This is a genomic window from Flavobacterium sp. 40-81 (assembly GCF_001898245.1).
GTDB lineage: Bacteria > Bacteroidota > Bacteroidia > Flavobacteriales > Flavobacteriaceae > Flavobacterium > Flavobacterium inviolabile.
The window spans coordinates 1-55,431 of the sequence record NZ_MKTM01000036.1 but is presented as its reverse complement, the minus strand read 5'-3'; the positions used below and the strand labels follow the sequence as shown (position 1 = coordinate 55,431).

49 protein-coding genes and 1 pseudogene are annotated in these 55,431 nt (G+C 40.2%); 34 read left to right on the top strand and 16 right to left on the bottom strand.

What is annotated here, in order from left to right; all coding sequences use genetic code 11:
* The 9 genes and pseudogenes from BGO42_RS14885 to BGO42_RS14850 form a co-directional block, all read left to right on the top strand.
* The coding region (locus BGO42_RS14885) for a hypothetical protein (RefSeq protein ID WP_286749455.1) at nt 1–199 on the top strand (199 nt) is incomplete at its 5' end.
* Nucleotides 200–403: 204 nt separating this feature from the next.
* Nucleotides 404–1,024, top strand: coding sequence for a DUF6705 family protein (locus BGO42_RS14880; protein ID WP_286749453.1), 621 nt, complete (start codon nt 404–406; stop codon nt 1,022–1,024).
* Nucleotides 1,025–1,211: 187 nt separating this feature from the next.
* Nucleotides 1,212–1,832: a DUF6705 family protein gene (locus BGO42_RS14875; RefSeq protein WP_273243474.1), complete on the top strand. Its 621-nt coding sequence runs from the start codon at nt 1,212–1,214 to the stop codon at nt 1,830–1,832.
* A gap of 201 nt (nt 1,833–2,033) precedes the next feature.
* On the top strand, nt 2,034–2,651 hold the full coding sequence (locus BGO42_RS14870; RefSeq protein WP_273243476.1) for a DUF6705 family protein: 618 nt from the start codon (nt 2,034–2,036) through the stop codon (nt 2,649–2,651).
* 283 nt (nt 2,652–2,934) lie between these two features.
* Complete coding sequence (locus tag BGO42_RS14865) at nt 2,935–3,525, top strand: phage tail protein (protein ID WP_273243478.1); 591 nt, start codon at nt 2,935–2,937, stop codon at nt 3,523–3,525.
* A 66-nt stretch (nt 3,526–3,591) separates the two neighbouring features.
* Nucleotides 3,592–4,734 carry an ABC transporter substrate-binding protein gene (locus BGO42_RS14860; RefSeq protein ID WP_273243480.1) on the top strand — a complete coding sequence of 381 codons (1,143 nt, stop codon included), beginning with the start codon at nt 3,592–3,594 and terminating at the stop codon, nt 4,732–4,734.
* Nucleotides 4,735–4,759: 25 nt separating this feature from the next.
* Nucleotides 4,760–10,207: a beta strand repeat-containing protein gene (locus BGO42_RS14855; protein WP_286749452.1), complete on the top strand. Its 5,448-nt coding sequence runs from the start codon at nt 4,760–4,762 to the stop codon at nt 10,205–10,207.
* A gap of 143 nt (nt 10,208–10,350) precedes the next feature.
* Nucleotides 10,351–10,698: pseudogene (locus BGO42_RS17925) on the top strand (hypothetical protein); the annotation flags it as partial.
* Nucleotides 10,699–10,929: 231 nt separating this feature from the next.
* Complete coding sequence (locus BGO42_RS14850; protein WP_286749451.1) at nt 10,930–11,694, top strand: T9SS type A sorting domain-containing protein; 765 nt, start codon at nt 10,930–10,932, stop codon at nt 11,692–11,694.
* Between the two features lie 308 nt (nt 11,695–12,002).
* Here BGO42_RS14850 and yajC read toward each other — a convergent pair whose 3' ends face one another.
* From yajC to BGO42_RS14830, 4 genes are all read right to left on the bottom strand, one after another.
* Nucleotides 12,003–12,278, bottom strand: a complete 276-nt coding sequence (gene yajC / locus BGO42_RS14845) for a preprotein translocase subunit YajC (RefSeq protein ID WP_177734277.1) — start codon at nt 12,276–12,278, stop codon at nt 12,003–12,005.
* A 7-nt stretch (nt 12,279–12,285) separates the two neighbouring features.
* Nucleotides 12,286–12,744: a DUF1573 domain-containing protein gene (locus tag BGO42_RS14840; protein ID WP_177734276.1), complete on the bottom strand. Its 459-nt coding sequence runs from the start codon at nt 12,742–12,744 to the stop codon at nt 12,286–12,288.
* An 18-nt stretch (nt 12,745–12,762) separates the two neighbouring features.
* Complete coding sequence (nusB, locus tag BGO42_RS14835) at nt 12,763–13,707, bottom strand: transcription antitermination factor NusB (protein ID WP_273247082.1); 945 nt, start codon at nt 13,705–13,707, stop codon at nt 12,763–12,765.
* An 87-nt stretch (nt 13,708–13,794) separates the two neighbouring features.
* A complete protein-coding gene (locus BGO42_RS14830; protein WP_177734274.1) occupies nt 13,795–14,898 on the bottom strand; it encodes a Glu/Leu/Phe/Val dehydrogenase dimerization domain-containing protein in 1,104 nt (367 codons plus the stop codon).
* A 200-nt stretch (nt 14,899–15,098) separates the two neighbouring features.
* Between BGO42_RS14830 and BGO42_RS14825 the strand changes: the two genes are divergently transcribed.
* The 4 genes from BGO42_RS14825 (at nt 15,099) to BGO42_RS14810 (ending at nt 19,490) form a co-directional block, all read left to right on the top strand.
* Nucleotides 15,099–16,847, top strand: coding sequence for an ABC transporter ATP-binding protein (locus tag BGO42_RS14825; RefSeq protein ID WP_273247083.1), 1,749 nt, complete (start codon nt 15,099–15,101; stop codon nt 16,845–16,847).
* Nucleotides 16,848–16,919: 72 nt separating this feature from the next.
* On the top strand, nt 16,920–17,294 hold the full coding sequence (locus BGO42_RS14820) for a PUR family DNA/RNA-binding protein (protein WP_177734272.1): 375 nt from the start codon (nt 16,920–16,922) through the stop codon (nt 17,292–17,294).
* A 138-nt stretch (nt 17,295–17,432) separates the two neighbouring features.
* On the top strand, nt 17,433–18,122 hold the full coding sequence (locus tag BGO42_RS14815) for a response regulator transcription factor (RefSeq protein WP_177734271.1): 690 nt from the start codon (nt 17,433–17,435) through the stop codon (nt 18,120–18,122).
* Nucleotides 18,123–19,490 carry a sensor histidine kinase gene (locus BGO42_RS14810; RefSeq protein ID WP_177734270.1) on the top strand — a complete coding sequence of 456 codons (1,368 nt, stop codon included), beginning with the start codon at nt 18,123–18,125 and terminating at the stop codon, nt 19,488–19,490.
* 160 nt (nt 19,491–19,650) lie between these two features.
* Here the strand turns inward: BGO42_RS14810 and BGO42_RS14805 are convergent, their stop codons facing one another.
* The gene (locus tag BGO42_RS14805; protein ID WP_177734269.1) at nt 19,651–20,640 is read right to left on the bottom strand and encodes a helix-turn-helix transcriptional regulator; all 990 of its coding nucleotides are present in this window, start codon (nt 20,638–20,640) and stop codon (nt 19,651–19,653) included.
* A gap of 142 nt (nt 20,641–20,782) precedes the next feature.
* On the opposite strand from BGO42_RS14805, the gene BGO42_RS14800 reads away from it, so the two are divergent.
* Nucleotides 20,783–21,613, top strand: coding sequence for a siderophore-interacting protein (locus tag BGO42_RS14800; protein WP_273247084.1), 831 nt, complete (start codon nt 20,783–20,785; stop codon nt 21,611–21,613).
* 47 nt (nt 21,614–21,660) lie between these two features.
* A complete protein-coding gene (locus BGO42_RS14795) occupies nt 21,661–22,440 on the top strand; it encodes an ATP-binding cassette domain-containing protein (RefSeq protein WP_273247085.1) in 780 nt (259 codons plus the stop codon).
* Between the two features lie 128 nt (nt 22,441–22,568).
* On the opposite strand, the gene BGO42_RS14790 is transcribed toward BGO42_RS14795, so the two are convergent.
* Nucleotides 22,569–25,604: a PAS domain S-box protein gene (locus tag BGO42_RS14790; RefSeq protein WP_273247086.1), complete on the bottom strand. Its 3,036-nt coding sequence runs from the start codon at nt 25,602–25,604 to the stop codon at nt 22,569–22,571.
* A gap of 2 nt (nt 25,605–25,606) precedes the next feature.
* Complete coding sequence (locus BGO42_RS14785) at nt 25,607–26,749, bottom strand: FIST signal transduction protein (protein WP_177734265.1); 1,143 nt, start codon at nt 26,747–26,749, stop codon at nt 25,607–25,609.
* A gap of 460 nt (nt 26,750–27,209) precedes the next feature.
* Between BGO42_RS14785 and BGO42_RS14780 the strand changes: the two genes are divergently transcribed.
* The 6 genes from BGO42_RS14780 to mgtA all read left to right on the top strand — a co-directional run bounded on the left by BGO42_RS14780 (nt 27,210) and on the right by mgtA (nt 35,421).
* Nucleotides 27,210–27,914: a DUF4919 domain-containing protein gene (locus BGO42_RS14780; protein ID WP_273247087.1), complete on the top strand. Its 705-nt coding sequence runs from the start codon at nt 27,210–27,212 to the stop codon at nt 27,912–27,914.
* Entirely contained in the window at nt 27,915–29,066 is a 1,152-nt protein-coding gene (locus BGO42_RS14775) for a helix-turn-helix domain-containing protein (RefSeq protein ID WP_273247088.1), read from the top strand.
* Nucleotides 29,067–29,216: 150 nt separating this feature from the next.
* Nucleotides 29,217–31,601: a TonB-dependent receptor gene (locus BGO42_RS14770; RefSeq protein WP_273247089.1), complete on the top strand. Its 2,385-nt coding sequence runs from the start codon at nt 29,217–29,219 to the stop codon at nt 31,599–31,601.
* 191 nt (nt 31,602–31,792) lie between these two features.
* Nucleotides 31,793–32,014, top strand: coding sequence for a hypothetical protein (locus tag BGO42_RS14765; protein WP_273247090.1), 222 nt, complete (start codon nt 31,793–31,795; stop codon nt 32,012–32,014).
* On the top strand, nt 31,998–32,714 hold the full coding sequence (locus tag BGO42_RS14760) for an MgtC/SapB family protein (protein ID WP_273247091.1): 717 nt from the start codon (nt 31,998–32,000) through the stop codon (nt 32,712–32,714). The genes BGO42_RS14765 and BGO42_RS14760 overlap by 17 nt, the downstream gene beginning before the upstream one ends.
* Before the next feature lie 19 nt (nt 32,715–32,733).
* Nucleotides 32,734–35,421 carry a magnesium-translocating P-type ATPase gene (gene mgtA, locus BGO42_RS14755; protein WP_273247092.1) on the top strand — a complete coding sequence of 896 codons (2,688 nt, stop codon included), beginning with the start codon at nt 32,734–32,736 and terminating at the stop codon, nt 35,419–35,421.
* A 101-nt stretch (nt 35,422–35,522) separates the two neighbouring features.
* On the opposite strand, the gene BGO42_RS14750 is transcribed toward mgtA, so the two are convergent.
* The gene (locus tag BGO42_RS14750) at nt 35,523–36,455 is read right to left on the bottom strand and encodes a DUF4421 family protein (RefSeq protein ID WP_273247093.1); all 933 of its coding nucleotides are present in this window, start codon (nt 36,453–36,455) and stop codon (nt 35,523–35,525) included.
* A 53-nt stretch (nt 36,456–36,508) separates the two neighbouring features.
* Complete coding sequence (locus BGO42_RS14745; protein WP_273247094.1) at nt 36,509–36,850, bottom strand: winged helix-turn-helix transcriptional regulator; 342 nt, start codon at nt 36,848–36,850, stop codon at nt 36,509–36,511.
* A gap of 210 nt (nt 36,851–37,060) precedes the next feature.
* Here BGO42_RS14745 and BGO42_RS14740 point away from each other — a divergent pair, with 210 nt between their 5' ends.
* The 4 genes from BGO42_RS14740 to BGO42_RS14725 all read left to right on the top strand — a co-directional run bounded on the left by BGO42_RS14740 (nt 37,061) and on the right by BGO42_RS14725 (nt 40,452).
* Nucleotides 37,061–37,699 (top strand): peroxiredoxin-like family protein, encoded by a 639-nt coding sequence (locus tag BGO42_RS14740; RefSeq protein ID WP_273247095.1) that lies wholly within the window; start codon nt 37,061–37,063, stop codon nt 37,697–37,699.
* Complete coding sequence (locus tag BGO42_RS14735; RefSeq protein ID WP_273247096.1) at nt 37,696–38,490, top strand: DNA alkylation repair protein; 795 nt, start codon at nt 37,696–37,698, stop codon at nt 38,488–38,490. The genes BGO42_RS14740 and BGO42_RS14735 overlap by 4 nt, the downstream gene beginning before the upstream one ends.
* Before the next feature lie 45 nt (nt 38,491–38,535).
* Nucleotides 38,536–39,441: a LysR family transcriptional regulator gene (locus BGO42_RS14730; RefSeq protein WP_273247097.1), complete on the top strand. Its 906-nt coding sequence runs from the start codon at nt 38,536–38,538 to the stop codon at nt 39,439–39,441.
* Nucleotides 39,442–39,507: 66 nt separating this feature from the next.
* Nucleotides 39,508–40,452, top strand: coding sequence for a YeiH family protein (locus BGO42_RS14725; protein WP_273247098.1), 945 nt, complete (start codon nt 39,508–39,510; stop codon nt 40,450–40,452).
* A gap of 47 nt (nt 40,453–40,499) precedes the next feature.
* Here the strand turns inward: BGO42_RS14725 and BGO42_RS14720 are convergent, their stop codons facing one another.
* Nucleotides 40,500–40,844 (bottom strand): tRNA-binding protein, encoded by a 345-nt coding sequence (locus BGO42_RS14720; protein WP_273247099.1) that lies wholly within the window; start codon nt 40,842–40,844, stop codon nt 40,500–40,502.
* A gap of 93 nt (nt 40,845–40,937) precedes the next feature.
* Here BGO42_RS14720 and BGO42_RS14715 point away from each other — a divergent pair, with 93 nt between their 5' ends.
* From BGO42_RS14715 to BGO42_RS14705, 3 genes are all read left to right on the top strand, one after another.
* On the top strand, nt 40,938–41,495 hold the full coding sequence (locus BGO42_RS14715) for a thioredoxin family protein (RefSeq protein WP_273247100.1): 558 nt from the start codon (nt 40,938–40,940) through the stop codon (nt 41,493–41,495).
* Nucleotides 41,496–41,767: 272 nt separating this feature from the next.
* Nucleotides 41,768–43,336, top strand: coding sequence for an FMN-binding glutamate synthase family protein (locus tag BGO42_RS14710; RefSeq protein ID WP_414654274.1), 1,569 nt, complete (start codon nt 41,768–41,770; stop codon nt 43,334–43,336).
* A gap of 12 nt (nt 43,337–43,348) precedes the next feature.
* A complete protein-coding gene (locus BGO42_RS14705; RefSeq protein WP_177734249.1) occupies nt 43,349–43,735 on the top strand; it encodes a GreA/GreB family elongation factor in 387 nt (128 codons plus the stop codon).
* Nucleotides 43,736–43,782: 47 nt separating this feature from the next.
* Here BGO42_RS14705 and BGO42_RS14700 read toward each other — a convergent pair whose 3' ends face one another.
* The 6 genes from BGO42_RS14700 to BGO42_RS14675 all read right to left on the bottom strand — a co-directional run bounded on the left by BGO42_RS14700 (nt 43,783) and on the right by BGO42_RS14675 (nt 49,357).
* Nucleotides 43,783–44,331, bottom strand: coding sequence for a hypothetical protein (locus BGO42_RS14700; RefSeq protein WP_273247101.1), 549 nt, complete (start codon nt 44,329–44,331; stop codon nt 43,783–43,785).
* Between the two features lie 101 nt (nt 44,332–44,432).
* Nucleotides 44,433–45,452: an MvdC/MvdD family ATP grasp protein gene (locus BGO42_RS14695; RefSeq protein ID WP_177734247.1), complete on the bottom strand. Its 1,020-nt coding sequence runs from the start codon at nt 45,450–45,452 to the stop codon at nt 44,433–44,435.
* Between the two features lie 93 nt (nt 45,453–45,545).
* Nucleotides 45,546–46,517 carry an MvdC/MvdD family ATP grasp protein gene (locus BGO42_RS14690; protein ID WP_177734246.1) on the bottom strand — a complete coding sequence of 324 codons (972 nt, stop codon included), beginning with the start codon at nt 46,515–46,517 and terminating at the stop codon, nt 45,546–45,548.
* Nucleotides 46,518–46,573: 56 nt separating this feature from the next.
* The gene (locus BGO42_RS14685; RefSeq protein ID WP_177734245.1) at nt 46,574–46,852 is read right to left on the bottom strand and encodes a microviridin/marinostatin family tricyclic proteinase inhibitor; all 279 of its coding nucleotides are present in this window, start codon (nt 46,850–46,852) and stop codon (nt 46,574–46,576) included.
* 339 nt (nt 46,853–47,191) lie between these two features.
* The gene (locus tag BGO42_RS14680) at nt 47,192–48,124 is read right to left on the bottom strand and encodes a peptidylprolyl isomerase (RefSeq protein ID WP_177734244.1); all 933 of its coding nucleotides are present in this window, start codon (nt 48,122–48,124) and stop codon (nt 47,192–47,194) included.
* A 75-nt stretch (nt 48,125–48,199) separates the two neighbouring features.
* The gene (locus BGO42_RS14675; protein WP_177734243.1) at nt 48,200–49,357 is read right to left on the bottom strand and encodes an MFS transporter; all 1,158 of its coding nucleotides are present in this window, start codon (nt 49,355–49,357) and stop codon (nt 48,200–48,202) included.
* A gap of 184 nt (nt 49,358–49,541) precedes the next feature.
* Between BGO42_RS14675 and BGO42_RS14670 the strand changes: the two genes are divergently transcribed.
* The 6 genes from BGO42_RS14670 to BGO42_RS14645 all read left to right on the top strand — a co-directional run bounded on the left by BGO42_RS14670 (nt 49,542) and on the right by BGO42_RS14645 (nt 55,255).
* Entirely contained in the window at nt 49,542–50,342 is an 801-nt protein-coding gene (locus BGO42_RS14670) for a class I SAM-dependent methyltransferase (RefSeq protein ID WP_273247102.1), read from the top strand.
* 4 nt (nt 50,343–50,346) lie between these two features.
* Nucleotides 50,347–50,793: a DUF1569 domain-containing protein gene (locus BGO42_RS14665; protein WP_177734241.1), complete on the top strand. Its 447-nt coding sequence runs from the start codon at nt 50,347–50,349 to the stop codon at nt 50,791–50,793.
* A gap of 12 nt (nt 50,794–50,805) precedes the next feature.
* Nucleotides 50,806–51,537, top strand: a complete 732-nt coding sequence (locus tag BGO42_RS14660; RefSeq protein ID WP_273247103.1) for a hypothetical protein — start codon at nt 50,806–50,808, stop codon at nt 51,535–51,537.
* Between the two features lie 45 nt (nt 51,538–51,582).
* Entirely contained in the window at nt 51,583–52,260 is a 678-nt protein-coding gene (gene trmD / locus BGO42_RS14655; protein WP_177734239.1) for a tRNA (guanosine(37)-N1)-methyltransferase TrmD, read from the top strand.
* 169 nt (nt 52,261–52,429) lie between these two features.
* Nucleotides 52,430–52,780, top strand: a complete 351-nt coding sequence (gene rplS / locus BGO42_RS14650; protein ID WP_177734238.1) for a 50S ribosomal protein L19 — start codon at nt 52,430–52,432, stop codon at nt 52,778–52,780.
* 252 nt (nt 52,781–53,032) lie between these two features.
* Nucleotides 53,033–55,255, top strand: coding sequence for an NADP-dependent isocitrate dehydrogenase (locus tag BGO42_RS14645; protein ID WP_177734237.1), 2,223 nt, complete (start codon nt 53,033–53,035; stop codon nt 55,253–55,255).
* Nucleotides 55,256–55,431: the final 176 nt, after the last annotated feature.

Genomic DNA, 55,431 nt, shown 5'->3' with positions numbered 1-55,431 from the left:
TGGTTTCGTTTATGATATTACTGGAGTAGTGAATCCTGCTTATCCTTTAGGTGTAAAAGGGCAGTTGAGTATGGAAATAAACCCAGTTAACCTGAACACAGCACAATGGAAAGTAATATTACCTATGGGAATGCGTGGCTCAGACGAACCAAGCACTTTTACGATACCGACTAACGTAACACTAACAAAAGTTAATTAGTAACATAAAAAAGTTGGGAAGTTTTATCGGGTTTTATATACTTTTTGGTACTATTATTCAATGACGATATTGCTGCAATTTGTTTGTTACAACTGACCTAATTGCTATCAGGTTTTTGTGTTATATCATATAGACATATTTTTTAATTAGTGATTATATATCCGTTTAGTATGAGATAAGTTAATCCTGTTAAACTCATATATTATGAAAAAAATAGTATACCTGTTTTTATTAATGTTTATTACCACGTTTTCTTATTCGCAACAGGAAAAAATTGAGGAAATAAGACAATATTACAACCCCAATTTTAACACAAGTCCTTTTTATATTTATTACTATAAGGATATAAATAACTATTTTACCCCATTTATCGGAACCTGGATTTACCAAAACGGGAACCAAACTTTTATTATTAACTTCTGGAAGGAAACTAAAAGTGCCTATCTTGATAAAAAACCAAAGCATTATATTGATGAGTTGAAAGGACATTATAAATTAGTTCAAAATTACGGGCAGCCAAACGAGCAGGTGATTTATACCTCACAAAAAAATGTAGGTAATTCCATTACGCCGTGGCCTACTATCGTTATGGCAAATCAGCCAATGGAATCATATATAATGAGAGGTACTATTTTTGACGTTGCCGGTGTATTAAACCCTTCGTACCCAACAGGGGTAAGGGGGGATTTAGAAATGATAATTAATCCGGCTAATCCTAATACGGCGCAATGGAAAGTTAAATTACCGCCGGGTATACGTCTTTCTGACCAGCCAAGTACCTTTACGATACCCACTAATATAACACTAACAAAAGTTAATCAGTAACATAAAAAGCCGGGAAGTTTTATCGGGTTTTATATACTTTTTGGTACTACTATTCAATGAAGATATTGCTGCAATTTGTTTGTTATAGCTTAACGGTTTTTGTGTTATATCATATAGACATATTTTTAATTAGTGATTATATATCCGTTTAGTATGAGATAAGTTAATCCTGTTAAACTCATATATTATGAAAAAAATAGTATACCTGTTTTTATTAATGTTTATTGCCACGTTTTCTTATTCGCAACAGGAAAAAATTGAGGAAATAAAAAATTTTCGTAATCAATATTTTACGAAAAATACGCGCCTTACCTATTATTTCAAAGATGTTAATAATTATTTCGCGCCATTTATTGGAACCTGGATTTATCAAAACGGGAACCAAACTTTTGTTATTAACTTCTGGAAGGAAACTAAAAATGCTTATCTTAATGAAACCCCAAAATATTATATTGATGAATTACGGGGTCACTATAAATTAGTTCAAAATTACGGGCAGTCAAACGAACAGCTAATTTATACCTCACAGATAAACATTGGTAATTCCATTACGCCTTGGCCAACCATAGTTACTGCAAATCAACCAATTGAACTGTATAAAATGGGTGGTTTCGTTTATGATGTGACAGGAATAGTGAATCCAGCTTATCCTTTGGGGGTAAGAGGAGAATTGGAGATGATAATTAATCCAGCTAATCCTAATACGGCGCAATGGAAAGTTAAATTACCGCCGGGTATACGTCTTTCTGACCAGCCAAGTACTTTTACGATACCCACTAACATAACACTAACAAAAGTTAATCAGTAACATAAAAAAGCCGGGAAGTTTTATCGGGTTTTATATACTTTTTGATACTACTATTCAATGACGATATTGCTACAATTTGTTTGTTACAGCTGACCTAATTGCTATCAGGTTTTTGTGTTATATCATACAGACATATTTTTTAATTAGTGATTATATATCCGTTTAGTATGAGATAAATTAATCCCGTTAAACACATATATTATGAAAAAAATAGTATACCTGTTTTTATTAATGTTTACAGTCTTTTTTTCTTACGCACAGACAGAGAAAATAGAGGACATAAGACAATTTTACAACTCTAATTTTAAAAAGAGTTCTCTAATTATTTATTACTATAAGGATGTAAACAATTATTTTACTCCATTTATCGGAACCTGGATTTACCAAAACGGTAACCAAACTTTTGTTATGAAGTTTTGGAAAGAAACGAAAGTCAGCTACATCAATGAAAATCCGAAGTTTTATATAGACGAATTATGCGGACACTATAAATTAGTTCAGAATTACGGGCAGCCAAATGAACAAGTTATTTATACATCTGAAAAAAATATAGGTAATTCAGTCACCCCATGGCCCACTATTGTAATGTCCAACCAACCAACGGAACCATACAAAATGACTGGTACCATTTATGATGTAGCAGGTCCGCTAAACCCATCATATCCGACAGGGGTAACAGGACGATTAGAAATGATAATCAATCCGGTTAATCCTGATACAGCGCAATGGGAGGTAACTTTACCTATGGGAATGCGTGGCTTAGATCAACCGAGTACTTTTACAATACCCACTAACATAACACTAACAAAAGTGAATTAGAAATATAAAAGCAGCCTCTTTTATAAACCCTGTATTTTACGGGCTTTTGACGTTGGTTATCCATTACTTTCCTTATCGCCATGTCCGAATATGACTTTCGCACAGATAACGGCAAATCTTTAAAATAAAAACAACTTATCGTATATTTGATTAAAATATACTTATATTATTATTAATTTACTACAAATAATACAAGCTTCTTACAAAAACACGTAATTCTACCTGATATCCATCCTGCCAATCTGTCTATTTTTGTATAAACTTAACCACAAAATTTACATTTATGGAACAAATTATTGGACAAATCCAGGCGTTTGGATTTGGTTTCGCACCAGCACAATGGGCTTTTTGCGACGGACAAATTATGTCAATTGCCCAAAACACGGCTTTATTTTCTTTGTTAGGAACTACTTTCGGAGGAAACGGACAAACTACATTTGCTTTACCTGATTTAAGAGGACGTTCTATCGTTCACCCGGGATCAGGACCAGGATTAACACCAGTTCAGTGGGGAGAATCAGGAGGAGCACAAAGTATTACCTTATCACTTGCTAACGTACCGGCTCACGTTCACCCGTTAGTTCCGGGAACAGGAGCAGGACAGGTAAATGTTTCAACAGTTATCCATACCAATACCGGTAACCCGGTTAACGAATCCGATAACGGAAACAACAGTTTTGGTACTGGTGGAGCAGCTCCAAATACCTATAGCGAACCGCCTTTTTCAGGGACAGACAAAGTAGGTAACATTACTACGGCTATTAGCGGAAGTACAGGTATTGCAGGAAGTAACACTCCATTCTCTATCCGTAACCCTTATTTAGGGATCTACACAAGTATCGCATTATACGGTATCTTCCCTTCTCGTAATTAACGAAAGTAAACAAGTTAATCTTAGGAGAGGAAGAATACGTTCATCCTCTCCTATTATTTTTTTTACATGAGTATAGAAACTAAAATAGGACTATTGATCCCGCAATCCAAACAGTACAAAAAACTGGACAGGGATTTTATACGTGGTATCAAACTCAATAACCTGAATGCCAGATATTACGTTGAAAGTATTGGAATTGGTTCCGATGAACAGTTAATAATAGACAAAATCCAGAAATTTTATTTTCAGGAAGGTATTAATATTATTATCGGATTTTTCGGCCATCACAATATGTCCAGGGTATACGAATATGCTTCCGATAATGATATATTACTGATTGCTTCCGACATTGGGGCTACGGTTCCGTATGCCATGAAAAAGCAAAAAGGTGTCTATATCAATTCATACGGACTAACCGAATCATGTTTCCTGCTCGGTAATCATTTTTCAGCACAGCAATATGATAAAATTGCTTCAGCTACCTCCTACTACGATTCCGGCTACGGAATGTTGTCGGCTATAGAAACATCATTAAGTAAAAACGATATTCTATTTTCCGGACATTACATTACACCTTTCTACCCAAGAGAAAACGAAGCCGAATGCATGCAGTTAACATTAGACCATTATAAACCTGAAATCGTATTTGCATTCTATAGCGGTTTATATGCCGAAGAAAACGCTGCTTTTATCCGTGACAACAAAGTAACGGAGCAATACACGTTTTACACTACCCCTTTTGCTATAAACGATACGATTATAAGCGAATACCAATCCAATGCATTCCCGTTATATGTAGTAGCCTCCTGGTTTGAGAATTATGCTCAAACTTCTGACTGTACTTTCAATACAGAATTTAAGGCACAATATGACGAGCCGGCAACCGTATTTGCTTTATTAGGCTACGAAAATGGTGCACTACTGGCACAACTACTGGAAACAGCCGAAGCAACCGATACACGCACTTTATTACGACATATAAGCACAGTAAAAACCGAAGGGCCACGAGGATCAATACAATTTGATCCCGGAACGAACCGTACAAAATTTGATCATCACATTTATAAACTGGAACGCAATTCGGATGATCAAGTGTTTTTTAACCGGGTGACTACACTGGTAAACGAAGGACACTTTATCGATGAAGTAACGGAACAGGATATGCCCCCAAAAATCGGTGGATGGCAAAATGCCTATTTATGTCATTAAAAATTTAACCTCAATTATTATTCACATGAAGCAGAGATTACTCGCAACCCTCGTATTCCTCTGTACATTTTTTGTACAGCAGAATACAAAAGCGCAAACCCTCGGACCGGGAGACATCGCCTTTATCGGCTATGATTTCGGTACCACAGACGGGTTTTCATTTATCGCCCTCAAGCCCCTTCCGGCCGGTGAAACTATTTACTTTACGGAACAGGGATGGACAACAACAGGTTGGGCCAACAATACAGAGACCCACTTACAATGGGTTATTCCTTCAACGGTACCCTGTGGAACAATCATTTCGATTGTAGAAACTTCAGCTGATAATTTTACCGTAACCGGTACATCAGGAGTTAGTATTGCTTTAAATGCCAACTTTAACTTATCGGGAGGAGACCAGATTCTGGCGTACCAAAGTACATCCGGAGTTCGACCAGCCAGCCCGATCTTTATTTCCGGTGTTCATGGTGACTACAACAGTACCAACTATGATCCCGTTACTACCTGGAATGTAGATACTACAGCTGGTACAGCCGAAAGTATTGTTCCGGCAGGACTTACGAACGGAGTAAACTGTATTTCACTTTTCCCGGCACCGGGACCGGAACTTGCCTACAGCAAGTATAACGGAACTTTAACCGGAACTGCGGCTGCTTTACGAGCAGCTATTAACAATACAGCAAACTGGACTAAAATCGGTACAGCAACTTTAGGAATCTTACCGGCTAATTACCCGACACCAAATGTAAACTGTACCGTTGTTGTAAACCCAACAGTAACAACAACTGCAGCAACCAATATAGGTGCAGTAAGAGCTACTTTAGGTGGTAACGTAACTGCCGATGGTGGTGCTTCTGTTACCGAAAGAGGAGTTGTATGGGCTTTAGGAGCCAATCCAACCACATCAGACAACAAAGTAATTATCGGAAGCGGCACCGGCACCTTTAGTTCGGTTATTTCGTCATTACCATCTGCTACGACTATCCATTTCAGAGCGTATGCTATCAATTCATCAGGAACCGCTTATGGAAGTGATTTAACTTTTACAACGAACGCAGCTTTATCCGCGACAACTTCTTTTACTACAGTTTCCTGTAACGGAGGTTCAAACGGTACGGCTACCGTTACGGCATCAGGAGGTGTAACGCCTTATACGTATTCATGGGCTCCGTCTGGAGGTACAGCTGCATCAGCTACTGGTTTAGCTGTAGGTGTTTATACCTGTACGATTACGGATAACGAAGGAACCAGCATTACCAGATCTGCTACCATTACCCAACCATCTCTTTTAACAGCAACATCATCCAAAACAAATGTAAGCTGTAATGGTGGTTCTAATGGTGTCGCTACAGTAGTACCAACAGGAGGAGCTGCTCCATATACCTATTCATGGGCTCCGTCTGGAGGAACTGCAGCAACCGCTTCCGGTTTAGCAGTAGGAAATTATGTTTGTACTATTACCGATAACAACGGATGTACCATTACAAGAGGCTTTACAATTACTCAGCCAACCGCTATGTCTGTTACCACTTCCAGAACCGATTTATCGTGTAACGGAGGATCAAACGGTGTAGCAAGTGTTAATGTTACAGGTGGAGTGCCACCATATACTTATTCATGGGCGCCATCAGGAGGAACTGCAGCAACCGCTACCGGATTAGCAGCAGGAACTTACACATGTACGATTACGGATTCTAACAGCTGTACAGCTACCCGAACTTTTACGGTTTCTCAGCCAACAGCTATTACAATTACACCGTCACAGACCAATGTTGCCTGTAATGGCGGAAGCAATGGTACGGCTACAGCAACTGTATCCGGCGGTGTTCCGGGATATACCTATTCTTGGGCTCCAACAGGAGGTACAGCGGCAACAGCTACCGGTTTAGCGGCAGGTACCTATACTTGTACCGTAACCGATTTAAACAGCTGTACTAAGACTCAAACCTACACGATTACAGAACCGGCTACTTTCACAGCAACCACTTCTTTTACTACAGTTTCTTGTAATGGTGGTTCAAACGGTACAGCGACTGTAATTCCATCAGGAGGAACAGGACCTTATACGTATTCATGGGCTCCGTCTGGAGGTACTGCAGCAACTGCTTCTGGTTTAGCCGTAGGTGTTTACACTTGTACGATTACAGATGCTAACGCTTGTTCTATTACAAGATCAGTTACCATTACACAACCAACAGCTTTAACTTCTACTGCATCGATGACTACTGTTGCTTGTAACGGTGGTTCAAACGGTGTAGCATCAGTTAACGTTTCTGGTGGTACAGCTCCTTACACCTATTCATGGGCTCCGTCTGGAGGTACTGCAGCAACAGCTACTGGTTTAGCCGTTGGTGTTTATACTGTTACTGTTACCGATGCTAACGCCTGTACATTAACAAGATCATTTACAATTACACAACCGACAGCTTTAACAGCTTCTACTTCTTTTACTACTGTTTCTTGTAACGGTGGTTCAAACGGTACAGCTTCTGTTAACGTTTCCGGTGGTACTCCTGGATATACCTATTCATGGGCTCCAACAGGAGGTACAGCTGCAACTGCAACTGGTTTATCCGTAGGTGTTTATACTTGTACGATTACTGATGCAAATGCATGTACATTAACAAGAACATTTACAATTACACAACCAACAGCTTTAACAGCTACAACATCGATGACTACTGTTTCTTGTAACGGTGGTTCGAATGGTACGGCTACTGTAACCCCTTCAGGAGGAACAGGACCTTACACCTATTCTTGGGCTCCAACTGGAGGTACTGCAGCAACAGCTACTGGTTTAGCCGTTGGTGTTTATACTGTTACTGTTACCGATGCTAACGCCTGTACATTAACAAGATCATTTACAATTACACAACCGACAGCTTTAACAGCTTCTACTTCTTTTACTACTGTTTCTTGTAACGGTGGTTCAAACGGTACAGCTTCTGTTAACGTTTCCGGTGGTACTCCTGGATATACCTATTCATGGGCTCCAACAGGAGGTACAGCTGCAACTGCAACTGGTTTATCCGTAGGTGTTTATACTTGTACGATTACTGATGCAAATGCATGTACATTAACAAGAACATTTACAATTACACAACCAACAGCTTTAACAGCTACAACATCGATGACTACTGTTTCTTGTAACGGTGGTTCGAATGGTACGGCTACTGTAACCCCTTCAGGAGGAACAGGACCTTACACCTATTCTTGGGCTCCAACTGGTGGAACTGCAGCAACTGCTACTGGTTTACCTGTAGGTGTTTATACTTGTACGATCACTGACGCAAATGCTTGTCAGATCACAAGATCAGTTACTATTACACAACCAACAGCTTTAACTTCTACCGCATCGATGACTACTGTTGCTTGTAACGGTGGTTCGAATGGTGTCGCTACAGTTAACGTTTCCGGTGGTACAGCTCCTTACACTTATTCATGGGCTCCATCAGGAGGTACAGCGGCAACAGCTTCTGGTTTAGCCGTTGGTGTTTATACTGTTACTGTTACCGATGCTAATGCATGTACATTAACAAGATCATTCACAATCACACAACCAACAGCTTTAACCTCTACTGCATCGATGACTACTGTTGCCTGCAACGGTGGATCTAATGGTGTAGCTACGGTTAACGTTTCTGGTGGTACAGCTCCTTACACCTATTCATGGGCTCCGTCAGGAGGTACTGCAGCAACAGCTTCTGGTTTAGTGGCAGGTGTTTATACTGTTACTGTTACCGATGCTAATGCATGTACATTAACAAGAACATTTACAATCACACAACCAACAGCTTTAGCAGCTACAACATCGATGACTACTGTTGCTTGCAACGGTGGATCAAACGGTACAGCTACTGTTAACGTTACTGGTGGTACTCCTGGATATACCTATTCATGGGCTCCATCTGGTGGTACAGCTGCAACTGCTACTGGTTTAGTGGCTGGTGTATATACTTGTACAATTACAGATGCTAATGCATGTCAGATCACAAGATCATTTACGATTACACAACCAGCTGCTTTAACAGCTACGACTTCATTCACTACAGTTTCTTGTAATGGTGGTTCGAATGGTACGGCTACTGTAACCCCTTCAGGAGGAACAGGACCTTACACCTATTCATGGGCTCCAACTGGTGGAACTGCAGCAACTGCTACTGGTTTAGCTGTAGGCGTTTATACTTGTACGATCACTGACGCAAATGCTTGTCAGATCACAAGATCGGTTACCATTACACAACCAACAGCTTTAACTTCTACCGCATCGATGACTACTGTTGCTTGTAACGGTGGTTCGAATGGTGTCGCTACAGTTAACGTTTCCGGTGGTACAGCTCCTTACACTTATTCATGGGCTCCATCAGGAGGTACAGCGGCAACAGCTTCTGGTTTAGCCGTTGGTGTTTATACTGTTACTGTTACCGATGCTAATGCATGTACATTAACAAGATCATTCACAATCACACAACCAACAGCTTTAACCTCTACTGCATCGATGACTACTGTTGCCTGCAACGGTGGATCTAATGGTGTAGCTACGGTTAACGTTTCTGGTGGTACAGCTCCTTACACCTATTCATGGGCTCCGTCTGGAGGTACTGCAGCAACAGCTACTGGTTTAGCCGTTGGTGTTTATACTGTTACTGTTACCGATGCTAACGCCTGTACATTAACAAGATCATTTACAATTACACAACCAACGGCTTTAACAGCTACAACATCGATGACTACTGTTTCTTGTAACGGTGGTGCTAATGGTGTAGCTTCTGTTAACGTTACTGGTGGTACTCCTGGATATACCTATTCATGGGCTCCAACTGGTGGTACAGCTGCAACTGCTACTGGTTTAGCAGCTGGTGTATATACGTGTACAATTACAGATGCTAACGCCTGTACAATCACAAGAACATTTACAGTTACACAACCTGCAGCTTTAACAGCTACAACATCCATGACTACTGTTGCTTGTAACGGTGGTACTAACGGGGTAGCTACTGTTAATGTTTCCGGTGGTACTCCTGGATATACCTATTCTTGGGCTCCATCTGGTGGAACTGCAGCAACTGCTACTGGTTTAGCAGCTGGTGTATATACTTGTACAATTACAGATGCTAACGCCTGTACAATTACAAGAACATTTACAATTACACAGCCTTCTGCTTTAACAGCTACTACATCGATGACTACAGTTTCTTGTAACGGTGGTACTAATGGTGTCGCTACTGTTAACGTTTCCGGTGGTACTCCTGGATATACCTATTCTTGGGCTCCAACTGGTGGAACTGCAGCAACTGCTTCTGGTTTAGCAGCTGGTGTATATACGTGTACAATTACAGATGCTAACGCCTGTACAATCACAAGAACATTTACAATTACACAACCTGCTGCTTTAGTCGCTACGGCTGCTGCACAGACAAACGTTTCTTGTAACGGTGGTACTAATGCTTCTGCTACTGTTCGGCTACTGTAGCAGTAACAGGTGGAACAGGTGCTTATACTTATGTTTGGGCTCCAACTGGTGGAACTGCTGCAACTGCAACAGGATTAACTGCCGGTACCTATACTGTAACTGCAACAGATGCTAACGGATGTACAGCAACACAATCATTCACAATTACACAACCTGTTGCTTTAGTCGCTACGGCTGCTGCGCAGACAAACGTTTCTTGTAATGGTGGTGCTAACGCTTCGGCTACTGTAGCTATAACAGGTGGAACAGGTGCTTATACTTACGTTTGGGCTCCAACTGGCGGAACTGCTGCAACTGCAACAGGATTAACTGCCGGTACCTATACTGTAACTGCAACAGATGCTAACGGATGTAGTACAACACAATCGTTCACAATTACTGAGCCTGCTGCTTTAGTAGCTTCAGCTTCAGCTCAAACGAATGTTGCTTGTAACGGTGGATCTAATGGTTCTGCTACTGTAGCAGTAACGGGTGGAACAGGTGCTTATACTTATGTTTGGGCTCCAACTGGTGGAACTGCTGCAACCGCTTCTGGTCTTGCTGCCGGTACCTATACCGTAACAGTTACAGATGCTAACGGATGTAGTGCAACACAATCGTTCACAATCACACAACCGGCTGCTGTTAACATTACTTCTCAACCGGGTAACAGTACTATTACTGTTGGTGGAAATGCAACTTTCACAGTTACGGCAACTAACGCAACTGTTTATCAGTGGCAAGTGAGTACTAACAATGGTGGTACCTGGAATGATATCAATAACGGTGGAACAAACCCTGTAGTTTCAGGAGCAACAACCAATACCCTTACATTAACAAATGTACCGGTATCATACAATGGATATCAGTTCAGAGCGAATGTGGCTAACGGTACTTGTACTGCAATTGCTACAACCGCTGGTGTATTAACGGTTAACAATCTTGTTATTCTTGCTGTTAATGACAATTTCACTACTACTCCTGTTTATGCTGGTTCTGGTGGTGTTGCTGGTGATGTTACGTTAAACGATACCTTAAACGGTCTTCCGGTTAACGATAGCGACATAACCATCACATTAGTTAACAACGGTGGTTTAACCGGTGCTACAATCAATGCCAATGGTGAGATAAACGTACCTGTAGGAACTACTCCGGGAACGTATACAATGACTTACTCTATCTGTGAGGTTGCAAACAGTACTAACTGTAGTACTGCAACAGCAATTGTTTTAGTTGAGCCAGGAATGAGTGTTAAAGATTTCGGCACAATGCTGGTTAACATCTATCCTAACCCGGCTACTACTACAGTAACGATTAAGTTGATGAACAACATTTCTAATGCAAGCGTGACTGTGTTCGATATGAACGGACGTCAGGTGTTGCGTCAGAATTTACACAACGAAGAGAGCAGCATTAATGTTGATCAATTCGAAGCGGGTGTTTACATCTTCAACATCGTAACCGATCAAGGTAAAACAACTAAGAGACTGATCAAAACAAACAAATAGTTCTGATCGAACTCAATAAAAAGAAAACATCCGCTATATGCGGATGTTTTTGTTTTTAGGGGGAGGTGGTTGGGGAAGCAAAGGGCAAAGAGCAAAAGGCAATAGATAATGAAGAATTAGGAATCAGGAATAGGAATGAAGGATCAGGAATGAAGGATCAGGAATGAAGGATCAGGAATGAAGGATCAGGAATGAAGGATCAGGAATGAAGGATCAGGAATGAAGGATCAGGAATGAAGGATCAGGAATGGGCATAAAAAAAGCAACTCTTTCGAGTTGCTTTTTTTATGTTGTAATCAAAGTAAGAATTATTTCTGAGCGTTTACTTTCATACTTAATTCCATTGAAATAGCGGAACGCTCATATTTAAGTTTTCCGGCCATCGTTTCAATTACGATTGTATCCTCATAAAGTTCAGCGATTTTTCCATGCATACCGGATTTGGTAACAATCTTATCCCCTACTTTAATATCTTTTTCAAATTGTTTTTCTTTTTTCTGTCTTGTCTGTTGCGGTCTGATCATTAAGAAATAAACCACCACGAACATTAATATTATTGGTAAAAACTGACTTATTTGTCCCATATTTAAATTATTTAGCCTTTGGCGTTACTTCAGCCTTGATTGTAACTGTTTCAGTTCCTTTAGCTGTATTGGTTGTTAATGTAACTGTTTTTTGTTGTTGTCCCGGTTTTCCTGTAGAATCAAAAGTAACTTTCAACGGTACAGAAGCTCCCGGTTTGATTGGTTCTTTTGGCCATTCCGGTACTGTACATCCACAGCTTCCCTGTGCATTTACAATAATTAAATCGGCTTCTCCTTCATTGGTAACTGTAAATACAGTTTCCGCTTTATCTCCTTCGTTGATTGTTCCGAAATTGTGCTCTTCTTCGTTGAATTTAATTACAGGTAATTTCCCTGAAGCTTCGTTGTTTTTAGTGGCAAGCTCAACACTCGCATCATCAATTTTATCCGATGCATTTTCTTTTTTACAAGAAGTTGTTAGCACTAATGAAGCTATGGCTAACATTCCAAGAGTTTTGTTAATCATATTTGTTTTTTTACAATTTTACATTAAACCTCTGCCGGTTTTGATCAGTTTATTTTCTTTTTGATAATCTTTAACCAGATTATCTAAAATTCCGTTGATAAAAATACTACTTTTTGGAGTAGAATACTCTTTCGCAATTTCTAAATATTCGTTAATTGTTACTTTTACCGGAATAGACGGGAATTTTAAAAATTCACAAATCGCCATTTTAAGGATAATGGCATCAATCTCGGCAATACGTTCTGCATCCCAGTTAGGTGTCTTATCAATAAATTCTTTGGTTAACTCCGAATTGTTAAGGATCGTTTTGCGGAATAAGTTTCGAACAAACTCCTTATCATCAATATCCTTATACAGCTTCGGTACAATAACAGCATCCGGATTGGTATCCTTAATTTGCTTTAACTGCTTCTGAATAGCGGTATTTACCAATGGAATATCATCCACCCATGTTAGTTTGTTATCTTCCAGATAATCGTATAACTTTTCATTCGGTGCAATTATTTCGGTAAAGATATCTTCTACAAACTGCTTGTCTTCCTCAAAGTCATTCACATCATTGTGCATGTAGTCGGCATACAACTTACTGTTTTTGATGTCCTCCAATAAAATAAGGATATAATCGTCGTTATTTTTCCAGTTGTTGATTTTTCTGTCTTCTAACGCAATGCTTAACGAGTTGTTTTCGGAAAGGATTTCCAAAACGGCATTGCTGACAAATTTTTTATTGGGATTGCGTTCTTCCTTAGTGGCAAGGTGCTTTTTACTCGATTTATCGATGAAATCCTCTTCTGCTCTTTTGATTTCTACCAGAGAAGAAAGCATAATGAGGTATAAATCCTGAATATTTTCTATACTATAGAACAGGAATTTCTCCTCTTTTTCAAGATTATCTGAACTATTTTGATGCATGGCATATATTGACTGCATCACTTTCACACGAATATGTCTTCTGTTTAACATCCTGCTGTAAGAACTTTTAAAAATTAAAGAAGCGAAAGAAAAATTCTTTCGCTCCGCAAAATTATGAAATATATTATTTGAAAACTACTACTTCGTGTTTTCTTTTTTTCTTGCATCAATACGATTCTGCGCCATTCTCATAGCTGCCTGGTGCGTAGTAATGTTATTCTCTTTTGCATAATTGAAAATATCCAATGTAGTATTGAAGATATTTTCTGTTCTGCGCATAGCTTCCTCTTTACCATATCCGGCGATTTCTCCGTATACGTTAATGATTCCACCGGCATTGATTAAGAAATCCGGAGCATATAAAATACCTCTTTCCTGTAATCTTGCACCGTGAACGTTTTCAACAGCTAACTGGTTGTTTGCTGCTCCGGCAATTACTTTTGCCTGGATTTTTTCGATAGTATCATCGTTGATTGTTGCCCCTAAAGCACAAGGAGCATAGATATCCACATCAGCACTGTACAAATCCGCACCGCTGAATACTTTAGCACCATATTTAGCACCAACTTCCTGTAAACGTCCTTCGTTAATATCTGTAATCTGTACCAAAGCACCTTCCTTAGTGATTAACTCTACTAAAGTTTCACCTACGTGTCCGATACCCTGTACTAAGATTTTTTTACCTTCTAAATTATCCGAACCAAACTGGTATTTAGCTGCCGCTTTCATTCCCATATAAACACCATAAGCTGTTACAGGAGAAGGATTACCGGAACCACCTCTTGATTCTGAAATACCCGTTACATAAGGCGTTACATCACGGATAAGATCCATATCAGCTGTAGTAGAACCTACATCTTCAGCAGTAATATACTTACCGCTTAATGAGTTTACAAACTGTCCGAATCTCGTGATCATCTCCGGAGTTTTATCCGTTTTTGAATCACCAATGATTACCGCTTTACCACCACCTAAATCTAATCCTGAAATTGCTGATTTGAAAGTCATTCCACGAGACAGACGCAAAACATCGTTTAATGCTTCCCATTCGTTAGTGTATTTCCAGATTCTTGTTCCTCCCAAAGCAGGTCCTAAAACTGTGTTATGAACACCAATTATTGCTTTTAAACCAGTATCTTTGTCGTGACAAAATACGATTTGCTCATGATTATCAAATGAAACTTGACCAAAAACCGGGTCAATTTTATGAAGCTCATTAGCAGTTGTAACTTCTGTTATCATGTTTTAAATTTTATTTTGAGGTTGAAATTTATTCAAAAATAGATTGCAAAATTACACTTATATTCAGAATAATTCAACATAAATCGGTATTTTTAATTATTCATTAATAATTATTTTTAAAACCAACTTTTAAAATAACAATAAAAAACACAGCATTTTAACATCAAAACAATATATAAAGCAAAACAATTCGTTTAAAAATGAAAGAACTACAATATTTAAACAAATATTTCATCAAATATAAATACCGCTTTTTATTAGGAATCATAATTACAATTGTAGCCCAATTCTTTACACTCTATACCCCTAAACTGGTTGGCGATTCTATAAAGGCATTGGAAAACAGTAAATTAGACGCTTCCGTGGTGCGGAGCCTGCTGTTGGAAAACATCATTTTGATATTGACCACTACCCTGATCGCCGGTTTTTTAACCTTCCTGATGCGTCAGACCTTAATTGTAATGTCCCGTCATGTCGAATTTGATTTAAAGAATGAAGTATTCCAGCAATACGAACGCCTTTCGCAAAATTTCTATAAGAAAAACAGAACCGGTGATTTAATGAACCGTATCAGCGAAGACGTTGGAAAAGTGCGCCAGTATGTGGGACCGGCCGTGATGTATTCCATCAATACCGTTATCCGCTTTGCCGTTGTTACGGTACAAATGTATATTATCTCGCCAAAGCTTACCTTATACTCATTACTGCCATTGCCATTCCTGGCCTACAGTATTTTTAAGATCAGCTCCGAGATCAACAAGCGCAGCACCTTATACCAGCAAAACCTCTCCAGGCTTTCCACCTTTACTCAGGAAATGTTTTCCGGAATACGGGTTATTAAAGCCTATTCCATTGAAAATGAAAAACAGGAAGACTTTATAAAACTATCGCAGGACAGTAAAAACAAAAACATGCAGCTGGCCAAAGTGAACGCCCTTTTCGGTCCGTTAATGATACTGTTAATCGGTGCCAGTAACCTTGTTGTAATTTACGTTGGCGGTATGATGTATATTAACGGCAGCATTCCGGATATTGGCGTGATCGCACAGTTTATACTTTACATCAACATGCTTACCTGGCCGGTAGCCTCTTTAGGGTGGGTATCCTCTATGGTTCAGGAAGCGGAAGCCTCTCAAAAAAGAATCAACGAATTCCTGAAAATTGAACCGGAAATCCAAAACACCGTACCGGAGAAAACCGAAATTGAAGGCGAAATTGCTTTCGAAGACGTTACCTTTGTGTATGAAGACACAAACATCAAAGCCCTGAACAATGTTTCCTTCCGTATCAAAAAAGGCGAAACACTTGCCATATTAGGTAAAACCGGTTCCGGTAAATCAACAATACTCTCCTTAATAAGCAGACTGTATGATGTTAATGAAGGTGCCGTAAAAATTGACCATCGAAACATTGACACCTTAAATTTATTTGATGTCAGAAACAATATTGGCTTTGTACCGCAGGATGCTTTCCTTTTCTCCGATTCGATCAAAAACAACATCAAATTCGGAAATGAAGAAGCAACCGACGAAGAAGTAATCGAAGCCGCTAAAAAGGCAGTCGTTCACAAAAACATCGTTAAATTCAAAAACCAGTACGATACCATATTGGGTGAAAGAGGTATCACACTTTCCGGCGGACAGAAGCAGCGGGTTTCCATTGCACGTGCCTTAATTAAAAACGCTCCGATACTACTTTTAGACGATTGCCTGTCGGCAGTCGATACCGAGACAGAAGAGGCAATTTTGAGCAATTTAATGGAATTCTGTAAAGATAAAACTACAATTATTGTCAGTCACAGGGTTTCTTCAGCCAAAAATGCCGACCAGATTATCATTCTTGACGACGGAAAAATAATCCAGCAAGGAACTCATAATCAATTAGTAAACCAGGAAGGCTATTATAAAGACTTATATTTTAAGCAACTTTCGGAAAAAGAATTACAATAAATGTTGGTTATTTTGGTTTTTTTTTAGATTTTTGAGTTCTACTTAACACAATTAATAATTGACAGAAGGATTATGAGAGAAAATGAAATGTTAGAAAAAGAAGAAATTTTTTCTAAAGTTTTACGAGCAGGAAGAAGAACGTATTTCTTCGATGTGAGAGCTACAAAAGCTGACGATTACTACATTACCATCACCGAAAGCAAGAAATTTACGGAAGATGATGGTTCATTCCATTTCAAAAAACACAAAATTTATTTATATAAAGAGGATTTTGTTGCTTTTAAAGAGATTTTAAATGAAATGACTTCTTATGTTTTAAACCATAAAGGAGAAGAAGTAATTTCTGAAAGACACCAAAAAGACTTTAAAAAAGAATATTTTTCAGAGAAAACAGAAGAAACGAAATCTTCCGGAAGCTTCACTGATATTGACTTTGATGATATTTAATATTGAATAGAACTATACACTATAAAAGCCTGAAAAATTAATATTTTCAGGCTTTTTTATTTTTAGCTGCTTCCCTTCCGCTACACTCGATTTATTATTTTATTTTTGTTAAAGCCTAATCCATTAGTCCCGATACCTATGCCTAAAATTTTAATTATTGAAGACGATACAAGAGTCGCCGAACTGCTAAAAAGAGGCCTGGATGAAGAAGGCTATGAAACCCAGCTGGCCTATGACGGGGAAATGGGGAAAAAGCTTTCCTTATACAACACTTACGATCTTGTGATTACCGATATCGTATTGCCCAAGATCAGCGGACTGGATTTGTGCCAGTCGATTAAAAACAGTAATCCCGGCTTACCGATTATTATGCTGACGGCTTTGGGAACGACCGATGACAAAGTTGACGGTTTCGATGCCGGAGCCGATGACTACCTCGTCAAACCATTTGATTTCAGGGAATTAATGGCACGCATCCGGGTATTGCTGAAACGCAGTACAAACGCACCAAATTATACCGACAAATTCACTTACCAGGATCTGGAACTGGATTATAACACCAAAACTATTAAACGCTCCGGAAAAGAAATCAGCTTAACGCCAAAAGAGTTCAAGCTTCTGGAATACATGATGCAAAATGCCGAACGCGTACTGAGCCGGACCGAAATTGCCGAAAAAGTATGGAACACCCATTTTGATACCGGAACCAATTTTATCGATGTTTACATCAATTATCTCCGCAAAAAGATTGACAAGGATTTCGACAACAAACTGATCCATACAAAATCGGGTATGGGATTTATTCTGAAACTGGAAAGCAACGACTAAATGACAATTACAAACAGACTCAGCCTATTATTTACCTTTCTGACGGCTTCCATCGTGTTGGTCTTTGCAGTCATTATCTACCTGTCCGGCGAAAAAAGCAGGGAAAGAGCCTTCTATAAAAGCCTGAACAAAGAAGCCATCACAAAAGCCAACCTGTTTTTCAAGGCTAAAATTGACACCCAGACCCTGCAGGCGATTTACACCAATAACCGTTCGATAATCAACGAAGTTGAAGTTGCCATTTATGACGATTCCTTTAACTTATTATACCATGATGATGTGGATATTGATATCGTAAAAGAAAATAAAAAAATGCTCCATTCCGTTTTGAAAAAAAAGGAAATCCGTTTCTATCTCGACAAATGGCAGGCTATCGGTTTAAAATACGAATATCAAAACAAGAACTATATTATCATGGCGGCGGCCTATGACCAGAACGGTTACCACAGTTCCGATTCCATTAAACGCACCATCCTTATTTTATTCTTCTCCTCTATCCTGTTTATCTATATCATGGGGCGCATCTTTTCCAAAAAAGCCTTATCGCCGGTGAGCAATATTGTAGCCAACGTAAAGGTGATCTCGGCAACCAATCTGGATTTAAGAGTACAAATACCCAATAGTAAAGACGAAATTGCTGAGCTGGCAACCACTTTTAACGAAATGCTGAACCGCCTGGAAAAATCATTTGAAGCACAAAAAGATTTTGTTTCCAATATTTCACACGAACTGCGCACGCCATTAACAGCTATGCTAACCGAACTGCAGCTGTCAGTGAGCAATATGCGCACCAACGAAGAATATCAAAAATCCATTACAAACGCGATAAATGATGCGCAAAAGCTGGTCCGGTTATCCAACAGTCTGCTGGATCTTGCCAAAGCCAATTATGACCAGGCAGAAATCGGACTGAAAGAAATTCGCCTCGACGAAGTCTTACTGGATGCGCGGAACGATGTGATGCACAACCAGCCGGAATTTAAAGTAAACCTTATTTTTGAAAAGGAAATTGAAGACGACGATTTTATATCCGTAAAAGGCAATGAATACCTGCTGAAAGTTGCCTTTATGAATCTGATCGAAAACGGCTGTAAATTTTCGGAAGAAAAGGAAAGTACCGTAGCGATAACCTATTTTAAAACAAAAACGATAATCCGTTTTCAGGACAACGGTATCGGGATCAATAACGAAGATCTGCCGAATATCTTCACTCCTTTTTTCAGAGGTGACAACAAGAATTTTGCCGGAGGAAACGGGATCGGCCTGTCCCTGACCCAAAAGATAATTGCCTTGCATAACGGTAGTATTTCCGTAGTGTCCGAACCCGGCCAGGGAACCACCTTTACAATCGAATTACCCCATATTTAAGCAATTCTATACAGTAAAATAACCAACCCTTCCGCAAAATACACGATCGAAAGGAATGAAAGCAAAGCTTTTACAGGTGAGATTGTTATTGAAAAAAGGAATTTATGGACCCGTTTTAAATCTTTTTTAAAAAACAGCCCTGATAAGCCATCGCCTTTCTTTAGGCTTGTAGTTTTCCCGGTGTGATGCCATATTTTTTACGGAAAGCCGTGATAAAATGCTGCACATATTCATAGCCGCAGTAATCGGCTACTTCCTTAATAGTCCTTTCCTGTTCCAGCAGCAAATGTTTCGCTTTTTCCATCCGTAAGTCGTGCAGATAGCCAAAAACGGTAGTATTAAAGATTGCTTTAAAGCCTTTTTTTAATTTAAAATCGTTTAGTCCCACTTCATGCGCCAGCGCTATTAGCGTATAAGGATTGCTGATGTTCTGCTCCAGTAAATATTTTGCATGATGGATTTTTTCGATATCCTGGAAATTCATCACCTCTTTTTTCTCCTTTAAGGTCGTTTCAAACTGGGCAAGCTGTAACATAAACAACTCAATAACCTTCGACTCGATAAAAAGACGTTTCAGCAAACCGGAACGTTTGCACTGCATGATTTCCGAAATGATAAGATTCATCTGTGGCGTAATCGCCATATTTTTCTCTTTCATTGCCGACATACTCCTTTTCTCAATTCCGTTAAGAAACTTATCCAGTACGGTATTTTCAACATTCATAAAACGCTGAAAATAATCTTCGGTAAAATGCACTTCAAAAAAGTTATTCAGATCTTCCTGTTTCGAAAAATTAAAATACCCCTCAAAGTCTTTGGTATAAATAAGATTATGCTGCTGTGGTTCAAAACGAAAGATCTCTTTGGAGCCTAAAGTAGTGGCCTGGCTGGATCCGGAAAGCGTAAAATGCATTTCAAATACGGAATAATTACTCTCTATTTTTAAGGAAATATCTTCTTTGATCCGGGTTTGTCCTTTCGTAATGTGGATTCCCTCAAACCATAAATCTTCGATATCCGACGAACCGAATTTCGGATGAAATATAGCTGTGTTACTTTCGGTATAGGCTTTATCGCTTTTAAAATTCTGTGGCAAATCCCGCTCAAACAAAATATCATTGAGATCTGTATTCGTAATAACCATTTTCATTTAAAAATCCTTTTAGCGTTATCAATAATCCGTTTTGAGTACAACCTTAAAAGGGATAAAGCTGACCTTTGTTCAAAGATAAATATTATTTAGAAACAATCTAAACTATTAATTTATTTTTATCAAAATCATCAATCACACAATGGCAAATACTAAAGAAAACAAATTACTGCACATTATTAATGCAACACTTCAGGTAAAAGCTAAAAAGTATATAACGCCTAATTATTTACGGATTACACTAACAGGAGCATCTGTAAACCAATATGCAGCAGCAACCGTAGGGGAAAACAATAAAATTTTTATTCCGCCGGCAGGTGTTCGCGAGATTCATTTTCCGCATTTTGATAACGGAAAATGGGCACTTCCGCCACAAGAAATCTGCCCGTCCATCCGTACCTATACCCACAGGGGGATTGATCTTGAAAAAGAAGAAATGTATATTGACTTTGTTGCTCATGGCGATTCCGGACCGGCTTCTTCCTGGGCAATCCATGCCAATGTTGGCGATCCTTTAGGCGTGGCGATGTACGGCTTAAAAACGGAACTTTACCCCAAAGTCGACTGGTATTTGCTTGCCGGCGATGCTACGGCTATTCCCGTTATCAGTGTTATACTGGAAACCTTGCCCGAAACGGCAACCGGTGTTGCCTATATACTTGTTGAAAACGAACAGGAAATACAAACCATTTCAACGCGATCGCAGGTAACGGTCAACTGGTTGTTCTATAACGACAATATTTTGACTACTGCACTGGCAGATGCCGTTAAAAACCATCCGTTACCGGACACGGGTATCAGCCGTTTTGCCTATGTAGCAGCCGAATTTGCTACTGTAAAAACAATCCGGAACTATATGCGAAAAGAGCAAAAATGGGAACGGAGCGAACTTTATGCCTACTCTTACTGGAAAGCAGGCAATAGTGAAGAACAATCGGAAATGGAACGACGCGAGGAGTTCCAGCTAAAATAAACGAAGCGGTCCGGAATACCGGTAACAGCTTCCAAACAGGATACAAGATGAACTTTAATATAAACAGAATCATACAATTCTTAAACCGGCCATTGCTGGAAGTGAATCAGGAAGAAAGCCCGGTCACCTTCGACATACAGTTTGACAATGTCGCTTTTAATGCCGATGGTGAAAAAGCCGTCCGGAGAATTTCCTTTCATGCCGAAGAAAAAAGCGTCACGGCATTAGTGGGATTATCTGCAACCGACAAAATAACGTTAACCACACTCCTTTCTCACTTTTGGGATATTAAAAAAGGAACCATTAAAATTGGCGGCATTCCCATCAAAAATATCCCGCAGCAGCAACTTTCAGCATTTGTGAGCGAAATTTTCCAGGATAGTGAAGTGTTGAACGACAGTATTTACAACAACCTTAAATCGGAAAATCCGGAAGCCACGGACGATGCCATATTTGATGCTACCGAAAAAGCTCAGGTCATTGATTTTGCCTGGGAACTGCCAGAAGGATTGCACACCCGGATAGGAAAATACGGGTACCAACTGTCTGTTAATGAAAAACTGCGCCTCAATATTGCCCGGGCAATACTAAAAAATGCACCGATACTGCTTTTAGACGAAGCTGCTTTTTCTCTGGATGCAGACCAGAACAACGGTATCCAGAAAACCATTCAGGAACTGGTAAAAAACAAAACCCTGCTTATCATTACCGACAGGCTGGAAACCATAAAAAATGCCGATCAGATCGTAGTCCCGGCAGAAACAGTAGAAAAACCGGATGAATTGTTTACTTCCAACGGATTATACTCGTTGCAGCAAAAACGATAACATCCTGTAAAACACTTTAATTTTAATTTAATTTTTTTTGTTTACGCAAAGTTAAGTATGTACTGACTTTTTCGTTAAGCCTGGCGTTACCACTAACGCCAGGTTTATATTTTTATAGTAGCTCCGGATTACAGAAAATCCCGTTCGTTTTCTTTTAACTGCAAAATCACTTCTTCCAGTTTCGCCCTGATAAAGCCAAACAGTATTTTAATGGCCGTAACATTCTCTGCATTTTTAGCCAACTCTTCCAGTTGTTTCAGTTCGTTACTGATGGAATGAATCCGTAAGCTTTCCACACTCGGCCTTATTTTGTGCATAATACGGCCCACCTCTGTAAAATTATTTTCCGAAAGGGCAATTTCCGTCTTTTGGATGGTCTCGTTAACCTGCTCAATAAAAACCACCAGCAGCTCATTCATAAACTTATCGTTTTCACTGCTTAATCCCTGGATTAAACGCAGATCATAGAGCTTCGTTAAAGTGCCTATCTTTTCAATTTTGCCGTTATTCGTATATTTTGCAATCATGTTAATCAGCACGTCTTCGTCAAACGGTTTGGTAACATAATCATTCATGCCTACTTTCTGGCAGCGTTCTACCTCGGTCTTAAACGCATTTGCCGTTAAGGCGATAATCGGTATATCCAGTTTCAGCTCTTCTCTTATAAGCGTTGTTGCTTCAATACCGTCCATTTCCGGCATCTGGATATCCATCAGTATCAAATCAATATTGGCGCCTGTTTTTAGAATTTCAATTGCTTTTAATCCGTTTTCTGCTTCAATAACATTGCATTTATAATGTTTCAGGGAATTTTGTGCCACCATCCTGTTCAGAATATTGTCCTCTACAAGAAGGATCGTAACATTTTCGAGATTCATCCATTCTTCCTGCTGGTTCGCCTTCTGGATCTTTTCCTCATCTCCTTTTTCCAGCTCCAGATACACATGAAATACCGTTCCTTTGCCTTTTTCGCTTTCAATTTCAATGGTACCGCCCATCAGTTCTACCAGTTCCCGGGTAATGAACAACCCCAATCCTGTTCCGCCATAGCGTTTTGTTGTGAGCGCTTTGTCTTCCTGTGTGAACTTTCGGAAAATATCTTTCTGGAAATCAGCGTCAATACCAATTCCGGTATCGGAAATCGAGATCTTTATTTTTTGCCGGGCATCCGAACTTTCTACAAGACTGCAATCAACCGCAACGCCGCCCTGTGTCGTAAACTTAACCGCATTGCCGATAAGGTTGAATAAAATCTGCTCCAATCGCAAAACATCCCCTTTTAAAACCTTCGGAATATGCTCCGAAACCGATTTGCTAAGGTATAGCTCTTTGGCTTCTGCCCGTGGCTTCATCACCGTTACCACGTTATTGATGGTATTCTCAAAAATAAAGTCTTCTTTTTCAAGGGACATTTCCCGGGCTTCAATTTTGGAGATATCCAGTACGTTGTTAATGATCGCCAGCAAATGTTTGGAAGCAATATTACTGTTGTTTACATATTCTTTTTGTGCTGCGGTCAGATCCTGTTTCGATAATTCCCTTAAAAAGCCGACTATCGCATTCAAAGGTGTCCGGATCTCATGGCTCATGTGGGCCAGAAAAGCTTCTTTCGATTTCGAAGCCTGCTGTGCCTTGATTTTTTCATTCTTCAGCTCAATTTCCATCCGCTTTTGTTCAGTAATATCCAGATGGATCCCTATGGACCCGATCCATTCGCCATTGTCGTCATAATTCGGTCCGCCGCTGATGGCCCACCATCGCAGTTCTCCTTTTTTATTTTTAATCGGCAGCTGGTACAAATTCGAAATACCTTTTCTTCTCAGTTCCTGTTTGCTTTTCACCAGCTTTAGATCTTCATTATACATAAAAATCTCCGGGGCGCTCTTACCGATAATTTCATCCAGTTCGTATCCGGAAATCGAAAGAAAGCCCTGGTTTGCATACAAAATGATATCGTTCCGGTCCACTTCTATCAGCCCCATATTCATATTGGCAATAATGTTGCGGTATTTTTCTTCCTGTGCTTTAAGGCTGGTTTCCGCCTTTTTTCTTTCGGATATGTCCTGAATAAAAGAACAAAAGAATTTTTCTTCATTGTGATTAATCGGCAGTATCGAAATTTCTATAGGAAACTCCTGTCCGTCCCTGTTCAGTCCGCTCAGTTCCAGCTGCCGGTTCAACACCGGCCCTTCGCCGGTTTCCAGGTAATGGTTCATCCCGTTAATATGTCCGCTTGCATACTTTTCCGGAATGATCGTATCGGTCAGGTTTTGCCCTAAAACCTCATCCTGGCTCCAGCCGAATATTTTCTCGGCCTGACGGTTCCAAAAAGTGATTTTCCCGGCACTGTCAATATTAATAATTGCATTCAGTGCCGCATTCATGATCAGGCGGTTTCGCTCTTCATTTTGCTCAATCAGCGTTAACGTCTGCTTTTTCTCGGTAACATCCGTATATTTCCAGAAATTCCCCTGTAGTTCTCCATTGATAACAATCGGGATATAATCCCTTTCAAAAAAACGGTTGTCTGTTGTCTCGATCAATTCATTCGTCACAATTTTGCCTTCTTCAAAAATCGTTTCCAGGCGGTTTACAAAATCGTCCGGTTTTCTAAAGATATACCTGGAACGCTCGGCCGTAACGGCACAATCCATTCCAACCATCGTTTCCGGACGCTCTTTTATCCCGAAAAAATTGCAAAACAGCTGGTTGATAAATAAGATTTTCCGGTTTTCGTCTTCTACCATAACACCGGACTGAATATTTGCCAGCAGCATTTTAAAAAGCTCAACCGTGTGGTTCAGGCTCTTTTCGGATTTTCTTCTTTTTTCGATTTGCTCACTTAAATATCCGGAGATAAACAGCAGATCGTTTTTATCTTCATCTTTAATATCCTGATACGTATCGTCAATTCCTTTCAGACTTTCATACAGGTTTTCAATAGACCTTTCTTTAAGGTCATTTTCTCTTTTTAAATTTTCATGTACTTCATTGTATTCTTTTTCACTTTCCTGGAATGCCTGGTTCATAATCCCTTTATCTTTCTCATACGAGTTGTAAGAAGTATTAACAGACTCCAGAAAAGCCCTGAAATCATTATGCTGCCTGAAATCTTTCGGCAGGTATTTATTAATCTGTTTTTGTAATAGCTTATGATACGTCATGATCACTCAATTTCATTAAGTCCGGTAATTGTCATCGTTTGGTTATGAAGTTCACAATTAGAGAAAGGCCGCATCGGGGAAATTTCGCCATAAGAGTAAAACCCGGTCAGTAGTGTTGCGGCACCGAAAATATCGGAAACCGCTTCCACCTCTTCCTCTATCCTGTTTCCCAATATCAGTTTTCTTCCCACGCAGCTAATCAGTATAGCGAGCTTCGGAGCGGCATGCTGTATGGCTAAACACGTATTGGCGGCATCACTTGCCGCATCGACCAGTTTATCAAAATTTGCCTTCATAAATTGTACTTCACTTCCTACAGGCAAATCACCGGCAAAAGTCATGCTTTTATTGTTGTTGTCAATGGACAGTATGGTTCTTACTATCGTTTCCCCACTGTCTTTTAAAGTTAGTGCCAAAGGGAATAATAATGCCGATCCGGGCAGTTCGGAAGCATATATCCCCAGGTAGTTTTTATACAGGTCCAGGGCGTTCTTGTTGTCTATTTCATATAATATATTTTCACTCGATTTTGTTACTGTTTTTTTCAATCCGAAAGTCTCCCATCCGCCCAAGGAACCGTGTGAAAGCAAGAGTTTATCACCATAAAAGCCAATGGCAATTATCTTACCGGTTTGCGGAACACTGTTTAAACCCACATAGGTTTTTTCAAACCGGTCGGCATCGCCGGCCAGTCCGCCGGTAATTAATACCTGTTTCGATTTGGCCGCATTCATCCCTTTAACCAATTCACTCCCGTTTACTTTTCCGCCATCAGACAGTACAAATATTAACCGCAGTCCTTCATCGGGAAGATTTTCCACCAGTGCTTTCCCGGCGGTAAAACCGGAATCGTAATCCGCAATATCAATTTGTGATGTTTTGATCGCTGTAGCCGAAAATTCATGTGCCGTTAACGTGATCGTATCGTCTACTACTTCTTTCTGATAAATCTCTCCGGCAGAAGAACAGAGCGCAATATCGGCCAGCGGAAACCGCTTTCTGAGAAAAGCATACGTATCGGGATCTGAAATTAATCCGGGAGCACCGAAGCCAATAAGCAATTGTGCGGCTTCATAATTCAAACCGTCGTCATTCTTTTCTTTTAAAAATGACGCCTCTTTATACAGGAGTAAAGCTGTTTTCATATTTTTCTAGTAAAACCGGTGGATAAATAATACTACTAAAGCAATCTAAATATCGCTGAAACGGTAGTCTCTTTAAACTTTTCACTATTGAATATGAAAATGTTACATTTTTGTATAACCTGAAAAAAGCAACTGTAGTCATAGGTAATTTAGATTTGGGATCGCTTTCACAAGTTACTAAAAAAGCGTGTATTTTATATATTTTTACACAATAATTTAATTTTTACTCAGAAAATTAAAAATTAAATTAACAACATGATAACAACACCCTTAAAATCAGTTATTTTTAGTAGCTGAACTTTTTAAAAATAACAATATCTTCCGGAATTATAGCAAACCCCGGCAATCCGGGTACTCCGGCTATCGCAGTATTGCAATCCGGGAAATTTCAAAAATATTTGCAATGATTCCTGAATAGTATAAAAACATAATACTATTTTTAGTCCTTAATTAATTTCTAATGAAAAGAGGCCTTTTAGTCACGCTGTTCGTACTGTTCGTAACCGCTGCTTTTGCTCAGAATTTTGAGTTTAAGGTTCCGGACTATAAACAGATACAGAAAGAAGTACAAAATAAAAAATCGGTTTATTATTATCCGTTATTAAAGGAACGGTTAAGCCGTTATGATGCATCGCTGACAGCAGCAGATTTCCAATACCTGTACTATGGTTATATTTTTGATAAAGACTATGACCCTTACAGGAACTTTTCTAAAGAAGACGATCTAGCGCTTTATTTAAACCGCGAGGTACTCGATCCGAAAGACTACGACAAAATTATCGAACTGACCCAAAGCGCTATTCAGGAATTCCCGTTCGATATCAGAATGATGAACATCCTGGCTTACCTCTATCATTTAAAAGGCGATGAAGAACAATCCAAAAAAGTATCCGCTATTTTCCATGGTATTTTAAATACGATCATGCATTCCGGTGACGGGGTAACCTGTGAAACCGGTTTCCACATTATTGTTGTGGGACATGAATACGTATTGCTCAACATGCTGGAATTAAACAACACCGGACAATCACTTGTTGGCAATTGTGACTTTATTGAAATTGCCGCTACCGAAACATTTAAAATAAAAGGCCTGTATTTTAATATTGAAAAAATGCAGGAGAAAAACCTTGGGATACTGACTTCTAAAAACAATAAAGATCGTTAGATGGATAAAATCAGTTTAATTACGCAGATTGCAAAAATCACCGTTTTTGTTTCCTTTCTTTTAGCGCTCTTCCTGATAACGGTACAAACCCGGAACAAATTGAGCAACCGGCTGTTTGCCTGCTTTATTATCCTGAGTGCTGTTGATATCAGCGGTTTTTTTATGTTCAGCTATACCGGCAGTCATCTCAATCTGGAAATGTTCCGGATCCTGATGTCGCTGTTAATCATGCCGTTTTTTTACCTGTACATGCTATCGGTCTGTTATTCCGATTTTTGCATACAGCCCAAGCATTTGCTGCATGCCGTTCCTTACCTCTTCGGGAATATCGTTATGGCGCCACGCCTGTATTTTGCCGATACTGCCGGTAAAGAACAACTGTTCAGCCACCTGACCAAATCTCCCGAAATGATCTTTATCCGGGTGGTTACAGAGCTGCAATTTGCCTTTTATATTATTGCCGTTTTCCTGCTTCTGAAAAAATTCAGGGAAATTTACCGGGAAAACTATACCGATCCGACGAGTGCCACATACAAATGGCTGTTCCAGATTACTGTTATCTCTACCGTTGCGCATACTATCGTACTTGTAAAGAACACCGTTATTTATACCGATCATGACGGTATTTTTATCTGGCTGAATATAATTGTCGGCCTGATTGCCTTATCTGTATTATGCTGGTTTGTTCTCAAAGCCCTATACTATCCGGAACTATTCAGAAGCGTTGATTCAAAATTACAACTGGTAAAAGATATCGTTCATACGGAAGAGGCCAATCCGCATCCGGAAACCGTAGCGGAACAGGACACTCCTATCACGGCAAAAATCAATCAGCTTAAAAACTATATGATCGCTCAGGAGCCTTATCTGGATCCGTCGCTGACAATACAGCAACTGGCCGATCAGATTGAGCTGCCGGTAAAAGAGCTATCCGTTTTGATCAACCACCACATGGATCAGCATTTCTTTGATTTTGTAAACGAATACCGCATTCAGAAAGCCATGCACCTTTTAAGAAATCCCGAAAAAAGCGATGTAACGGTACTGGAAATTTTATATGAAGTGGGTTTTAACTCCAAATCTTCTTTTAATACCTCTTTTAAAAAATATACAAATCTAACGCCTACACAATACCGAAACACCTCATCTTAAAGGCTTTAAAAAAAGTCGAACGCCTCATTTAAGAAAGTCGAACCAATTTTATCTTCAAAAAATGGTTCGACTTTTTTTATCGGTCGCACAGGAACTTTCGCTACCGCAATTTTGCTTCAAATAATTAAAACCAACGCAAAAATTGAGATCATGAAAAAAGTAAACCTGTTTCTGTTATTACTATTACCATTATGCTGTATGGCACAATCATTACAGTTAAAAGGAAAAGTAACCGATGCCGCAGCACCGTTAGCATGGGCAAATGTTGTTATCACCAGTCCCGAAGGAAAAATAATTACCGGTATGACCACCCTGGAAGACGGCTCGTTTGAAATGGAACTGAATAAAGGCACCTACAACCTTAAAATTAGCTTTTTAGGCTATAACGACTGGCAGAAAGAGATCATGATGGATACCCCTGTCGATTTGGGTACTATCGTTGTTAGCGAAAGTGCCAATACCCTGCAACAGGTCGTGATTAAAACCAACAAGAAAATGGTGGAACAAAAAATTGACCGCCTGGTATATACTGTAGATAACAATGCCGCTGCTGCCGGTGGTGATGCCATTAATGCCATGAGTACCGCTCCCGGTCTTGTGGTGCAAAACAATGCCATCAGTATGCTGGGCAAAGGTGCTTCCCGTGTGATGATCGACGGAAGAATTGTAGCTCTGTCCGGTGAGGAGCTAATCAGTTTCCTGAAATCAATATCGGCCAGCGACATTAAGAATATCGAAATCATTACCAATCCGCCGGCTAAATATGAAGCTGCAGGCGATGGCGGCCTGATTAACATCATCCTTAAAAAAGGTGCCTCAGATTCCTGGAAAAACAGCACTACGCTAACCTATGACCAGAATACTTACGGTTCCACTACGCTGCGCAATAATTTCCTGTACAACAAAGACAAATTAAAATTCACTGTAAGCGGTACCGGAAAATCAGGAAATACCCAGTCCAGACAGGATTTGGACACTTACTATCCCGGTGGATTATGGGAATTAAAATACAAAGGCAAACAAAAAACGGACCATGCTTCCGGACGCATCACTGCCGATTATGCTCTATCCGACCGTACCAGCATAGGTGCTCAGTACCTGGGGAATTTCAACAGCCCGGACAGCAAGGATAAAACTGTGATCAATATCTTTAATACCGGAAAAACACTGGATTCTTTATTAATCAATAACGGCCGCAACAACCAGCATTCAAACAGCCAGACATACAATGCCCACATCATCTCAAAATTGGATACGCTGGGCAGAAACATTGCCGTAGATGTGGATTATTTCACTTTCGATGCTAAAATTGACAACCGTTTTACTGCCGAAACCTTTTCACCGGATGCCGCCTTCCTGAACGTTAACCAGGCCGCCAGGAATATTTCCAGCCAGAACATCAATAACTTTACTATAAAAGCCGATATGGAACATCCTTTGGCTTTTGCCAGCCTTTCTTATGGTGCCAAGGTAAGTTTCAGCAACAGTAAAGGTGCTATTCAATACTACAATACCATTAGCGGTAGCCCGGAACTGGATCCGAACCGTTCGAATACCTTTGAATACCGCGAACGCAATCAGGCCGTTTATATTAACGGAACTAAAAAAATAAACGACAAATTCAATGTACAATTAGGATTACGCCTTGAAAACACCCAAACGGAAGGATATTCCCAAACGTTAAACCAAAACAATACCAACAACTATTTCAAATTGTTCCCGACCGTTTATCTTTCTTATACCGAAAATGACAATCACAGTTTTCTTTTTAACTACGGAAAACGTATTAACAGACCCGGTTTCCGCGATTTGAACCCGTTCCGTGCTTACCTGAACAGTAACAGCTATTCCGAAGGAAATCCTTTTTTACAGCCTTCCTACAATGATAACTTCGATCTTACCTATACCTACAAAGGAAAATTGCGTACCAACGCCTTCTTTAATGTGATTACCAATGGTTATGGTGTGGTGTTCAGTTCCAATGCAGCAACAAACACTCAGATCATCAGTCGGGAAAACTACTTTAAAGAATACTATTACGGTATCGGGGAAAACTACATGGCAACGATCGCACCGTGGTGGCAAAGTCAGAACTTAATCTATCTATTGGGTTCCAAAACAGTATTTGCAACAAACATCCAGGCGGTTCCTATGAATAAAATGCAGGTGTATCTGGCCACAAACAATACTTTCTCCCTGAACAAGCAAACCAAATTACAGCTGGACTATCTGTATTGCTCTCCTTACAAAAGAGGATTGTATGAATACGGAACCGTTTCCGGGTTAAACCTGGCAGTAAAACGAAGCTTTCTAAACGATAATATGCAGGTTGCCGTACTCTTCAATGATATCTTTAATACAACCTATTTAAAAGATTATACTTCAGTTGTAAATGGCATCAAACAAGTTTATAACGAAAACAACAGCAGCCGGTTTGTAAGAGTATCACTGACGTATAACTTCGGAAACAATAAAGTGAAAGTAGACCAGCGAAATTTCGGGAACGAAGAAGAGAAAAAAAGAACCGAAAACTAAACCTTCTCCCCGCTCTAATGATTTTCTAATATTTTTCTAAAACATCTCTAACAGCCCAATCCAATGGGCTGTTTTACTTTTGCATAGTTAATAAAACAAATTATGGACGATTATCCCAATTTAAGTACTAACGTTTCGCTGTAAAGAACATGACCGGTATTGTTCTTCAGGGAACAAAATCTTTATCAGTCATGAAATTTATATTTTTATTCGTAAAGCGTATAAAAAACAAGACGTTTTACAACAACAAGAAAACTCCTGTCACATCCGAATATTACGATATTCACCTCGGTATCGGGACTATGCCCTTTATCGCTATTGGTTCCGAAGAACAGACCTTAAAGTCCGGTACGATTCCGAAACCGCAACAGTATCAACCGTCTAATCCTGCTGCCTATGCTTTCGGTAACTGAATTTGCAGTGCGGTTAACACTCGCCTTCGTTTTAGGAGCCGCTATAGGCATTGAGCGGCAATGGCGGCAAAAAAGTGCCGGATTGCGCACCAATACCCTCGTATCCATTGGAGCAGCCGCCTTTATACTGCTGTCGGTTTCGATTACCGGCCATTCCGGCGATCCCAGCAGAGTAGCTGCACAGATCGTATCCGGAATCGGTTTTCTGGGTGCCGGCGTGATCATGAAGGACGGCTTGAACGTACAGGGTTTAAATACAGCCGCTACTTTGTGGTGTGCTGCTGCTGTAGGCGCTTTGGTCGGAATAGGATTATTCCCCCAGGCAATACTCACCACAGTTACCGTAATCATTACCCATTTGTTATTGCGTACTGTAGGCACAAAGCTCAGTGTATTGACATTTATTCCTAAGAATACCTCCCTGCCTGCCGACTATAAAATTATCATTAACTGTAAAAACAATGTGGAAAACCACATCCGGGTATTGTTAATACAGCAATTGGGGAACAATGAAAAAATAGTGCTCCGCTCCCTTGCCAGCAGCGATAATGAAAATCAGACCTCAACTTTAATCGTTGCAGAAATTACGGCAGCCGGCATACAGGATTATATCATGGAACAGATGGTAAGCCGGCTCACCATTGAACAGGAAGTAACCAAAGTGAGCTGGGAATTTACAGGACAACAAGCTGAAATATAAAAAGCAAAACCTTATCAAAATGTTGACAACAAAAATAAAAAACGGGAACAAAGCTTTTTCAAACTTTGAAGAAAGTGCCGCTACCCGGCTTAATGCTATTGCAAAAGCCGACAGTAATCTTATATATGCCTTACTGGAAACCAACGAAGCCGGATTGAGCCAGCAAACGGCGGAAGAAAAATTAAAAAAATTCGGTCCTAACGAAATCCAGCACGAAAAAGCGCCTTCCTGGTACAAACAGCTGTTCATGGCTTTTGTAAACCCGTTTATAGCCGTATTAATCGCTCTGGTGGTTATCTCTGCCGTAATGGATATTATTTTAGCCGCACCGGGCGAACAGGACTATAAAACGGTAATCGTTGTGAGTGTGATGATCATTCTCAGTTCCCTGCTCCGGTTCTGGCAGGAATACAGCAGCAACCAGGCTGCCGAAGCCTTAAAAAACATGGTCACCACAACAGCAACCGTATTGCGCAAAACCATCGGCAAACAGGAAATTTCGTTTAAAGACCTGGTACCGGGTGATATTCTCTATTTGAGTGCCGGCGACATGATCCCTGCCGATATCCGGATAATACAATCCAAAGATTTGTTTGTGAGCCAGGCAATACTCACCGGAGAATCCCTGCCTTTGGAAAAAGGAGAAGCTCCGGTCACGAATCCAACGGCAAAACCGCCTTTGGAACTGGAAAACATCTGCTTTATGGGAACCAATGTGGTAAGCGGAACCGCAACGGCTATTGTGGTTGCCACGGGAAACCTGACCTATCTGGGTGCAATTGGCAAAGCCATTAGCGGCAAACGCTCGGAAACCAGTTTTGATAAAGGCGTCAATAAAGTCAGCTGGCTGCTAATCCGCTATATGCTGGTTATGGTACCTCTGGTTTTTATCGTTAACGGACTGACCAAAGGCGACTGGTTTGATGCCCTGCTGTTTGCTATTGCCATCGCAGTGGGATTAACCCCGGAAATGCTGCCAATGATCGTTACCGCCAACCTGGCCAAAGGGGCAAAAAACATGAGTAAGCGAAAAGTAATCGTAAAACGCCTGAATGCCATACAGAACATTGGCGCAATGGACATACTGTGTACCGATAAAACAGGTACGCTCACTATGGATAAGATCATTTTAGAACGGCATCTGAACGTTTTGGGCAATGAAGATGATGAGGTTCTCAAATGGGCATACTTTAACAGCTTCCACCAGACCGGCTTAAAAAACCTTTTGGATGTAGCCGTTTTAGAACATGTGGAACTGCACGATTACCTGAAAGTGGAAGAAGATTACAAAAAAGTAGATGAAATCCCTTTTGACTTCCAGCGCCGCCGCATGAGTGTTATCCTGGAACAGAAAAACGGCAAACACCTGCTGATCTGTAAAGGTGCCGTTGAGGAAATGCTCGATTTGTGTTCCCATTCTTTTTATCCCGGTGAAAATGCCCACATACACATCGAAAAAGATGCCATTGTTCCGATTGATGCCGGCATGCGCGAAACGGTCTTAAATACCTCAAGAAAGCTGAACGAAGACGGTTTACGGGTATTGCTGGTGGCAATAAAAGAATACGATAACCGTTCGGCTAACTACAGCGTAGCCGATGAAAGCAAGATGGTCTTAACCGGTTTTATAGGCTTTTTAGATCCGGCGAAACCTTCTGCCAAACCGGCCATTGAAAGTTTACAGAAACTGGGCGTACAGGTAAAAGTACTAACCGGTGATAACGATATCGTGACCCGGAAAATCTGCCGCGATGTTGGCATTCCGTTCCATCACGTTCTTTTGGGAAATGAAATTGAGAAAATGACCGATGATGAACTTTCTTCAAAACTGGAAGAAACCAGTGTTTTTGCAAAGCTGAATCCGGTTCAGAAATCCCGGATTGTACAACTGTTCCAGGCACAGCAGCATACGGTTGGCTTTATGGGCGACGGTATCAACGATGCTCCGGCACTGCGGAATGCCGACGTAGGGATTTCGGTGGATACCGCTGTGGATATTGCCAAAGAAAGTGCCGATATCATCCTTTTGGAAAAAGACCTGATGGTATTGCGAAAAGGGGTTATTTACGGCCGCCGGACATTCGGAAACATTATCAAATACATCAAAATGACTGCCAGCAGTAACTTCGGAAACATGTTCAGCATGCTCGGTGCGAGTATCCTGCTGCCGTTTTTGCCGATGCTGCCCATCCATTTACTGATCCAGAACCTGTTATACGATATTTCACAAATATCCATTCCCTGGGACAGAATGGACGAAGATTTCCTGGAAAAACCACAAAAATGGGATGCTACCGGAATCAGTCGTTTTATGCTGTGTATCGGTCCGATAAGTTCCATCTTTGATTATGCCACATTTGCCGTACTGTTTTTTGTATTCAAAGCGAATGCTCCCGAACATCAGAGCCTGTTCCAGACCGGCTGGTTTGTAGAAGGATTGTTATCGCAAACATTAATCGTACACATGATCCGCACGCGAAAAATACCGTTTGTACAAAGCTGGGCAACGGCTCCGGTTGTCGCCCTAACTTCTTTCGTAATTCTGGTCGGTCTGGCAATACCGTTTACACCTTTTGCCAGAACGGTAAACCTGCAGGCTTTACCGCTTGCTTATTTTCCATGGCTGATAGGCATATTAACCGGCTATTGCCTGCTGACCCAATTGGTAAAGATACAGTTTCTCAAAAAGTTCGGACAATGGTTGTAGGATACTGTAATCTGCCGTTATTATTTTGGTTTCATTGCCCAAAATAATAACGGCGGATTCGTGTTGTTTAACCGATCCTATACATCCGGCTTTTGAAACATTTAAAATCTTGGTATTTTTTTAAGTATCTGCGAATTACTGTCAAAACGTTTGATAAAAGTAAACTGGAAATTTCCGGAATTAAGGCTGATGTGGTTATCATCCTTATAACTCACATAAAGCTTGTTAAGCAAAAAGGATGTGTTAAGCGACCAACTGTCGGCATTATAACCGAATGCGGATCTGAAAAAGACACTCGGATTCCAGATTAACGTATCGTTTATATTTTTAAACCCTACCGTCAAACCGGGAGTTACAGAGCCCGTCAGAAAAAAATGACGGTTAATAACCCATGTATAGGCATAGCCGATACTGGGTCCAACCTGGTAAAGGTCTTTATAGAATGCTAAAGAGGTTTCGGCGCGAACCCGTGTATAATAAATACCGCCGCCCAGTAACAAACTTCCTGCCGACTTTAACTGCCGTTCCGTCTGGTCAAATACCGATCGATAGGAAAACTTATTACCATTGAAAACATATTGCCCGAACAGCCCTACTTTGGTTAACTGCATGTCGGGATACATTCCGATGATGTTTTCCTTATTCGTATCTTCCAGGTAAAACCCTTTATAATCCTGTCCGAAGAAATCCAGTACTATTTTCTTCCCGTAATAATGATATTGTAAATCCAGCGAACGGGTTTTTCCCTTTTCCGGATCGGCCAGGAAATTAAAGCCGTGGCTAAAACTGAATGACGAACCGCCCCAACTAAAGCCTATACCAATATCAAAAGGATTATTAGGCATGTATTCATCCGTTTTATCGTTATCTGTTTCATGGGACAGCGAAGTGTATTTTCTGGCAATAAAAACCCTTCCGGAATATTCCTGGCTGAACGTACCGATATAGGTACTATCGGTCTGGGCAATGGCATTTTGCTCAAACGCCAATAAAATTAAAAAAAAGAGTATGTGTAATCGTCTGTTTGGCGACATCTGTAGGGCCTGGATTAAAATATACTGAAAGTAACGGGGAATATGCTTTTATATTATATTTTCTCCCGGTTTGCCATCAGTGTTTTCCCCCAATCGTTCAGGCTCCACAGTACTTTTACCAATTCGTCGCCCAAAGCCGTTAAAGTATATTCAACCCTTGGCGGCAATTCGTTAAATGATTCCTTCCGGATCAACCCGCTTTCTTCCATTTCCTTCAGCTGCTGGTTTAAAACCCTTCGATCCACAACGGCAATACCCCTCAGAAATTCACTGGGACGTTTCATTCCTTCATTCATTTGCCATAAAATCGGGATTTTCCATTTGCCGCTAATCGTATTGACAGCTTCTTCCAACGGGCATATTTTATTTTCGGTAATGCGGATTTTTGTTTTCATAACAATCGGTATCGGAGAATCACAAAAATACAAACAGGAATTACCGAAACAAAGTGTAGCGGAAACATCCCGTGAAAAATATGCCGTTATTTTTTTACAGCTACTACGCTGATACTCATAAAAGTTGACTTTTTCCACCCTATGGGGTAAAAAAGTGCGGTATTGTGCGTTTCACTGAAACTGGTGATTTTTACACAAAAAAGAAATCTTATGGAACATTTACAGGAGCAAATCGAAGCCCTCAACAAGCAATTGGCCATTCAGCTGCCGCCGGAAGTAATCGCCGCATTCAATGAAGCCATTGCCGGTTTAAAATCCCGGAATATTACCCAAAATGCTCTTAAAACCGGAACGTCTTTTCCCGATGGAGCCCTGCTCGATCATAAAGGAGAAACTGTTTGGCTAAGCGGGCTGCAGCGACATAAAAAACTGGTTATTGCTTTTTTCAGAGGTTCCTGGTGTCCTTACTGCAACCTGGAATTAAAAGCATTACAGGACGCCTATCCGCTTATATTGGAAAAAGAAGCCGAACTGATTGCCGTTTCACCCCAAATGCCTGTTTATAATGCGGCACTGCTGGAAGAGCATCCATTCGGTTTTAAGATTTTTACCGATAAAAACAACGACCTTGCCAAACAATCCGGCATTGCCTTTACACTGCCCGATTTTGTTATTCCGTATTATGAAAGCCTCGGAATTAAATTGCAGGATTTCAACAATACCGCTGCTGCTGTTTTGCCTATTCCTGCTATATTTGTGATAAACGAAGATAACAGCATTGCCTACCGTTTTATCGATGCTGATTATCGGAACCGTATCGTTATTTCAGAACTAATAGCCGCGTTATGACAACAAGAAAAGGAGCCCGGACCATTGCCGCAATACCGCCATCAATTTTAGACCAGCTCAACAGGGGCGAAATTGAATCGGCCAACCTTAACGAATGGCTGGCCATCAACCAGAAGCAGCTGTTGGAAACCGTTTTAACACAATACAACCGGAAGACTTATTTACAGGATATCCTGACGGACATTTCAAATTTAAAAAAGCAAACGGTCACAACCATCAATGAGGCTATTGGTGTAGGGTTGTTAACGCAAAGCTATATCCATAACGATACGGCACTTTTTGATCTGCTGTCGCAACATCCGTCAGACACCGTACGCTGCTGGGCGGTCTTCTTTGTCGGTAAAGACGAGGCTACTGTAGCGGAAAAACTGGAACGGATGAAAGTCTTTGCCGCCGACCGTCATTTTGGGGTACGGGAACTCAGCTGGCTGGCGATACGTCCGGACATTACTGACAATCTGGAAACAACCATCACACTGCTAACGCCCTGGACCCGGTCTGAAAACGAATATATCCGGCGTTTTGCCAGTGAGTCCATCAGGCCGAGAGGCGTGTGGTGCAAACATATCGAAGCATTAAAGGAAACTCCGGAATTAGCCTTACCCATATTGGAACCTTTAAAAGCCGATACTTCCAAATATGTGCGCGACAGTGTTGGCAACTGGCTTAACGATGCTTCCAAAACAAGACCGGAATTTGTGGTCAGCCTGTGTAAAAAATGGGAAAAGGAAAACAATTCTAAAGAAACAGCCTATATCCTGAAAAAAGCAAGGCGAAGTATTCTGAAATAAAAAACTATAAGTCGTATCTTTGAATAGTTACTCCAAATTGAAGTCATGTCGGATACCCGCTTAAAAATCTTTCACACAGTCGCCAGGCATCTGAGCTTTACAAAAGCTTCCGAAGAGTTATGCATTACCCAGCCTGCCGTTACCAAAAACATCAAAGAGCTGGAATCCGAATTTGACATCCGTTTGTTTGAAAGAAAAGGCAATAAGATCGAATTAACCGAAGCCGGGCAGCTGCTTTTCAATCACTCGGAAGATATTTTTGAAATTTACAAAAGGATCCATTTCGATTTAAGTCTTTTAAAAGAACGCCATTCCGGTGAACTGCAGCTGGGCGCCAGTACCACGCTAAGCCAGTATATCCTTCCTCCCGTTCTGGCTAATTTTTACAGACATTTTCCGGATATCCGGATTTCGCTTATCAATGCCAATACCGAAAAAATTGAAAAAGCCGTTATCCAGAAAAAAGTAGCTTTGGGAATTGTGGAAGGAAAATCAAAAAATGTAGCCTTAAAATACACGCCTTTTTTAAAGGATGAAATTGTAGCCGTTGTACACACTTCTCAAAAACTGGCAAACAAAGATAACCTCAGCATGGCGGAATTTTTAAAAACACCGCTGGTATTAAGGGAAGCCGGTTCCGGCAGTCTTGATATTATTTTACACGAACTGGGCAAGCATTCCGTTCACCTGAAAGACCTGAATGTTATTATGCATTTGGGCAGTACCGAAAGTATAAAATCCTTCCTGGCAAATTCCAATTGTATTGCCTTTGTGTCCATTACAGCCGTTAGCAAAGAAATTGTAAACGGCGAGTTTAAAGTTATTGACATTGAAAACCTCGACATCAAGCGCATTTTTTATTTCGCTCATTTACAAGGAAAAACGGAGCGCATCCCGGAAATCTTCATGCGTTTCACCCAAAACAGTATAACCGGAAGTTATAGCTTATAACTATTTATCATTGGCCTGGGACTGTATATATTCCGAATTTTGTGCTTACAAACAACAAAACAAATCATGGAATCAACCAGCCCAGAAAACAAAATCAAAATACTGTTTTTCAGCATTTTTATCATTTTATGTCTTTTCCCTTTCTTTTCACCGCCAATAGCTTTATTGTCGGGTTTCCTGCTCACTTTGTTCCTGGGCAATCCTTTTCAGAAATTCAGCCACAGTGCCACCAGGATATTATTGCAGTTTTCGGTGGTGGGTCTGGGTTTCGGAATGAACATTACCGAAGCGGTCAAAACCGGAAAGGAAGGTTTTCTCTTCACCATAGTATCCATCACTACAACATTGATCGTCGGATTGCTTGTCGGGAAGCTGTTTGCGATTAACCGGAAAACCAGTTTTTTAATTTCCTCCGGAACCGCTATTTGCGGCGGAAGTGCTATTGCTGCCCTGAGTCCGGTTGTTAAAGCCGGAGAAGAAGAAATATCCGTTTCTCTGGCAACGATCTTTATCCTTAATTCAATAGCATTATTCGTCTTTCCGCTGTTGGGACATGTCTTTCATTTAAGTCAGCCGCAATTTGGGATGTGGTGTGCCATTGCCATTCACGATACCAGTTCTGTGGTTGGAGCCGCCCAGCGGTTTGGCGACGAAGCCTTACAGATAGCCACTACTGTAAAACTGCAACGTGCCTTATGGATCATACCGGTTTCGGTTGTAACAGCGCTGGTTTTTAAAAATAAGGAAAGTAAGGTAGTCGTTCCGTATTTTATCTTCCTGTTTATTGCGGCCATGCTTTTCAACAGCTGTTTTCCCGCTTTCCAGCCAATAAACGAAGTCATTGTCATGCTGGCAAAAAAAGGACTGACAATAACCCTGTTCCTGATCGGAGCCGGATTAACAAAAGAATCACTGAAAAAAGCCGGTATAAAACCTTTGGCTCAGGGTGTCCTGTTATGGCTTTTTATATCCGTAGTATCGCTTGTGGTTATTGTGAATACCATTGCTTAGTGAAGACTATAAAAAATTAAAGGGAGCCTAAACTACTCCCTTTTATATTACGCTATTCTGGAACCGTTTTCAACTTTAAAATCCGGAGCCAGTAAAATAACATCCCCCTCTTCGGGAACCGCACCTAAAACGAGGCACTCACTCATGAATTTTCCAATTTGTTTTTTAGGGAAATTAACCACAGCTACAATTTGTCTTCCTATTAAAACGTCTTTTGTATATCGTTTGGTAATTTGTGCGGACGATTTGCGGATACCTATTGCTGCTCCGAAATCGATCGTTAACTGAAAGGCCGGTTTTCGGGCTTCCGGAAAATCATTGACTTCCAGTATGGTACCCACTCTCATTTCTACTTTTTCAAAATCGCCCCAGCTTATTGTTTCTTGTTCCATAATTAATTTTAAACTATTCGTTTTCCAAAATTAGCAAATCATTTTACATTTATTTATCTTTAACTCTTTTAATAATTATACTACATTTTACAAATGGCACGTACTCCGTCAAACATGTTACCGCTTGGAACCATAGCACCTGAATTTTATTTAAAAGATACCAATTCGGCAGCGGCTTATTATTCCTTCTCCGATTTAAAAGGAGAAAAGGGCACCGTAGTCATGTTTATCTGTAACCACTGCCCTTTTGTACATCATGTTATCGACGAAGTTGTCCGCATTGCTAATGACTATCGCGTTCAGGGTATCGGTTTTATCGCCATATCCAGTAATGATGTGGTGAATTATCCGCAGGATGCTCCGGAGCTGATGACGGAATTTGCCTTTGAGAATAAGTTTGAGTTTCCATACCTGTATGATGAGAACCAGCTTGCTGCCAAAAATTATGATGCTGCCTGTACGCCGGATTTTTATCTATTTGACAACCTGGACAGATTGGTGTACCGCGGACAGCTGGACGACAGCAGACCCGCCAACGGAATTCCGCTAAGCGGCAGCGATTTAAGAGGCGCAATTGACGGTGTTATTTACAACCGGGTTATCAATCCGGAACAAAAACCCAGTTTGGGCTGCAATATTAAATGGAAATGATGCTTATCTAAAAAAATTAGCTACCTTTGCGCTGTGTAAATATACCAGCTATGTTGAGCAATCAGACTTTAACGGTAATCAGGCCACTGTTTTCTGCAAGGAAACGCAGTGTGGCTGTCCTATTTTCACACAACAAAGCCTTCATTAATTAGACCCCGTATATAACAGTTTTTTCTTTTTTATATATACGCGGGTACATTCCTTTCAAACTTTATACAGTAAATTAATTTAATTCGATAGAAAGATCTGTCGGACGCTTTTGCTTATTTATCATGACATCTAAAAAGTTTTTTGCAACGTTGGTTGCACGCCAAATTATCTGGTTCGTCACTATTTTGTTACTTTTAACAGGATTGTATCTTGTTCAATTCCACAATATCGCCTGGGAAGTCCTTTTAATTCCCATTGCTATTCTTGCGGTTATTGCTGTTGATACCTTTCAGTCCAAGCATTCCATTCGCCGTAACTACCCGCTGGTAGGAAGGATGCGTTATCTTTTTGAATCCGTTCGCCCGGAATTCAGACAGTATTTCTTTGAAGGGGAACTGGACGGAAAACCATTTAACCGCAGGCAGCGTTCCATTGTGTACCAGCGTGCTAAAAACGAAAAGCAAACCATTTCTTTTGGAATGCAGGATGATCCGAACCGCATTGGCTATGAGTGGGCAGCCCATTCGATATATCCCAAAAAAGCAAACGAAAAAGATTTCAGGGTTACTATTGGTAATACCCAGTGCCTGCAACCGTATAGTGCCAGCATTTTAAACATCAGCGCCATGAGTTACGGGGCATTGAGCAAAACTGCCGTTACCTCGTTGAACAAAGGAGCCAAAATGGGGAATTTTGCCCATAATACCGGCGAAGGCGGTATCAGTGATTACCATTTACAGGGTGGTGATCTGATCTGGCAGATCGGAACCGGATATTTCGGCTGCCGTAATCTGGATGGCAGTTTTTCAAATGAATTATTTGCCGAAAGAGCTGCCTATCCGGAAGTTAAAATGGTGGAATTAAAACTGTCACAAGGGGCAAAACCGGGACATGGCGGTTTACTGCCGGCTGAGAAAAACACTCCAGAAATTGCAAAGATCAGAAGTATCGAACCGTACACTACGGTACACTCGCCATCGGCACATACCGCTTTTAGCAATGCTATTGAACTGATGTATTTTATAAACCAGCTGCGTCAGCTTTCCAATGGGAAACCGGTAGGATTCAAGATCTGTATCGGACGTCAGGATGAGTTTATCAATATCGTGGAAGCCATGATGGAAACCCGCATTTTCCCTGACTTTATTACTGTTGACGGAGCAGAAGGCGGAACCGGGGCAGCACCTTTGGAATTTATCGATTATATGGGTATGGCCCTTTCTGATGCTTTGGTGTTTGTGAGTTCCACTTTAAAAACCTACGGTATTCGCGAACAGGTTAAAATTCTGGCTGCCGGAAAAATCATTTCGGCATTCGACCTTGCAAAAGCGTTTGCTTTGGGTGCCGATGCCTGTTATAGTGCCCGCGGAATGATGTTCTCATTAGGCTGTATCCAGGCATTGCAATGCGACAGCGGTAAATGTCCGGTAGGGATTGCCACGCAGGATAAAGCGTTATACAAGGGAATTGATATTACCGACAAGAGCGTACGTGTTGCCAATTTCCATAAAAATACCATGAAAGCCCTGAGTGAATTTATCGGTGCCTGCGGATTTGAAAAACCAAAAGAGATTACGCCAGCCGTATTTTTCAGAAGAACGGAAGGCAGTGCCAACCGCAGTTTTGCAGACCTTTATTTTAAAGGAAAGCTGCAGGATCACAACAGCAAAAAAGAAATGTCAAATTTTTAAAAGATAAAAGTTATGAAACCAATACCCGTTTTATCATTGACCGACTATCAACTACTTCGTGAGTTGACAAAAAATAGCGGCGACAATAAAAGTGCAAAAGAAATCATGCAGCTGTCAAATGAATTGGATCGTGCTATCGTGAACAAAGATGATATTGTAGCCGATAATATTGTCAGAATCAACTCTTTTGTAGAAATTGAAGACACTAAGGCAAAACAACGCATGAAAATTCAGATTGTGCTGCCGCAATTATCAAACATTAAGGAAGGGAAAGTTTCTGTAATCGCTCCGTTAAGTATCGCACTGATAGGATTTAAAGAGAATGACGAAGTAGATTGGGAAATGCCTGCCGGAATAAAATCACTGCGCATCATATCGGTAACCAATCCTGTCGTTTAATGCTTCTTTACAAAACACCTTCTTTTGGGAACGGTGTTTTTTTTATGCTACTCCCGTTCTAAAATAATTTCCACCGGCCGGTTCGTTCTGGGTCCGAATTGCTGCGCCTGGCGTTCGTTTTGTGCCGAACATAAAACATACATATTGAAACTGTTTAGCTGCAAAGACTGTGTTTTAAAACGTCCGCCGTTAGCTTCCCCGTCTGTATCCTCTACTTTAATAAAAAAATTATCGGCCGGAAACGTGTTCGCTACAGACAACAGGTAATTGTCTTTTGCAAAGGGAAAAAACCATCTTGTTTTCTGATCCTTTACTTCTTCGGTTACCCGGTTGCCGTTTTCGTCAATTTTATAGTTGGATGAAAAAACCAATGGCTTGTTGCTGTTTGTCCAGCTATAGATATTGTTGACATTGATGATTTCCTTTCCGGATTCGTCAGCAATAGTGATCTTTAAATTTTTGATATTTTCTTTTTTCCCGTTTTCATGCACATTCAGCACCAGATAAGACGTAAAATCATATCCGCAATGCTGGGCAGGCAATTGGGCTTTCGCCGTAAAAAAGAGAAACAGAAGAAGAAAACTTAAATAACGCATGTTCATAAATTATGGGCGTAAAAATACGAAAGCAAATGATAATTCAATAAAAAAAGCCCTCAAAATGAGGGCTTTTCTATTTATCAGTATGAGAGCTGTGGTTAAGCTAAACTTTCTTCAAAAACCGGTGTGTATCTGCGTTTGGCTTTGCCTAAAAGCACTTTCGCGATCTGGTCTGAAATCTGGTTGTCCGGCAACAATCGGTCTAACCAGAAAAATTCTCCTGCCGAGTTTATTTCCAGGAAATAATATTCATCATCCGGAGTTACAATAATATCGATGGCGCCGTAATTCACATCATACATGTCCATCATCTGTAATAATTTCACTCTCAGATCGGCCGGTAATTCATACGGTTTCCAGTCTTCCAGCAATTCAATACCTTCCCTTCTCCAGTCCAGTTTGGCATTATCCATTTTTTGAGAATCGATTTCAAAAGCATAAATTTCCTCACCAACTATCGTGATACGCAATTCTACTTTCTTATCTAATTTTTCCTGAAACTGCATCGGACAATATTGAAGCGTCTCGATATTATCCAGGTCTTCTTCTTTTATTAAGTTGGTAAAAACAACATTTTCAACACCGTTTCTTTCAATGGCAAAAGAACTCTGCATTTTTGTGATAACGCCTCCCGGATGGTCTTTTACAAAACGTTTTGCTTCTTCCGGGCTATTGGTGATACAGCTTTCCGGAACTTTCATCCCCAGATAGGCTGCGATTTTCATTTGCTCTTCCTTACTGTCCAGACGTCTGTATTTGCTGTATTTCCCTAACTGGAAACAGTTCATGCTTTCCAGCATTCCGAAAAAAGTAGCGCGGATTTCGCCATAAACACTGCCCAGATATTCTCTTTCCAGAACAGTATCCAAACGGCCACCCAAATTATGGCTGCGTCGGTACCATAACGATGCAATATCATGAATGGATACCCGTTCTCCTTCATAATCAAGATATGTTTTCCACTCGCCGTTTTCATAGCAGGTGCTCAAACCGTATTTCAGAGGATATTCGTCTACATTAAAACGAATCGGCTCACCGCCGTGTTCTCTAATTTTTCTTGAAACAATATCAATACATTCATTATCCAGAGTATGCGTAATAATCAATACTTTTTCCATAAATATTTTTTTATGTTATGCCTCGTTTGCCAATAAGGTTCACTATATAACAGTTATTAATAATTTCCTGATTTAAAAAAGCAATTCTATAAACTATATTCTTGCTATGAGTTTTTCAGCGATGGTTTCTCCGATCGGATATCCCAGATCCCGCTGAATCATCCCCCATTCTCCTTGTGGGTTAACTTCTAAAAAAACATAATCGCCATCTTTCCGGCGGATTATATCGATTGCTCCAAAATACAGACCGATGTTTTTCATCATCGTATCCAGAGCGGTACAAACGGTATCCGGCAACACATAAGGCTCCCAGGACGGCTTGATATCATTGGCCGCGCGCCAATCGGTTTTACCGGCTTCCGATGCTTCGGCATTAATTTTTCCGGTATAAAAAGTACCGTCAATATAAATGACCCGCAATTCATACAGCTTCGCAATATTGCGCTGAAAAATCATCGGACAATAGGGCAAAGTGTCTAATCGTTCCAGATCGGATTCCTGAATGAGCGTTGTTGGAAAAAAAGGAGTGTTTCCTTTCATACTGCGCGATAACGAGCCATGTAATTTGGCTATCATATTCCCCTGACAAACCGAATAAAAGAAATCTTTTACTTTATCCGGGTCATTGGTAAAAAGACTTTCCGGAATGATTAATCCTGCCTCGCGGGCAAAGGATAATTGTTCCAGTTTGTTCTCTCCTATTCTGTGATCGAGTTCCATCGGGTTCATCCAAGGAACATCTTTGAGTGATGCAAAGAACAGGTTGCGCATTGTGGTATATTCCTGAAAATAAATATTTTTAAACGAATCATCCAGATCATCGGGAAGTGCAATCCTCCATAACTTCCTGTAATAAACCGCTTCAATATCTTTTACTGTAAAAGAATGGTCTCCCTGCTGTATGCTCACTGAAACTTCCTGTGAATCACAGGAATAATCAAATTGCAGCTGATGGGAAAATTCATCAGAATTTAACCTGAAAACTTCTTTACCTAATTCTTTTAATCGCTTAATTACTATGTCAATAGTATAAAAATCATTACTGTGGCTTATACATAATATCATCTAAAAACAGAAAAAGCAATGACTTGTCAAACAAGCCATTGCTATTAAACTTATAATTACAACTCTGTAAACGGTCCTCCAGGCTCAAGGATTGGCCCTCCGGTTTCATCGTTATCAGATGGATATTTCATAGTTTGTAATAAATCGTATCTTGGTACAGTTACCGGTCCAGGTCCGTCTTCGTTGTCAGATGGGTATTTTAATGTTTGTAAAGTATCAGTAGCTTTTAAAGTTATGATATCTCCACCTTGAACAGAATTCTTCTCTTCGTTTGTCAATTGGTTCTCTAAGAAATTAGCAAAGAAAGGCTTTTTAAGGTCTTTATTGTTTTTCATAATTATTAAATTTTTAAAGTTAATTGAATTGTCTGATCTTATTTGCAAATAATTGACATTCCAAAATACTATTTTTTTACGCTTTTCAGCAAAAAAAATAATTTTATATGAAAAATAAAATCAAGTTACTGGTTTAAAGAATTTTACAACTCTTAACAAAAGTTTTAATTTAATAAATAAATGTTAAATTTAACATTTATTTACTATGCATACACAGCAAAAAAATGTTAAATAAGTATAAAATGAAAAATACAGGCGTTAAAAAACACACAAAATGTATAAAAACAGCATAAAAAAAACTGCCATATAAGGCAGTTTTTACTATAAATGTGATATAGACTATTTTACATCCATTAATTCTACATCAAAAATCAACGTAGCATCCGGCGGAATAACACCACCTGCACCACGGGAACCGTATCCTAAATAGGACGGAATTACAAAACGGGCTTTATCGCCTACCTGTAATAAAGCAATACCTTCATCCCATCCTTCAATAACCTGTCCTCTTCCTAATGGAAACTCAATAGGCTGTTTTCTTTTGTATGAACTGTCGAAGATCGCTCCGTTCTCTAATGAACCGGAATAGTGAACAGAAACGATTTTACCTTTTTCTGCTTTTTTCCCGCTTCCTTTCTGAATCATTTTATAACGCAGTCCGCTTTCAGTTTTTTCAAAACCGGCTGCTAATTTTTCCAAAGCTTCTTCAGCCTGACGTTTTTGCTCTGCTAAACGTTTTTCTCTTGAACCTTCAAAAGTACGGAACGCTTCAATGGCATTCCATTTCTGAGCTTCTTCCCCTACTCTGATGATTTCCAGGCTATCGATAAGATCACCCTGAGCAACAGCATCAACAATATCCTGTCCTTCAATTACGTGACCGAAAACGGTGTGTTTATTATCCAGCCAAGGTGTTTCAACGTGTGTGATAAAAAACTGAGAACCGTTTGTTCCGGGTCCTGCATTTGCCATCGATAAAACTCCCGGTACATCGTGTTTCAATTCCGGATGAAATTCATCATCAAACTGGTATCCCGGTCCGCCAACACCGCTTCCAAGAGGACAACCTCCCTGAATCATAAAGTCGGCAATAACTCTATGGAATTTTAAACCGTCATAGTATGGTTTTCCCTGTGGTTTTACATCATTTTCTAAATTCCCTTCCGCTAAACCAACAAAGTTCCCAACAGTTCCAGGGGTTTTATCATGCGTTAACTTTACCAAAATAGCTCCTTTGGTAGTATTAAATTTTGCGTAAATTCCGTCTTGCATTTTTTATACTTTTTTAAATAATGAGCAACAAATATAATGTTATTTTATAAATTTATAATTTAAGGCTTCCCGCTTTTATTTGCGTTTGTAAGTCAGTGCATAAATTATGATGGCTGCCACAGACAGCATCGCACCTCCAATTGAGAAAGCATGCCATTTGCCGTAATTCCACAGCCACAAACCAAATGCCGATCCTAAAGCTGTTCCTAAGAAACTGAACGACATATAAACCGTATTCATCCTGTTCCGGGCTTCCGGAAGCAACGAATAAACCCTGGTCTGGTTCGAGATATGTACCGATTGCAGGCCTACATCAATAAAAACAATTCCGATTAATATCCCGATTAAACTCCCGGAAGAAAAATAGAATATGATAAAACTGATCAGCAGCAGCAAACAGCCATAACCAATCACGACCCGCGGATTGCCCTTATCGCCTAATTTCCCGACAAGCGGTGCCGCCAAAGCTCCGGAAGCGCCCACAATTCCGAAAAGGCCTATCGTCGCACTGTTATAATGAAACGGTTCTCCGGATAACAACAAAACCATAGTGGTCCAGAAAGCGCCAAACTGGGCAAAGCTTAACGCATTGATCAGGGTTGCTTCCCGCAATAAAGGCTGTTCTTTGATCAGCGAAAATAAAGATCCTAAAAGTTCTCCGTAAGTTCCTTTAAAATTCGGTCTGTTTACCGGGAATTTCTTTTGTATCACAATCACGATTAGCAAACATAAAACGGCAGCAATCCAGAACATTCCTCTCCAGCCAAGCCAGGCGCCGATAAAGCCGCTGACCGTTCGTGAAATTAAAATGCCGACCAACAAACCGCTCATGACCGTACCGATCACCTTACCTCTTTGTTCCGGCGAAGCCAGGCTTGCCGACAACGGTAAAATCAACTGGGGTACGATGGACGAGGCTCCGATTAAAAAACTGGCGATCTGAAGCATCTTAAAGTTTGTGGCGGTAGCCGCAATGATCAAAGCTGCCACTGCAGCAAGTGTTGTGATTTGTATTTGTTTTTTACGTTCCAGCTTATCGCCCAGCGGAACCATAAAAAACATACCGATTGCATAACCGGCCTGTGTTAGATATGTAATGGTTCCAGCCTGGTCTTCGGGTATAGAAAATTCTTTAGCAATAAGAATTATCAGGGGCTGGCAATAGTACAGATTGGCAACAATCAAACCTGTACAGATGGCCATAAAGCCAACATCTGTTCGGGATAAATTCATGCCGCAAAATTAATTCTATATCTCTTAATTAAATCTTAAATTACCGGAAAAATTTCTTCCGGCATCACCGGATTTTAATACAAACTGTATCTTTGTGAAAACCGTTTTTTTAGCATAAAACCAACTATATTCAAACGGATTTGTAACTTTAAGCAATCAAAAAACAACTATTAAAAACCGAATCATGGATATTCCTGAAGATTACCTTGAAACCAATAAAGCGACCTGGAATGATAAAGTGGATTATCATATCGCTTCCGATTTTTATCAAATGGATGCTTTTTTAAACGGTGAATCCACGTTAAACGATATCGAACTGACGTTATTGGGACCGGTTTCCGGCAAAAAGATCCTGCATCTGCAATGTCATTTCGGGCAGGATACCATTTCTTTAGCCCGCATGGACGCGAAGGTTACCGGAATTGATTTATCCGATAAAGCAATTGCAAAAGCAACGGAATATGCACAGCAAATGAATATCGATGCGACCTTTATCTGTAGTGACGTTTATGATTTACCGAATCATCTGGACGGGCAGTTTGACATTGTTTTTACCAGCTACGGCACTATTGGCTGGTTACCGGACCTGAACAAATGGGCAAAGGTTGTCAACCATTTTCTAAAACCGGGCGGGAAGTTTGTATTTGTGGAGTTCCACCCTGTGGTATGGATGTTTGACAGCAATTTCACGGAAATACAATATGATTATTTCAATACCGAAACCATTATCGAATCGGCCACCGGTACCTATGCCGATAAAGAGGCTCCGATTAAAAATGAATCCGTGAGCTGGAATCACCCGTTAACAGAGGTTATGAGTGCTTTAATACAACATAATCTGGAAATTAATATCTTTGAAGAGTATAATTATTCGCCTTATCCGTGTTTTAACGAAGTGGAAGCATTTGCCCCGAATAAATTCCGTATCAAACATTTAGGCAATAAATTACCCATGACATATTCAATAGTAGCGACAAAAAAATAAACCTATGAAGAGCCTTTATAATCCTGCTTCCAATCAGGACATCATCGACCGCATCAATCAATTGTCACCACACTCTCTTTCTCATTGGGGAAAAATGACCGTAAGTCAAATGATGGAACATTGCCAGGCGCCCATAAAAGTGGCTTTTGGAGAACTAACGCTTAAGCAGAACCTGATCGGGCTGTTGTTCGGAAGAATAGCCAAAAAGAAATTGGTAGAAGACAAACCGTTTGATCCCAATATCCCGACAGCCAAAGAATTTATTATCACTCACGAACCGGATTTCGATGCGGCAAAAACAGCATTAATAGACCGGGTTAGCCGTTTCCAGCAGGGACCCAGCGTTATCAAAAACCTGAAACACCCGTTTTTTGGCCCGATGACACCGGAAGAATGGGATATTTCCCAATGGAAGCACCTGGATCACCATTTAAGACAATTTGGCGTTTAATCCAAAACAACTATGATTTCTCTAAATAAAATAGGATTACTCGTAACCGGATTGCTCTTTTTATCCTGCGAAACAAAAAAGCAGGACATTGCGTTGTCCGGCACCTTTGTTAATGTTTCTTATTTAGAGAAATCAAACCATATACTGCTTGCCGATATTCCGTTTTATGCGGTTGAAATGACCTTTTTAAAAGACAGCGTTTTATTTTCCAATGGTTTCGAAACCGGAAAAATAGCGTTTCATAAAAAAGGCAGTCTGTACACGCTTCACAATGCCTATCAGCATGACGGCACTTTACAGGACATGCAGCTCGAAGCGACTTCCGACAGTACTTTTATTGTAAAAGACAGTGCCTATACAAATACCAAAGGGAATACTGTTTTTTCAAAATCGGCCGCTTCATTTGAAAGCCGGTTAGCCCAAACCATGATTGCCGGAACGTATGAATTTATCTTTCCGGAAACCTTAAAAACAAAAAAGGTACATTTCACCGATAAGGAAATTACCGGCTTTCCCGGTTACAGCCACTATGAATTGTGTTATTCCGGTGACTGTATGCAAATGATTACCGATAAGATCAATGCAATTTACCTTTCCGATGCCAATACAACAACTCTGTTTGGCTGGAAATACGGGCCGGACAATACTATCGAACTGTATAATGTAACCGCTCCCGTTCCGGATATAAAGGGCGATCAGAAGGTTACAACCCGGGCTTATCTGCTTAAAAAAGTGCAGAAATAAATTGATTTCTATTTTTTAAGCTATTTTTGCCAAAATTTTCACTCTATGCGCATTGACATCATTACCCTGTTACCCGAACTGATCCGAAGTCCGTTTGAAGCTTCTATTTTAAAAAGAGCTGTCGATAAAGGCCTTGTAGAAGTTCATTTTCACAACCTTCGCGATTACAGTACCAACAAACACAAAAATGTGGACGATTATCAGTTTGGCGGCGGAGCAGGAATGGTCATGAGTATCGAGCCGATCGATGCCTGTATCAGTAAGCTGAAAAGCGAGCGCGAATATGACGAAGTGGTTTATATGACTCCGGATGGCGAAACCTTAAATCAAAAGATGGCCAACTCCATGTCCCTGTTAAAAAACATCATCATTTTATGTGGCCATTATAAAGGTGTGGACCAGCGCGTAAGAGATCATTTTATTACCAAAGAGATCTCCATTGGCGATTATGTCCTTTCCGGAGGCGAATTAGGAGCTGCCGTTCTGGCCGACAGTATCATCCGTTTGATTCCGGGAGTACTGAGCAATGAAACATCGGCTTTAACCGACAGTTTTCAGGATAATCTGCTCTCTCCTCCTATCTATACACGTCCGGCGGAATACAAAGGATGGAAGGTACCGGATATCTTATTGAGTGGTAATTTTCCGGAAATTGAAAAATGGCGGGAAAACCAGGCTTACGAACATACCAAAACAAGACGTCCCGATTTACTTAACGACTAATAATCAACAAAATAGGCACTCTTAGAAATATTTCAAGAAAAGTAAGTTTTTTAGCTATAAAAGACTTGTCTGTTTCGTTAAAATCATTATCTTTGCGCCCATATTTGGACTAACCTCTGACGATAACCGTGAATGTTGCTCTGATTCAAAACAATTAACATTATCTATCATGTCAAATTTATTAAAATTTGTTCAAGACGAATTCGTAGCGAAAAAAGATTTCCCTGAATTCAACGCAGGTGATACTATCACTGTTTATTACGAAATTAAAGAGGGTGAAAAAACCAGAACTCAGTTCTTCAAAGGAGTTGTTATCCAAAAAAGAGGTGCTGGTGTAACGGAAACTTTCACAATCCGTAAAATGTCAGGTGCTGTAGGTGTTGAGCGTATCTTCCCTTTAAACATGCCTGCTTTACAAAAAATTGAATTGAACCAAAGAGGTAAAGTTCGTAGAGCTCGTATCTTCTACTTCAGAGAACTTACTGGTAAAAAAGCAAAAATCAAAGAAAGAAGAAGATAATCTGCTTTCCGATTTTCATAGAACAAGTCCCGATATATTCGGGACTTTTTTTTTGATAAAATCTTACCTTTTAAATTATCATTTTAGCATTTTTCAAACGCCAAATTAATAAAATACTAATTCGAGCGTTAACCCGCTTATTTCGACCGCTTTTTCTTTTCATTTTCTTATCTTTGCTACGCTTTTTTTAAAGGCAAAAAAGAGAACAAACACTACTATATTATTTTCGATACGATTTTAAAAATTCAAACGATGACACAAAAATCAAAGATTATTTACACCATTACAGATGAGGCGCCAATGCTGGCTACACATTCATTATTGCCAATTGTAAAAGCATTCACGGCTCCGTCTGGTATTGAAATAGAAACAAGAGACATTTCTCTTGCAGGAAGAATACTGGCTAACTTCCCGGAATTCCTGAAAGAAGAACAACGTATTAATGATGATCTGGCAGAATTGGGACAACTGGCAACAACTCCTGAAGCAAACATCATCAAATTACCAAATATTTCTGCTTCTGTTCCACAGTTAAAAGCAGCTATCAAAGAATTACAGGCACATGGTTATGCTGTTCCCGATTTTCCGGAAGAGCCTAAAAACGATGCTGAAAAAGAAATTAAAGCAAAATATGCTAAAGTATTGGGTTCTGCCGTAAACCCGGTTTTACGTGAAGGAAATTCCGATCGTAGAGCGCCAAAGGCGGTTAAGAATTATGCAAAAGCCAATCCGCATTCAATGGGACCATGGTCGGCAGATTCCAAAACCCATGTAGCCAGTATGGAGCAGGGTGATTTCTACGGAAGTGAAACATCGGTAACGGTAAATGAAGCTACAGACGTTAAAATCGAATTCGTTGCTGCCGATGGTACTGCTACGGTATTAAAAGCAAGTACGCCTTTAAAAGCCGGTGAAATCATCGACAGTTCGGTAATGAGCCTAAAAGCTTTAAAAAGCTATGTGGCTAAAGAAATTGAAGATGCCAGAGCTAAAAATGTATTGCTTTCGATTCACCTGAAAGCTACAATGATGAAAATTTCCGATCCGATTATCTTCGGAGCGATCGTAGAAGTTTATTTTAAAGAAGTATTCGAAAAATATGCTGCTTTATTTGAAACTTTAAATATTGATACCCGTAACGGTTTGGGGGATGTTTATGCAAAAATTGCCGGACATCCGCAACAGGCTGAAGTGGAAGCGGCTATTCAGGAAACGTATAAAAAAGGACCTGCATTGGCAATGGTTAATTCCGATAAAGGAATCACGAACCTGCACGTACCTTCAGATGTGATCGTGGATGCTTCGATGCCTGCTATGATCCGTACTTCCGGACAAATGTGGAATGCCGAAGGAAAACAGGAAGATACCAAAGCATTGATCCCGGACAGATGCTATTCCGGACTTTACACGGCTACTATTGATTTCTGTAAAAAGAACGGTGCTTTCGACCCTAAAACAATGGGAAGTGTACCAAATGTTGGTTTGATGGCTCAAAAAGCAGAAGAATACGGATCGCACGATAAAACGTTCCAGGCTACTGCTACCGGTGTTATCCGTGTAGTGGATACTAATGGTACCGTATTATTACAGCAAAATGTGGAAGCTGGTGATATTTTCAGAATGTGTCAAACAAAAGATGCACCTATCCAGGACTGGGTTAAACTTGCCGTAAACAGAGCAAAAGCAACCAATACACCAACGGTATTCTGGTTAGATGAAAACAGAGCTCACGACAGAGAATTAATCAAAAAAGTAACTGCTTATTTAAAAGATTATGATACAACCGGATTGGATATCAGAATCCTTTCTCCGGTGGATGCTACGATTTTCTCATTAGAAAGAATCAAAGCCGGATTGGATACTATTTCGGTAACCGGAAACGTATTGCGTGATTATTTAACCGACTTATTCCCTATTTTAGAATTAGGTACTTCTGCCAAAATGTTATCGATCGTTCCTTTAATGAACGGTGGTGGTTTATTTGAAACAGGAGCCGGAGGTTCTGCACCGAAACACGTAGAACAATTCCTTGAAGAAGGTTACCTACGTTGGGATTCTCTTGGAGAGTTCCTGGCATTAGCGGTATCTTTAGAGCATTTAGGAAATGTATTCAACAAAAACAAAGCTTTGGTTCTTTCGGAAACATTAGACCAGGCTACTGAAAAATTCCTTGCAAATGATAAATCTCCTGCCCGTAAAGTAGGACAGATTGACAACAGAGGTTCTCACTTCTATCTGGCATTATACTGGGCTGAAGCTTTAGCGGCACAAACTAAAGATGCAGAATTACAGGCACAGTTTGCTCCTATTGCAAAAGAACTTTTTGAAAATGAAGCACAAATTAACGGTGAGTTAATCGGTGCTCAGGGGAAAGCTCAGAATATCGGCGGTTATTACCACCCAGCGCAGACATTAACAGACGAGGCAATGCGTCCAAGTACGACTTTAAATACAATTTTAAATAAAATTGCTTAATTAGTTTCGTCATTATAAAAACAAAAAGGCAACCGTATGGTTGCCTTTTTTTATGATGATACCTTTTGCTTACAAACATAAAAAAACCCGCTCTTTCGAGCGGGCTTTTACATTATTATCACAATCTAAAACTAATTATCGTTTTAACGAGAAGTGCGCCTTAAATTCTTTTAATT

Bases quoted from the DNA above. Each gene is read 5' to 3' on its own strand.
- BGO42_RS14810 (WP_177734270.1), top strand. From the start codon at position 18,123: ATGACAATTACAAACAGACTCAGCCTATTATTTACCTTTCTGACGGCT.
- BGO42_RS14800 (WP_273247084.1), top strand. From the start codon at position 20,783: ATGGCAAATACTAAAGAAAACAAATTACTGCACATTATTAATGCAACA.
- BGO42_RS14715 (WP_273247100.1), top strand. From the start codon at position 40,938: ATGGCACGTACTCCGTCAAACATGTTACCGCTTGGAACCATAGCACCT.
- BGO42_RS14820 (WP_177734272.1), top strand. From the start codon at position 16,920: ATGAGAGAAAATGAAATGTTAGAAAAAGAAGAAATTTTTTCTAAAGTT.
- BGO42_RS14830 (WP_177734274.1), bottom strand. From the start codon at position 14,898: ATGATAACAGAAGTTACAACTGCTAATGAGCTTCATAAAATTGACCCG.
- BGO42_RS14870 (WP_273243476.1), top strand. From the start codon at position 2,034: ATGAAAAAAATAGTATACCTGTTTTTATTAATGTTTACAGTCTTTTTT.
- BGO42_RS14770 (WP_273247089.1), top strand. From the start codon at position 29,217: ATGAAAAAAGTAAACCTGTTTCTGTTATTACTATTACCATTATGCTGT.
- yajC (WP_177734277.1), bottom strand. From the start codon at position 12,278: ATGGGACAAATAAGTCAGTTTTTACCAATAATATTAATGTTCGTGGTG.
- BGO42_RS14685 (WP_177734245.1), bottom strand. From the start codon at position 46,852: ATGAAAAACAATAAAGACCTTAAAAAGCCTTTCTTTGCTAATTTCTTA.
- BGO42_RS14790 (WP_273247086.1), bottom strand. From the start codon at position 25,604: ATGACGTATCATAAGCTATTACAAAAACAGATTAATAAATACCTGCCG.
- BGO42_RS14700 (WP_273247101.1), bottom strand. From the start codon at position 44,331: ATGCGTTATTTAAGTTTTCTTCTTCTGTTTCTCTTTTTTACGGCGAAA.
- BGO42_RS14775 (WP_273247088.1), top strand. From the start codon at position 27,915: ATGGATAAAATCAGTTTAATTACGCAGATTGCAAAAATCACCGTTTTT.
- BGO42_RS14865 (WP_273243478.1), top strand. From the start codon at position 2,935: ATGGAACAAATTATTGGACAAATCCAGGCGTTTGGATTTGGTTTCGCA.
- trmD (WP_177734239.1), top strand. From the start codon at position 51,583: ATGCGCATTGACATCATTACCCTGTTACCCGAACTGATCCGAAGTCCG.
- BGO42_RS14760 (WP_273247091.1), top strand. From the start codon at position 31,998: ATGCTTTCGGTAACTGAATTTGCAGTGCGGTTAACACTCGCCTTCGTT.
- BGO42_RS14825 (WP_273247083.1), top strand. From the start codon at position 15,099: ATGAAAGAACTACAATATTTAAACAAATATTTCATCAAATATAAATAC.
- BGO42_RS14675 (WP_177734243.1), bottom strand. From the start codon at position 49,357: ATGAATTTATCCCGAACAGATGTTGGCTTTATGGCCATCTGTACAGGT.
- BGO42_RS14660 (WP_273247103.1), top strand. From the start codon at position 50,806: ATGATTTCTCTAAATAAAATAGGATTACTCGTAACCGGATTGCTCTTT.
- BGO42_RS14690 (WP_177734246.1), bottom strand. From the start codon at position 46,517: ATGATATTATGTATAAGCCACAGTAATGATTTTTATACTATTGACATA.
- BGO42_RS14670 (WP_273247102.1), top strand. From the start codon at position 49,542: ATGGATATTCCTGAAGATTACCTTGAAACCAATAAAGCGACCTGGAAT.
- BGO42_RS14765 (WP_273247090.1), top strand. From the start codon at position 31,793: ATGAAATTTATATTTTTATTCGTAAAGCGTATAAAAAACAAGACGTTT.
- BGO42_RS14735 (WP_273247096.1), top strand. From the start codon at position 37,696: ATGACAACAAGAAAAGGAGCCCGGACCATTGCCGCAATACCGCCATCA.
- BGO42_RS14875 (WP_273243474.1), top strand. From the start codon at position 1,212: ATGAAAAAAATAGTATACCTGTTTTTATTAATGTTTATTGCCACGTTT.
- BGO42_RS14665 (WP_177734241.1), top strand. From the start codon at position 50,347: ATGAAGAGCCTTTATAATCCTGCTTCCAATCAGGACATCATCGACCGC.
- BGO42_RS14860 (WP_273243480.1), top strand. From the start codon at position 3,592: ATGAGTATAGAAACTAAAATAGGACTATTGATCCCGCAATCCAAACAG.
- BGO42_RS14880 (WP_286749453.1), top strand. From the start codon at position 404: ATGAAAAAAATAGTATACCTGTTTTTATTAATGTTTATTACCACGTTT.
- BGO42_RS14855 (WP_286749452.1), top strand. From the start codon at position 4,760: ATGAAGCAGAGATTACTCGCAACCCTCGTATTCCTCTGTACATTTTTT.
- BGO42_RS14840 (WP_177734276.1), bottom strand. From the start codon at position 12,744: ATGATTAACAAAACTCTTGGAATGTTAGCCATAGCTTCATTAGTGCTA.
- BGO42_RS14695 (WP_177734247.1), bottom strand. From the start codon at position 45,452: ATGGAAAAAGTATTGATTATTACGCATACTCTGGATAATGAATGTATT.
- BGO42_RS14730 (WP_273247097.1), top strand. From the start codon at position 38,536: ATGTCGGATACCCGCTTAAAAATCTTTCACACAGTCGCCAGGCATCTG.
- rplS (WP_177734238.1), top strand. From the start codon at position 52,430: ATGTCAAATTTATTAAAATTTGTTCAAGACGAATTCGTAGCGAAAAAA.
- BGO42_RS14745 (WP_273247094.1), bottom strand. From the start codon at position 36,850: ATGAAAACAAAAATCCGCATTACCGAAAATAAAATATGCCCGTTGGAA.
- BGO42_RS14705 (WP_177734249.1), top strand. From the start codon at position 43,349: ATGAAACCAATACCCGTTTTATCATTGACCGACTATCAACTACTTCGT.
- BGO42_RS14815 (WP_177734271.1), top strand. From the start codon at position 17,433: ATGCCTAAAATTTTAATTATTGAAGACGATACAAGAGTCGCCGAACTG.
- BGO42_RS14780 (WP_273247087.1), top strand. From the start codon at position 27,210: ATGAAAAGAGGCCTTTTAGTCACGCTGTTCGTACTGTTCGTAACCGCT.
- BGO42_RS14710 (WP_414654274.1), top strand. From the start codon at position 41,768: ATGACATCTAAAAAGTTTTTTGCAACGTTGGTTGCACGCCAAATTATC.
- BGO42_RS14740 (WP_273247095.1), top strand. From the start codon at position 37,061: ATGGAACATTTACAGGAGCAAATCGAAGCCCTCAACAAGCAATTGGCC.
- BGO42_RS14680 (WP_177734244.1), bottom strand. From the start codon at position 48,124: ATGCAAGACGGAATTTACGCAAAATTTAATACTACCAAAGGAGCTATT.
- BGO42_RS14795 (WP_273247085.1), top strand. From the start codon at position 21,661: ATGAACTTTAATATAAACAGAATCATACAATTCTTAAACCGGCCATTG.
- BGO42_RS14785 (WP_177734265.1), bottom strand. From the start codon at position 26,749: ATGAAAACAGCTTTACTCCTGTATAAAGAGGCGTCATTTTTAAAAGAA.
- mgtA (WP_273247092.1), top strand. From the start codon at position 32,734: ATGTTGACAACAAAAATAAAAAACGGGAACAAAGCTTTTTCAAACTTT.
- nusB (WP_273247082.1), bottom strand. From the start codon at position 13,707: ATGTTAAACAGAAGACATATTCGTGTGAAAGTGATGCAGTCAATATAT.
- BGO42_RS14750 (WP_273247093.1), bottom strand. From the start codon at position 36,455: ATGTCGCCAAACAGACGATTACACATACTCTTTTTTTTAATTTTATTG.
- BGO42_RS14720 (WP_273247099.1), bottom strand. From the start codon at position 40,844: ATGGAACAAGAAACAATAAGCTGGGGCGATTTTGAAAAAGTAGAAATG.
- BGO42_RS14645 (WP_177734237.1), top strand. From the start codon at position 53,033: ATGACACAAAAATCAAAGATTATTTACACCATTACAGATGAGGCGCCA.
- BGO42_RS14725 (WP_273247098.1), top strand. From the start codon at position 39,508: ATGGAATCAACCAGCCCAGAAAACAAAATCAAAATACTGTTTTTCAGC.
- BGO42_RS14805 (WP_177734269.1), bottom strand. From the start codon at position 20,640: ATGAAAATGGTTATTACGAATACAGATCTCAATGATATTTTGTTTGAG.